The organism is Micromonospora sp. NPDC047548, from assembly GCF_040642975.1.
Lineage (GTDB): Bacteria > Actinomycetota > Actinomycetes > Mycobacteriales > Micromonosporaceae > Micromonospora.
Map to the genome: position 1 here is coordinate 223,488 of NZ_JBEYTI010000004.1, position 57,140 is coordinate 280,627.

The 57,140-nt window shown below is 73.7% G+C and carries 50 protein-coding genes, 1 tRNA gene and 1 pseudogene (2 of these 52 cut by a window edge); 24 read left to right on the plus strand and 28 right to left on the minus strand.

The genetic code is table 11. From position 1 onward, the window contains the following. Window positions 1–729, minus strand: partial view of a homoserine kinase gene (gene thrB / locus ABZ807_RS06305; protein WP_357153546.1) — the 5' portion only. Its footprint begins 216 nt before the window's first position; 729 of the gene's 945 nt are visible here — the first part of the coding sequence; the start codon lies at window positions 727–729; the stop codon falls past the left edge of the window. Between the two features lie 107 nt (window positions 730–836). Between thrB and ABZ807_RS06310 the strand changes: the two genes are divergently transcribed. Beyond that, entirely contained in the window at window positions 837–1,328 is a 492-nt protein-coding gene (locus tag ABZ807_RS06310) for a hypothetical protein (protein WP_357153548.1), read from the plus strand. Window positions 1,329–1,350: 22 nt separating this feature from the next. Here the strand turns inward: ABZ807_RS06310 and ABZ807_RS06315 are convergent, their stop codons facing one another. The 7 genes from ABZ807_RS06315 to argS all read right to left on the minus strand — a co-directional run bounded on the left by ABZ807_RS06315 (window position 1,351) and on the right by argS (window position 12,637). Next, window positions 1,351–2,595 carry an MFS transporter gene (locus ABZ807_RS06315; RefSeq protein ID WP_357153550.1) on the minus strand — a complete coding sequence of 415 codons (1,245 nt, stop codon included), beginning with the start codon at window positions 2,593–2,595 and terminating at the stop codon, window positions 1,351–1,353. Window positions 2,596–2,618: 23 nt separating this feature from the next. Then, window positions 2,619–3,431 carry a polysaccharide deacetylase family protein gene (locus ABZ807_RS06320; RefSeq protein ID WP_357153552.1) on the minus strand — a complete coding sequence of 271 codons (813 nt, stop codon included), beginning with the start codon at window positions 3,429–3,431 and terminating at the stop codon, window positions 2,619–2,621. A gap of 168 nt (window positions 3,432–3,599) precedes the next feature. Continuing rightward, window positions 3,600–6,851, minus strand: coding sequence for an efflux RND transporter permease subunit (locus ABZ807_RS06325; protein ID WP_357153554.1), 3,252 nt, complete (start codon window positions 6,849–6,851; stop codon window positions 3,600–3,602). A 188-nt stretch (window positions 6,852–7,039) separates the two neighbouring features. Next, window positions 7,040–8,089, minus strand: coding sequence for a threonine synthase (thrC, locus tag ABZ807_RS06330; RefSeq protein WP_357153556.1), 1,050 nt, complete (start codon window positions 8,087–8,089; stop codon window positions 7,040–7,042). A 114-nt stretch (window positions 8,090–8,203) separates the two neighbouring features. Next, the gene (locus ABZ807_RS06335) at window positions 8,204–9,517 is read right to left on the minus strand and encodes a homoserine dehydrogenase (RefSeq protein WP_357153727.1); all 1,314 of its coding nucleotides are present in this window, start codon (window positions 9,515–9,517) and stop codon (window positions 8,204–8,206) included. A gap of 8 nt (window positions 9,518–9,525) precedes the next feature. Further along, a complete protein-coding gene (gene lysA, locus ABZ807_RS06340) occupies window positions 9,526–10,911 on the minus strand; it encodes a diaminopimelate decarboxylase (protein WP_357153557.1) in 1,386 nt (461 codons plus the stop codon). Window positions 10,912–10,972: 61 nt separating this feature from the next. Continuing rightward, entirely contained in the window at window positions 10,973–12,637 is a 1,665-nt protein-coding gene (argS, locus tag ABZ807_RS06345; protein ID WP_357153558.1) for an arginine--tRNA ligase, read from the minus strand. 97 nt (window positions 12,638–12,734) lie between these two features. Between argS and ABZ807_RS06350 the strand changes: the two genes are divergently transcribed. From ABZ807_RS06350 to ABZ807_RS06385, 8 genes are all read left to right on the plus strand, one after another. Further along, window positions 12,735–13,538, plus strand: coding sequence for a DUF3105 domain-containing protein (locus ABZ807_RS06350; protein WP_357153560.1), 804 nt, complete (start codon window positions 12,735–12,737; stop codon window positions 13,536–13,538). A 12-nt stretch (window positions 13,539–13,550) separates the two neighbouring features. Next, window positions 13,551–14,219 (plus strand): DUF305 domain-containing protein, encoded by a 669-nt coding sequence (locus ABZ807_RS06355; protein WP_357153562.1) that lies wholly within the window; start codon window positions 13,551–13,553, stop codon window positions 14,217–14,219. Between the two features lie 190 nt (window positions 14,220–14,409). After that, window positions 14,410–15,105 carry a winged helix-turn-helix domain-containing protein gene (locus ABZ807_RS06360; RefSeq protein WP_357153729.1) on the plus strand — a complete coding sequence of 232 codons (696 nt, stop codon included), beginning with the start codon at window positions 14,410–14,412 and terminating at the stop codon, window positions 15,103–15,105. A gap of 75 nt (window positions 15,106–15,180) precedes the next feature. Beyond that, window positions 15,181–15,252: transfer RNA gene (locus ABZ807_RS06365), tRNA-Arg, on the plus strand. A gap of 427 nt (window positions 15,253–15,679) precedes the next feature. Continuing rightward, entirely contained in the window at window positions 15,680–17,227 is a 1,548-nt protein-coding gene (gene mmsA / locus ABZ807_RS06370) for a multiple monosaccharide ABC transporter ATP-binding protein (protein ID WP_357153564.1), read from the plus strand. Beyond that, window positions 17,224–18,522 carry a multiple monosaccharide ABC transporter permease gene (mmsB, locus tag ABZ807_RS06375; protein ID WP_357153565.1) on the plus strand — a complete coding sequence of 433 codons (1,299 nt, stop codon included), beginning with the start codon at window positions 17,224–17,226 and terminating at the stop codon, window positions 18,520–18,522. The genes mmsA and mmsB overlap by 4 nt, the downstream gene beginning before the upstream one ends. 51 nt (window positions 18,523–18,573) lie before the next feature. Next, window positions 18,574–19,674, plus strand: a complete 1,101-nt coding sequence (locus ABZ807_RS06380; protein ID WP_357153567.1) for a sugar-binding protein — start codon at window positions 18,574–18,576, stop codon at window positions 19,672–19,674. A gap of 111 nt (window positions 19,675–19,785) precedes the next feature. Next, the gene (locus ABZ807_RS06385; protein WP_357153569.1) at window positions 19,786–21,024 is read left to right on the plus strand and encodes an ROK family protein; all 1,239 of its coding nucleotides are present in this window, start codon (window positions 19,786–19,788) and stop codon (window positions 21,022–21,024) included. A gap of 95 nt (window positions 21,025–21,119) precedes the next feature. Here the strand turns inward: ABZ807_RS06385 and ABZ807_RS06390 are convergent, their stop codons facing one another. The 3 genes from ABZ807_RS06390 to ABZ807_RS06400 form a co-directional block, all read right to left on the minus strand. Then, the gene (locus ABZ807_RS06390; RefSeq protein ID WP_357153571.1) at window positions 21,120–21,827 is read right to left on the minus strand and encodes a class I SAM-dependent methyltransferase; all 708 of its coding nucleotides are present in this window, start codon (window positions 21,825–21,827) and stop codon (window positions 21,120–21,122) included. Between the two features lie 25 nt (window positions 21,828–21,852). Continuing rightward, complete coding sequence (gene ligD, locus ABZ807_RS06395; protein ID WP_357153573.1) at window positions 21,853–22,812, minus strand: non-homologous end-joining DNA ligase; 960 nt, start codon at window positions 22,810–22,812, stop codon at window positions 21,853–21,855. A gap of 147 nt (window positions 22,813–22,959) precedes the next feature. Then, a complete protein-coding gene (locus ABZ807_RS06400) occupies window positions 22,960–24,159 on the minus strand; it encodes an NAD(P)/FAD-dependent oxidoreductase (RefSeq protein ID WP_357153575.1) in 1,200 nt (399 codons plus the stop codon). A gap of 57 nt (window positions 24,160–24,216) precedes the next feature. Between ABZ807_RS06400 and ABZ807_RS06405 the strand changes: the two genes are divergently transcribed. From ABZ807_RS06405 to ABZ807_RS06415, 3 genes are all read left to right on the plus strand, one after another. Next, window positions 24,217–24,828, plus strand: coding sequence for a helix-turn-helix transcriptional regulator (locus tag ABZ807_RS06405; RefSeq protein WP_357153577.1), 612 nt, complete (start codon window positions 24,217–24,219; stop codon window positions 24,826–24,828). A gap of 77 nt (window positions 24,829–24,905) precedes the next feature. Further along, window positions 24,906–25,466 carry a helix-turn-helix domain-containing protein gene (locus ABZ807_RS06410; protein ID WP_357153579.1) on the plus strand — a complete coding sequence of 187 codons (561 nt, stop codon included), beginning with the start codon at window positions 24,906–24,908 and terminating at the stop codon, window positions 25,464–25,466. Between the two features lie 13 nt (window positions 25,467–25,479). Then, a complete protein-coding gene (locus tag ABZ807_RS06415; protein ID WP_357153581.1) occupies window positions 25,480–27,663 on the plus strand; it encodes an MMPL family transporter in 2,184 nt (727 codons plus the stop codon). A gap of 25 nt (window positions 27,664–27,688) precedes the next feature. Here the strand turns inward: ABZ807_RS06415 and ABZ807_RS06420 are convergent, their stop codons facing one another. After that, window positions 27,689–28,945: an erythromycin esterase family protein gene (locus tag ABZ807_RS06420; RefSeq protein WP_357153583.1), complete on the minus strand. Its 1,257-nt coding sequence runs from the start codon at window positions 28,943–28,945 to the stop codon at window positions 27,689–27,691. Between the two features lie 82 nt (window positions 28,946–29,027). Between ABZ807_RS06420 and ABZ807_RS06425 the strand changes: the two genes are divergently transcribed. Further along, entirely contained in the window at window positions 29,028–29,219 is a 192-nt protein-coding gene (locus ABZ807_RS06425; RefSeq protein ID WP_357153585.1) for a DUF2795 domain-containing protein, read from the plus strand. A 19-nt stretch (window positions 29,220–29,238) separates the two neighbouring features. Here ABZ807_RS06425 and erm read toward each other — a convergent pair whose 3' ends face one another. The 3 genes from erm to ABZ807_RS06440 form a co-directional block, all read right to left on the minus strand. After that, on the minus strand, window positions 29,239–30,069 hold the full coding sequence (gene erm / locus ABZ807_RS06430) for an ErmE/ErmH/ErmO/ErmR family 23S rRNA (adenine(2058)-N(6))-methyltransferase (protein ID WP_357153587.1): 831 nt from the start codon (window positions 30,067–30,069) through the stop codon (window positions 29,239–29,241). A 225-nt stretch (window positions 30,070–30,294) separates the two neighbouring features. Further along, the gene (locus ABZ807_RS06435) at window positions 30,295–30,417 is read right to left on the minus strand and encodes a hypothetical protein (RefSeq protein WP_357153589.1); all 123 of its coding nucleotides are present in this window, start codon (window positions 30,415–30,417) and stop codon (window positions 30,295–30,297) included. A 96-nt stretch (window positions 30,418–30,513) separates the two neighbouring features. Next, the gene (locus tag ABZ807_RS06440) at window positions 30,514–31,413 is read right to left on the minus strand and encodes a Gfo/Idh/MocA family oxidoreductase (RefSeq protein ID WP_357153591.1); all 900 of its coding nucleotides are present in this window, start codon (window positions 31,411–31,413) and stop codon (window positions 30,514–30,516) included. 170 nt (window positions 31,414–31,583) lie between these two features. On the opposite strand from ABZ807_RS06440, the gene ABZ807_RS06445 reads away from it, so the two are divergent. Together ABZ807_RS06445 and ABZ807_RS06450 are read left to right on the plus strand one after the other, a co-directional pair. Further along, on the plus strand, window positions 31,584–31,979 hold the full coding sequence (locus ABZ807_RS06445) for a hypothetical protein (protein WP_357153593.1): 396 nt from the start codon (window positions 31,584–31,586) through the stop codon (window positions 31,977–31,979). Then, complete coding sequence (locus ABZ807_RS06450) at window positions 31,972–32,388, plus strand: hypothetical protein (RefSeq protein WP_357153595.1); 417 nt, start codon at window positions 31,972–31,974, stop codon at window positions 32,386–32,388. Before ABZ807_RS06445 ends, ABZ807_RS06450 begins: the two co-directional genes overlap by 8 nt. A gap of 40 nt (window positions 32,389–32,428) precedes the next feature. Here the strand turns inward: ABZ807_RS06450 and fabG are convergent, their stop codons facing one another. Together fabG and ABZ807_RS06460 are read right to left on the minus strand one after the other, a co-directional pair. After that, window positions 32,429–33,187, minus strand: a complete 759-nt coding sequence (fabG, locus tag ABZ807_RS06455; RefSeq protein ID WP_357153597.1) for a 3-oxoacyl-ACP reductase FabG — start codon at window positions 33,185–33,187, stop codon at window positions 32,429–32,431. Between the two features lie 193 nt (window positions 33,188–33,380). Continuing rightward, window positions 33,381–33,764, minus strand: a pseudogene (locus ABZ807_RS06460) (trehalose synthase); the annotation flags it as partial. Window positions 33,765–34,161: 397 nt separating this feature from the next. Here ABZ807_RS06460 and ABZ807_RS06465 point away from each other — a divergent pair. Further along, window positions 34,162–34,770 (plus strand): DUF1349 domain-containing protein, encoded by a 609-nt coding sequence (locus tag ABZ807_RS06465; protein ID WP_357153598.1) that lies wholly within the window; start codon window positions 34,162–34,164, stop codon window positions 34,768–34,770. A gap of 167 nt (window positions 34,771–34,937) precedes the next feature. Then, window positions 34,938–35,609, plus strand: coding sequence for a DedA family protein (locus ABZ807_RS06470; protein ID WP_357153599.1), 672 nt, complete (start codon window positions 34,938–34,940; stop codon window positions 35,607–35,609). A 15-nt stretch (window positions 35,610–35,624) separates the two neighbouring features. Here ABZ807_RS06470 and ABZ807_RS06475 read toward each other — a convergent pair whose 3' ends face one another. From ABZ807_RS06475 to lysX, 6 genes are all read right to left on the minus strand, one after another. After that, complete coding sequence (locus tag ABZ807_RS06475; RefSeq protein ID WP_357153600.1) at window positions 35,625–37,220, minus strand: cellulose binding domain-containing protein; 1,596 nt, start codon at window positions 37,218–37,220, stop codon at window positions 35,625–35,627. Window positions 37,221–37,354: 134 nt separating this feature from the next. Further along, entirely contained in the window at window positions 37,355–38,773 is a 1,419-nt protein-coding gene (locus ABZ807_RS06480) for a carbohydrate-binding protein (RefSeq protein ID WP_357153602.1), read from the minus strand. Window positions 38,774–38,849: 76 nt separating this feature from the next. After that, window positions 38,850–39,593, minus strand: coding sequence for a membrane protein insertase YidC (gene yidC, locus ABZ807_RS06485; protein ID WP_357153604.1), 744 nt, complete (start codon window positions 39,591–39,593; stop codon window positions 38,850–38,852). Between the two features lie 92 nt (window positions 39,594–39,685). Continuing rightward, window positions 39,686–40,000 carry a DUF6412 domain-containing protein gene (locus ABZ807_RS06490; RefSeq protein ID WP_357153606.1) on the minus strand — a complete coding sequence of 105 codons (315 nt, stop codon included), beginning with the start codon at window positions 39,998–40,000 and terminating at the stop codon, window positions 39,686–39,688. A gap of 22 nt (window positions 40,001–40,022) precedes the next feature. Then, on the minus strand, window positions 40,023–40,712 hold the full coding sequence (locus ABZ807_RS06495) for a DUF998 domain-containing protein (RefSeq protein WP_357153608.1): 690 nt from the start codon (window positions 40,710–40,712) through the stop codon (window positions 40,023–40,025). After that, the gene (lysX, locus tag ABZ807_RS06500; protein WP_357153610.1) at window positions 40,709–44,071 is read right to left on the minus strand and encodes a bifunctional lysylphosphatidylglycerol synthetase/lysine--tRNA ligase LysX; all 3,363 of its coding nucleotides are present in this window, start codon (window positions 44,069–44,071) and stop codon (window positions 40,709–40,711) included. Before lysX ends, ABZ807_RS06495 begins: the two co-directional genes overlap by 4 nt. 214 nt (window positions 44,072–44,285) lie before the next feature. Between lysX and ABZ807_RS06505 the strand changes: the two genes are divergently transcribed. From ABZ807_RS06505 to ABZ807_RS06520, 4 genes are all read left to right on the plus strand, one after another. Then, window positions 44,286–44,435, plus strand: a complete 150-nt coding sequence (locus ABZ807_RS06505) for a hypothetical protein (RefSeq protein WP_357153612.1) — start codon at window positions 44,286–44,288, stop codon at window positions 44,433–44,435. 24 nt (window positions 44,436–44,459) lie between these two features. After that, on the plus strand, window positions 44,460–45,830 hold the full coding sequence (locus tag ABZ807_RS06510; RefSeq protein WP_357153614.1) for an FAD-dependent oxidoreductase: 1,371 nt from the start codon (window positions 44,460–44,462) through the stop codon (window positions 45,828–45,830). 74 nt (window positions 45,831–45,904) lie between these two features. Then, window positions 45,905–46,858: a hypothetical protein gene (locus tag ABZ807_RS06515; RefSeq protein ID WP_357153616.1), complete on the plus strand. Its 954-nt coding sequence runs from the start codon at window positions 45,905–45,907 to the stop codon at window positions 46,856–46,858. Window positions 46,859–46,913: 55 nt separating this feature from the next. Then, window positions 46,914–47,780, plus strand: coding sequence for an aminoglycoside phosphotransferase family protein (locus ABZ807_RS06520; protein WP_357153618.1), 867 nt, complete (start codon window positions 46,914–46,916; stop codon window positions 47,778–47,780). Window positions 47,781–47,786: 6 nt separating this feature from the next. Here the strand turns inward: ABZ807_RS06520 and ABZ807_RS06525 are convergent, their stop codons facing one another. Continuing rightward, the gene (locus ABZ807_RS06525; RefSeq protein WP_357153620.1) at window positions 47,787–48,596 is read right to left on the minus strand and encodes a DNA-formamidopyrimidine glycosylase family protein; all 810 of its coding nucleotides are present in this window, start codon (window positions 48,594–48,596) and stop codon (window positions 47,787–47,789) included. A 115-nt stretch (window positions 48,597–48,711) separates the two neighbouring features. On the opposite strand from ABZ807_RS06525, the gene ABZ807_RS06530 reads away from it, so the two are divergent. The 3 genes from ABZ807_RS06530 (at window position 48,712) to rocD (ending at window position 51,774) form a co-directional block, all read left to right on the plus strand. Then, window positions 48,712–49,407, plus strand: coding sequence for a UbiA family prenyltransferase (locus ABZ807_RS06530; RefSeq protein WP_357153622.1), 696 nt, complete (start codon window positions 48,712–48,714; stop codon window positions 49,405–49,407). A gap of 340 nt (window positions 49,408–49,747) precedes the next feature. Beyond that, window positions 49,748–50,563, plus strand: a complete 816-nt coding sequence (gene ddaH, locus ABZ807_RS06535; protein WP_357153731.1) for a dimethylargininase — start codon at window positions 49,748–49,750, stop codon at window positions 50,561–50,563. Beyond that, window positions 50,560–51,774: an ornithine--oxo-acid transaminase gene (rocD, locus tag ABZ807_RS06540; RefSeq protein ID WP_357153624.1), complete on the plus strand. Its 1,215-nt coding sequence runs from the start codon at window positions 50,560–50,562 to the stop codon at window positions 51,772–51,774. The genes ddaH and rocD overlap by 4 nt, the downstream gene beginning before the upstream one ends. A gap of 62 nt (window positions 51,775–51,836) precedes the next feature. Here rocD and ABZ807_RS06545 read toward each other — a convergent pair whose 3' ends face one another. From ABZ807_RS06545 to ABZ807_RS06560, 4 genes are all read right to left on the minus strand, one after another. Next, window positions 51,837–52,988, minus strand: a complete 1,152-nt coding sequence (locus tag ABZ807_RS06545) for an FHA domain-containing protein (protein ID WP_357153626.1) — start codon at window positions 52,986–52,988, stop codon at window positions 51,837–51,839. Beyond that, complete coding sequence (locus tag ABZ807_RS06550) at window positions 52,985–53,278, minus strand: 4a-hydroxytetrahydrobiopterin dehydratase (protein ID WP_357153628.1); 294 nt, start codon at window positions 53,276–53,278, stop codon at window positions 52,985–52,987. The genes ABZ807_RS06545 and ABZ807_RS06550 overlap by 4 nt, the downstream gene beginning before the upstream one ends. Window positions 53,279–53,419: 141 nt before the next feature. Then, window positions 53,420–54,466, minus strand: coding sequence for an acyl-CoA desaturase (locus tag ABZ807_RS06555; RefSeq protein WP_357153630.1), 1,047 nt, complete (start codon window positions 54,464–54,466; stop codon window positions 53,420–53,422). 123 nt (window positions 54,467–54,589) lie between these two features. Continuing rightward, a protein-coding gene (locus tag ABZ807_RS06560) for a hypothetical protein (RefSeq protein WP_357153632.1) crosses the window boundary here: on the minus strand, window positions 54,590–57,140 show its 3' portion. The gene runs 1,043 nt beyond the window's last position; only the last 2,551 of its 3,594 coding nucleotides appear in the window; the start codon falls outside the window, past its right edge; the stop codon is at window positions 54,590–54,592.

A 57,140-nucleotide genomic window follows, 5' to 3' on the forward strand; every position in this document is an offset into this window, starting at 1 on the left:
CGCCGTCCCCGGCATCCCGGGTGCGCGGTAGTTCTGGTGCAGCCGGTCGACGGTCGCCGGCAGCAACAGCGCCGGCTCAGTGGTCAGGGCGTGCACCAGCAGCGCCGCCCGGCCGGCGTTCTGCGCGGCGTCGGCGTGCGGGACGGTCGTCGGCAGCGCCGCCCGCGCGGTCGCGGTCAGACCGCGCTCGGCCGGGACGAAGACGGTGGGCCGGACGCCCTCGGCGACGGGCAGCGACACCGCCCGGGCGCCGGCGGGCTCCGTCCAGGCCACGGTGAAGCCGCCCAGCAGGCAGGGGGCCACATTGTCCGGATGGCCCTCGATCTCGGCGGTCAGCCGGAGCACCGCGTCGTCGTCGAGCCGCTCCGGCCCGTCACTGACCAGCGCGCGGGCCAGCAGCACCCCCGCCACGATCGCCGCCGAGGAGGAGCCCAGGCCGCGGGCCTGCGGGATCCGGTTGACGCACTCCAGTTCCAGCCCCGGCGGCTGGCCGCCGAGGACGTCGAAGGTGGCGCGCATGGCCCGGGCCACCAGGTGCCGGTCGTCCTCCGGCAGCTCGCCGCCGCCCTCCCCGCTCACCGCCACCCGTACGCCGCCCGAGGTCACCTCGGCGGCCACGTCGTCGTGCAGCCCGAGGGCGAGGCCCAGCGCGTCGAAGCCCGGACCCAGGTTGGCGCTGGTGGCGGGGACCCGGACCCGCACCGGCCCGGAGGCGAAAGTCAACGGCACCGGCTCATGCTAGGGCCCGGGACCGACGTGGCGAGGTTCCGCCCGGCCCGTGGGAACTGATCATTTCCGCTAGCCTGACGCCCGACCAACGGCCAGGCGGAGGCGACATGGAGCTCTACGGTTTCTCGATCCTGCAGCTCGCCGGGGAGCTGCCCACCCTGGCCGTGCTCGTGACCGGCCTGGTGCTGGCCGTGGCGCGCCGCGACCGGCTGCCCCGCCGGGCCCGGCTGCTGATGTCCTCCGGCCTCGCCGTGCTGCTGGTGGTCGGGCTGATGACCCTGGCCTGGAACGTCGCCGTGCCGCACCTGATCGACTTCCGCTGGGCCGGCGACGGTTACCGCCGGTTCCAGTTTCTCGGCATGGCGGTGGGCGTGGTGTCGTCGATCGGATACCCGGTCGGCACCGGCCTGATCGTCGCCGCGGTGCTCGCCGGCCGGCCGGTCGGGACGCCGGCCGTCGAATGGGGCGCCTGGACACCACCGACCGGGGGCGCCCCGGGCGATGCCGACCCCGCCCCGCCGTCGCCGGCCCCCGCCGCCACCCAGTGGGGCGGCACCGACCTTCCGCCGCTGCCGCCGGCCGCAGCCGACCGGAGCTGATGCGCGCGGCACCCGCCGGCCGTCAGGCGGCGGGCGTCGGCGCCGGCTCGGTGGCCGGGTCCGACAGCGACAGGCGGCGGGTGGCGACCCGCCAACCCACCGCGTAGACCAGGGTCACCAGGCCGCAGCCGGCGAGCACCACCCGCTCGTCCACCACGTCCACCACCGAGGCCACCACCAGCTGGCTGACCGAGATGGCCAGCGTCGCCAGCATCATGTCGGTGGCGAAGACCCGGCCGCGCAGCCGGTCCGGCACCTCGCCCTGGAGGGCGAAGTTCGACAGCACCCAGTTGCTGCCGCCGCCGAAGTGGGCGACGAAGACCAGGACCAGCACCAGCGGGAACCAGCCGACCACCGAGGCGCCCAGGTAGGCCAGGCCGTACAGGGACATCGACAGGGCCAGGCCGGGCAGCAGCCAGGCCCGGTTGGTGAGCACCCGGCGCATCAGGATCGGCCCGACCAGCGCCCCCGCCCCCCGGAACGCGAAGAGCAGGCCGGCGCCGACCGGCCCGACGCCGTACACCCCGGCGAGCAGCGGGAACACGGTCAGCACGCCGTTGCCCAGCCCGACCGCCGACTTCACCGTGACCAGCGCCAGCACCCGCGGCCGGTGCCCGATGTAGCCCAGCGCCTCGCGGATCGCCGCCCAGGTGCGCGGCGTCGGCGCGTCGGCGTCCCGGGGGGCCTGCAGGGGCCGGCGGATCAGCGCGGCCAGGCCCGCGGCCAGCGCCAGGCCGACCGCCGCCACCCAGAAGCAGACGTACGGCCCGGCGGCCGCGCTCAGCACGCCGCCGAGCGAGGCGCCGACCACGGTCATCGTGCCCCAGGCGGAGCCGGCGACCGCGTTGCCGGCGGCCAGCTCGTCCGGGTCGAGCACGTTGGGCAGGGCGGCCTGTGCGGCCGGCGAGTAGAACGCCTTGGCCACCGCCACCGCGGCGATCGCCACCATGGCCAGCCAGGCGGTGCCGGCGCTGCGGACGCCGAGCAGGAGCAGCACCCCGAGCAGGGCGGCGACGTTCGCCACCATCATGATCTTCTTGCGGTCGAACCGGTCGGCGATGGTCCCCGTGTACGGCAGCAGCAGCGCGACCACCCCGGTGTCCAGGGCGAGCACCAGCGCGCCCCAGACGCCGCTGCCGGTCAGCTTCGGCAGCAGCACCAGCAGCGGCACCATGACGAACCAGTCGGCGCCGAAGACCACCAGCTCGGCCAGGAAGAGGTTGCGGAAGTTCCGGTTGCGGGTGAGGACCGAGAAGGTGGGCGACACGGGCCCGAACCTTACCGGGCCACTCACACCTCGGCCGCGCGCCGCAACAGCTCGGAAACGGTGACGAAGGTGTAGCCGCGCTCCCGCAGCCCGTCGATCATCGCGGGCAGGCCGCGCAGCGCCACCTGGCGGCGCTCGGCCCCCACGTCGTGGGCGAGCAGGATGGTGCCCGGCACGACGTCGGCCACGATGCGCCGGGCGTGCCCCGCCGGGTCGTCCGGGAACTCGCCCTCCACCATCTGGAGCGACCAGAGCACCAGGCGGTAGTCGAGGCGTACGGCGGCGTGCAGGACCGCGCCGCCGAGGTGACCGTACGGGGGGCGGGCCAACCGGGGCGGGCGGCCGGTGGCCTCGGCGATGGCATCGTGGGAGCGGCGCAGGTCGTCGTGGACCTCGGCGGCGTCCATCCGGGCCAGGTCCCGGTGCCGCCAGCTGTGGTTGCCCACCTCGTGCCGGCCGAGCCGGTCCCGGATCAGGCCGGCGTGCCGGCGGGCCCGCTGACCGACCAGGAAGAACGTGGCCGGCACGTCGTACCGGTCGAGGGTGTCCAGCACCATCGGCGTCCACTGGGGAAGCGGGCCGTCGTCGAAGGTCAGCGCCAGCATCCGGCCACTGGTCCGGACGTGCCAGACCACCTCCAGCGCGCCGCCGCCGACCTGCTGCTGCCGGCTGCCCACCGTGGCGCTGGCCGGCCCGCCAGCGAGCGGGAGCCGCCGGTCGGCGATGTACGTGGTCTCGGACATCCCGACCGCGCCGATCGCGGCGCCACCGGCGAGCAGCGCGCCCCGGCGCAGCACCGTTCGCCGCTTCCACCACACGCCGTCCTCGCCCGCCATTCCCCGCCCCCGCCCGTGTCGTCACCAGAGGTGGATGACCGACAGCCGACGGTAGGTGATTCTCGCAACGCCGGTGCAGGGCCGAAGGTCATCCGGGATTGTCGGGGGTCGGACAGCGCAACGCCCCCGGCCGGTCGTACCGGGCCAGGGGCGTTGCGTGCGGTCGGGCTACTCCTCGGTCGGGGGCAGCGGCGAGCGTCGGCTCTTCGGCAGCCGCAGCACCTCGAACTGGTCGGTGCCGTCCAGCAGCGCCGCCGAAGGGGCCGGCCGGGTCGCCGGCCCGGCGGTCCGCGTACCCCCGGCGGCGACCGTGGCCGGGACCGGCGCACCGGTCTCGGCCCCGGCGGCGGCCGGCGCCCGGCCACCGGAGCGTCGGGGCCGGCGGGCCCGCAGCGACTCCTTGGTGCGCTCCACCATCGTGTAGAGCGTCGGCACCAGCACCAGGGTCAGCAGCGTCGAGCTGAGCAGGCCGCCGATCACCACCACCGCCAGCGGCTGGGAGATGAAGCCGCCCTCGCCGGTGAGCCCGAGGGCCATCGGCAGCAGCGCGAAGATGGTGGCGACCGCGGTCATCAGGATCGGGCGCAGCCGCCGCCGGCCACCCTCGACGACCGCCTCGGCCACGCCCATCCCCTGCGCCCGGTACTGGTTGACCAGGTCCAGCAGCACGATCGCGTTGGTCACCACGATGCCGACCAGCATGAGCACGCCGATCAGCGCCGGCACGCCCAGCGGGGTGCCGGTGACCAGCAGCAGGCCGATCGCGCCGGTCGCGGCGAACGGGATCGAGATCAGCAGGATCAGCGCCTGGGTGATGCTGCGGAAGGTCGCCACCATGATCAGGAAGACGATGGCGATCGCGGCCAGCACCGCCAGCCCCAGGTCGCCGAAGGCGTCCTCCTGCTGGGCGCTGGCGCCACCGACGGTCACCGTCGCGCCGGGCACGTCGATGTCGGCGAGCCGCTTGCGCAGCTCCTGCGTGGTCGCGCCCAGGTTGGAGCCGGTGGCCGTGCCGGTCACCGACACGCTGCGCTCGCCGTCGATCCGGGTGACCTGCTGCGGCCCCTCGCCCTGGGTGACGTTCGCGATGTCGTCCAGCTTCACCGGGCCGATCGGCAGGGCCCGCAGCTGCTCCACGGTCGTCGGCGCAGTGGCCGAGGTCCGCAGCACCACGTCCTGCTGACCGCCGTCCAGGGTCACCCGCCCCAGCGGGGCGCCCCGGTACGCCTGGGACACCAGCTGCCCGACCGCCGCCTCGCTCAGCCCGGCCCGGGCCGCGGCGAGCCGGTCGACGGTGACGTCGACCCGGGGCACCCGCGTCGCCAGGCTGGTCGAGACGTCCTCGACGTCCGGCGTGCCGGCCATCGCCGCGCGGGCGGCCTCGGCGGCCCGGGCCAGCGTCTCCTGGTCGGCGGCCTGGACGACCACCGCGAGCTGGTCGCCCTGACCCTGACCGAAGGTGAGCTCGCCGACCTCGGGGCCGAGGGCTTCGAACTTCTCCCGCAGGACCTGCTTCATCTCCCTGGCGTCGGTGTCGCCGCTGAGCGCCACCGACCAGCGGGCGACGTTGTTGCCCCCGCCGCCCAGCCACGGCTGGTCGCTGCCGCCCGCGGTGACCTGGTACGTCTGGACGCCGTCGGTGCGGCCGAGCACCTCCTCGACCCGGCGGGCCGCCTGGTCGGTGGCGGCCAGCCCGGCGCCCGCCGGCAGCTCCTGGGTGATGTTCACGGTGTCCTGGCCGGAGTCGTCCAGGAAGTTGGTCTCCAGCTGCCGGGAGAGGCCGAACGTGCCGAGCAGCACCAGCAGCCCCACCGCCACGGTGATCCAGCGGGTCCGGCGGGAGCGGGTGGCGAACCCGATCGTCGGCAGGTACGCCCGCTGCAACGGGCTGCGCAGCTCCTTCTCCTCGGCGGCCCGGCGCACCTCGGCGTCGTCCGCGCCGGTGCGGCGCGGCTTCAGGAACCAGTACGCCAACACCGGGATCACGGTCAGCGAGACCAGCAGCGAGGCGAGCAGGGCCACCGTCACGGTGATCGCGAACGGCGCGAAGAGCTGCCCGACAAGGCCGCCGACCAGCGCGATCGGGGCGAACACCGCAACCGTGGTGAGGGTGGACGCGGTCACCGCGCCGGCCACCTCGCGTACCGCGGCGACGATCGCGTCCCGCTTGGGTTCGCCGTACTCCAGGTGGCGTTTGATGTTCTCCAGCACCACGATCGAGTCGTCGACCACCCGGCCCACCGCGATGGTGAGCGCGCCGAGGGTGAGCAGGTTGAGCGAGTGGTCGCCGGCCCAGAGCGCGATCAGCGCCACCACGACGGACAGCGGAATGGAGACCGCGGTAACCAGGGTGGAGCGCACCGACAGCAGGAAGACCAGGATCACCACCACGGCCATCAGCAGGCCGAGCAGGCCCTCGGTGGTCAGGCTCTCGATGGACTTCTCGACGAACGGCGCCTGGTCGAAGACGACGGTCAGCTCGGCCCCGGAGGCGGACCGCAGGTCGTCGAGCCGGTCCCGGATCTCGTGCGAGATGCGCACGGCGTTGCCGTCCGGCGCGGCGGTGACCTGGACGCCGAGGCTCTCGGTGCCGTTGGTGCGGGTGATCCCGGTGGCCGGGGCGAGCTGTTGCTGCACGGCGGCCACGTCACCGAGGCGGACCGGGGGTGCCTTGGGCGCGGTCGGGGTGAGCACGATGCCGCGCAGGTCGTCCAGGGTGGCGATCGGCGTGCCGACCTGCACCGGGAGCGCCCGGGTGCCGTCGGTGACCGCGCCGGCCGGCACGGAGATCCCGTTGGTCTTCAGCGCCGTCCCGATCGCGGTCGGGGCCAGCTTCGCGGCGGCGAACTTCGCCGGGTCCGGGGTGATCGTCACGACCTGGTCGCGGGTGCCGGTCACCGCGACCGTGCGGACGCCGTCGATTCCCTCCAACTCGGGTACGACGGTGCTGCGCAGCTTCTCGGCCAGCGCCCGCTCGTCACCGCCGCCGCTGGCCGCGAGCACCACCACCGGCAGGTCGTCCGTGCTCCCGGTGATCACCTGCGGGTCCACGCCGTCCGGCAGCTGCGCCTCGATCCGGCCCAGCGCGGTCTGCATCTTGCCGGCCGCGTCGTCGACGTCGGTGCCGAACGTGAACTGCACCGAGACGGTCGCCGAACCCTCCCGCGAGGTGGAGGTGACCGTCTCCAGCCCGGGCAGGCCCTGGAGGCTGTTCTCGATCGGCTCGGTGACCTGGGACTCGACGAGCTCCGGCCCGGCGCCCGGCCAGACGGCGACGACGAACGCCCCGGGGAACTCCAGCGAGGGCAGGAGCTGCTGCTTCAGCGAGGGCACCGCGAACGCCCCGAACGCTGCGGTCACCACCGCGATCAGGGCGACGAGGCCCCGGTTGGCGAGACTGGATCTGGCGAGCAGCGACATCAGCGTGACTCACTCCTGGAGGGGGTCTACGGGGTACGCAAAGTGTGCCCCACCCCCGCTCCCCCACCCCCGCCGGGTCACCACCACCCCGCGCCCCGCCCACCCTGTCGATCATGAGATTGCCCGGCTCGGGGAGCGCTTTCCACCGTCGCCAACCTCATGATCAACCCGCCGGACCCCGGGGGGGGTCAGGCCAGGTCCAGGGAGCGGGCGGCGGCCAGGGGGTCGTTGGCGATGGTGAGCGGGGCGGGGGCGGTGGAGATGGCCCACTCCGGGTCCTTGAGGCCGTGCCCGGTAACCGTGCAGACCACCGTGGAGCCGGCCGGGACCATGCCCGCGGCGGCCTGCTGGAGCAGGCCGGCCACGCTGGCCGCACTGCCCAGCTCGACGAAGACCCCCACCTCCCGGGCGAGCAGCCGGTACGCCGACAGGATCTCCCGGTCGGTGACCGCCGCGATCAGCCCCTGCGAGGCGTCCCGGGCGTCGACCGCCCTGGTCCAGCTCGCCGGGTTGCCGATCCGAATGGCGGTGGCGATCGTGGACGGCTCGTGCACCACCCGGCCGGTGACGATCGGCGCGGCGCCGGCGGCCTGGAAGCCGTACATCTTCGGGGCGCGGGTGGCGTTGCCGGCCGCCACGTCCTCGCCGTAGCCCATCCAGTAGGCGGAGATGTTGCCGGCGTTGCCGACCGGCAGGCAGTGGATGTCGGGGGCATCGCCGAGCGCCTCGACGATCTCGAACGCGGCGGTCTTCTGGCCGTGCAGCCGGTCCGGGTTGACCGAGTTGACCAGCGCCACCGGGAAGTCCTGGGCGAGCTTCGCGGCCAGCGACAGGCAGTCGTCGAAGTTGCCCTGGACCTGGAGCAGCTTCGCCCCGTGCACCAGCGCCTGGGCCAGCTTGCCCAACGCGATCTTGCCCTGCGGCACCAGCACCGCACAGGTGATCCCGGCGCGGGCCGCGTACGCCGCGGCGGAGGCGCTGGTGTTGCCGGTCGAGGCGCAGATGATCGCCTTGTCGCCGGCCTCGACCGCCTTGGAGACCGCGACGGTCATGCCGCGGTCCTTGAACGAGCCGGTCGGGTTGGCCCCCTCGACCTTGAGGTGCACGTCGCAACCGAGCCGGGCGGAGAGCACCGGCGCGGGCAGCAGCGGGGTGTTCCCCTCGTGCAGGGTGACGACGGGGGTGGCGTCGGTGACCGGCAGCCGGTCCCGGTACGTCTCGATCAGACCCCGCCACATGTCGCTCTCCTCGCCTCGACCACCCCGGTCGCGTCGGGGCCCCTACCAGCGTGGACCAGCCTCCCGGGCCGGCCGCCGGCACACCTCCGGTTAACCATCAGGCGGGACGGGAGGCTACGCCCCGCCCTCGACCCGCAGCACGCTCGTCACCGAGCGGACGATCTCCGGCCCGCGCAGCTCCCGGACGGTGGCCGCGAGCGCCGCGTCCGGCGCGACGTGGGTGACGATGACCAGTTCGGCATCCTCACCCCGACCGGCCGGCCCGCCGCCCGCCGGGCCCTGCCGCACGGTGGCGATGGAGACCTCGTGCCGGGCGAACACCCCGGCCACCGCCTCCAGCACACCCGGACGGTCGGCCACGTCGAGGCTGATGTGGTAGCGGGTCAGCGCCTCCCCCATCGGCCGCACCGACAGGTCGGCGTACGCGGACTCGCTGGCCGCCCGCGCCCCGGCGAGCCGGTTGCGGGCCACCGCCACCACGTCGCCGAGGACAGCGCTGGCGGTCGGCGCGCCACCCGCGCCCCGGCCGTAGAACATCAGCTGCCCGGCCGCCTCCGCCTCGACGAAGACCGCGTTGAACGCGTCACCGACGCTGGCCAGCGGGTGGGTCAGCGGGATCATCGCCGGGTGTACCCGGACGCTGACCGTCTCCCGGCCCTGGGCGTCGGCGCCCCGGGCGGCGATGCAGAGCAGCTTGATCGTGCAGCCCATCGCCTTGGCGCTGGCCACGTCCGCGGCGGTCACCTCGGTGATCCCCTCGCGGTGCACGTCGGCTGCGGTGACCCGGGTGTGGAACGCCAGCGAGGCGAGGATGGCGGCCTTGGCGGCGGCGTCGAAGCCCTCCACGTCGGCGGTCGGGTCCGCCTCGGCGTACCCGAGCTCGGTGGCCTCTTCGAGGGCCTCGGCGAAGCCGGCGCCGGTGGCGTCCATCGCGGAGAGGATGAAGTTGGTGGTGCCGTTGACGATGCCGGTGACCCGGTTGATCCGGTCGCCGTGCAACGACTCGCGCAGCGGGCGCAGCAGCGGGATCGCCCCCGCCACCGAGGCCTCGTAGTAGAGGTCGGCGCCGCCCTCGGCGGCCGCGTCGTGCAGGCTCGCGCCGTCCTCGGCGAGCAGGGCCTTGTTGGCGGTGACCACGCTCTTGCCGGCCCGCAGCGCCTCGACCAGCCAGCTCCGGGCCGGCTCGATGCCGCCGACCACCTCGACCACCACGTCCACGTCGTCGCGCTTGATCAGCCCGAGCGGGTCGGTGGTGAACAGCGCCGGGTCGACCGGCAGGTCGCCGCGGTCCCGCCCGACCCGGCGTACGGCGATGCCGGCGATCTCCAGCGGAGCGCCGATCCGGGCGGCGAGGTCGGCCGACTGCTCGTGCAGCAACCGGACCACCTCGCTGCCGACGGTCCCGCAGCCGAGCAGCGCCAAACGCACAGGTGACGTCATCCCACATCCAAAGCGAGCAGGTCCTCTTCGGTCTCCCGCCGGACGATCAGCCGGGCCCGGCCGTCCCGCACCGCGACCACCGGGGGCCGGGGCACGTGGTTGTAGTTGCTGGCCATGCTGCGGCAGTACGCGCCGGTGCCGGGCACCGCGACAAGATCTCCGGGCTGCACGTCGGCGGGCAGGAATTCATCCTTCACCACGATGTCCCCGGACTCACAGTGCTTTCCCACCACGCGGGCGAGCAGCGGCTCGGCCGCCGACGCCCGGTTCGCCACCGTCGCCGAGTACGAGGCGTCGTAGAGCGCCGTACGGATGTTGTCGCTCATCCCGCCGTCGACGCTGACGTACGTCCGGATGCCGTCGACGTCCTTGACCGTGCCGACCTCGTACAAGGTGAAGACGGCCGGGCCGACGATCGCCCGGCCGGGCTCGATCGACAGGTGCGGCACGGCCAGCCGCTCCGCCGCGCACTCGCCGTCCACGATCTTGCGCAGCCGCTTGGCCAGCTCCTGCGGCGAGGCCGGGTCGTCCTGGGTGGTGTACGCGATGCCGAAGCCGCCGCCGAGGTCCAGCTCGGGCAGCTCCACCCCGCGTGCGTCGCGGATCTGCGCCTGGAGGGCGAGCACCCGGCGGGCGGAGACCTCGAAGCCGCTGGCGTCGAAGATCTGCGACCCGATGTGCGAGTGCAGGCCGCGCAGATCGAGGACGCCCTCGTCGAGAACCTTGAAGGCGGCCGCCGCGGCTGCCCCGCCGGCGAGGGAGAAGCCGAACTTCTGGTCCTCGTGCGCGGTGGCGATGAACTCGTGGGTGTGCGCCTCGACGCCGACGGTGACCCGGATCAGCACGCCGGGGCGTACCCCGCGCTCGCGGGCCAGCGCGGTGAGCCGGTCGATCTCGGTGAACGAGTCGAGGATGATCCGGCCCACCCCGGCATCCAGCGCCCGGGTCAGCTCGGCCACGGACTTGTTGTTGCCGTGGAAGCCGATCCGCTCCGGCGGCATCCCCGCCGACAGCGCGGTGGCCAGCTCGCCGCCGGTGCAGACGTCGAGGTGCAGGCCCTCCTCGGCGATCATGCGGACCACCGCGCGGCAGAGGAACGCCTTGCCCGCGTAGTAGACGTCGACGTCGGGAAAGGCGGCGCGGAAGTCCCGGCAGCGCGAGCGGAGATCGCCCTCGTCGAGGACGTACACCGGGGTGCCGTACTCGGCCGCGATGTCGCGGACGTCCAGGCCCGCGACGGCGAGCGCGCCGTCGGCCGCGCGCGTCACGTTGCGCGGCCAGAGCTGCGGCACCAGCGCGTTGACGTCGACCGGGGTACGCAGCCACGCCGGCCCCCGGCTGCCGATGTCGCCGTGCAGGGCACCGGCCTCATGAGCGCGCACGGTCAGTTCCGCCCTTCGTTCCCGACTGCGGGGCTCGCAAGCTCAGTCCTCGCGCTCACGGTCACATCCTCTCCGGGGCGGAGACGCCGAGCAGGCGCAGCCCGTTGGCGATCACCACCCGGGTCGCGTCGTTGAGCCAGAGCCGGGCCCGGTGCAGGTCGGTGACCTCCTCGTCACCGCGCGGCAGGATCCGGCAGTTGTCGTAGAACCGGTGGTACGCCCCGGCCAGCTCCTCCAGGTAGCGCGCCACCCGGTGCGGCCCCCGCAGCTCGGCCGCCGTGGCCACCACCGCGGGGAACTCGGCGAGCGCCTTGAGCAGCTCGTTCTCCTTCTCGTGCCCGAGCAGCTCGGCCCGAAAGGCATCGGCGTCGCCCCGGGTCAGCGCGACCTCGGCCGCGTTGCGGCCCACGCTCGCCGTCCGGGCGGCCACGTACTGCACGTAGTAGACCGGGTTGTCGCGGGTGGCCCGGGTCCACAGCTCGACGTCGATGTCGATCGGGGAGTCGCTGGAGTAGCGGGCCAGCGCGTACCGGGAGGCGTCGACGCCGATCGCGTCGACCAGGTCCTCCAGGGTGACCACGGTGCCGGCCCGCTTGCTCATCCGCACCGGGGCGCCGTCGCGGACCAGGCTGACCAGCTGGCCAATCAGGATCTCCAGGTTGCGGTCCGGGTCGTCGCCGAAGCAGGCGGCCATCGCCCGCATCCGGCCGAGGTAGCCGTGGTGGTCGGCGCCCAGCATGATCACGACCCGCTCGAAGCCGCGCTCGCGCTTGTCGAGGTAGTAGGCGCAGTCGGCGGCGAAGTAGGTCCACTCGCCGTTGGACTTGCGCAGCACCCGGTCCTTGTCGTCGCCGAACTCCGTGGTGCGCAGCCAGGTCGCGCCCTCGGAGGTGAAGATGTGCCCCTGCTCGCGCAGCCGGTTGAGGGCGAGGTCCAGCTCACCCCGGTCGTGCAGGTCCTTCTCGTTGAAGTAGGTGTCGAACTCCACCCCGAAGCCGCGCAGCGAGGACTTGATCTCGGCGAACATCAGCGTGACGCCCTCGACCCGGAAGACCTCCTGGGCGGCGGCGTCGTCCAGCTCCAGCACGTCCGGGCGGATGCCCCGGACCGCCTCGGCGATCTCGGCGATGTACGCCCCGCCGTACCCGTCCTCCGGGGCCGGCTCGCCCTTGGCGGCGGCGAGCAGCGACCGGGCGAACCGGTCGATCTGGGAGCCGGTGTCGTTGAAGTAGTACTCCGTGCCGACCTGGGCACCGGTGGCCCGCAGCAGCCGGCTCAGCGCGTCCCCGACGGCCGCCCAGCGGACCCCGCCGATGTGCACCGGGCCGGTCGGGTTGGCCGAGACGAACTCGAGGTTGATCTTCTGGCCGGCGAGCGCGTCGCTGCGGCCGTACTCCGGGCCGGCCTCGACGATCACCCGGGCGAGCTGGCCGGCGGCGGCCGCGTCGAGCCGGATGTTGAGGAAGCCGGGGCCGGCGATCTCCACCGACTTGACCCCCGGGGCGCGGCCGAGCTGGTCGGCCAGCGCGGCGGCCAGCTCCCGCGGCGGGACTCCCACCTTCTTGCTGAGCTGCAACGCCAGCGTCGAGGCGTAGTCGCCGTGCTCGGGATTGCGCGGTCGCTCCACCGCCGTCCGCGCCGGGAGCGCGGCGGGGTCCAGGCCCCGCTCGGTGAAGACGGCGTGGGCTGCGGAGAGGACGACCTCGGCGAGTTCTGCGGGAGTCACCAATCCATGTTATCGGGGGTAGACTCGGTCACTCGGCGGCGACCCTGCGCGTCACCCTGCCCGCCAATCCCCTGACCGACCGACCTGACGAGGCACGATGAGCATCAGCACCCCGGGCGGCCCGGAGCGCCGTCCGACCGTGGTCAGCACCGGCAAGAAGCCGGCGGCCGGCCGGCCCGCGTCCGGCGCCAAGCCCGGGGCCGACAAGTCGGCGGGCGCCCCCCGCCAGACCTCGGGCGGCAAGGGCCCCCGCAAGCCGATCACCCCGGTCAAGGTGAGCCAGGGCCGGGCCTGGGGCCCCATCGCGCTCTTCGTGGCCGTCGGCGTGCTCGCCGCGGCGATCATCGGTTACGGCGGGTACGCGGCCTTCCAGGGCTCCAAGTCGTGGGAGAAGCGGGCCGCCGACATCGCCGGCGTCGTCGACTTCCGCGAGAAGGACGCCAAGCTCGTCCAGGGCGGCCAGCATGAGCAGGGCGCGATCAAGTACGACATCAACCCGCCGGTCGCCGGCCCGCACAACGCGGCCTGGCAGAACTGCATGGGTGACGTCTACGACGCCCCGATCTCCAACGAGCACGCGGTGCACAGCCTGGAGCACGGCGCGATCTGGATCACGTACCGCCCCGACCTGCCGGCCGACCAGGTGGCGACGCTCAAGAGCAAGGTCCAGGGCAAGGAGAAGCTCATGCTCAGCCCGTTCGAGGGGCTGGACAAGCCGATCTCGCTGCAGGCCTGGGGGTACCAGCTCAAGGTCGACAAGGCCGACGACAGCCGGATCGACGACTTCATCAAGACGCTGCGCGTCAACGCCTCGGTCGAGGGCCCGAACGCCAACTGCGGCCAGGGCATCACGGCCACCGGCACCACGCCGCGTGACGGCAATCAGATGCAGACCCAGTAAGAGGGGCTTCCGATGACCGCACCCGCGATGACGCAGAGCGCACCCGACGAGACCCCGGTCACCGGCGACGGTGACCGGCGGCCCGCGCGCCGCTACGGCATCCTGGCGGTGGCCGCCGCCGTCGTGGTCGGCCTCCTCCTCGGGTACGCGGGCGGCCTGCTGACGCCGAGCCTCACCCGTCCGGGTGACACCTCGGCCGAGGCGGGCTTCGCCCGGGACATGACCACCCACCACGCGCAGGCGGTGGAGATGGGGCTGATCGCCTTCCAGGAGGGCACCGACCTGGAGGTACGCCAGATCGGCGGCGACATCGCCACCGGCCAGCAGGGCGAGATCGGCACCATGCAGACCTGGCTGCGGTCGTGGGGGCTGGACCCGACCGGTTCCCAGCCGGCGATGGCCTGGATGCCGGACGGCAGGGACAGCGTCCAGAACGGACTGATGCCGGGCATGGCGACGCCGCAGGAGATGGCGCAGCTGCGCGCCGCCCAGGGGCACGACCTGGACGTGCTCTTCCTGCGCATGATGATCAAGCATCACCTGGGTGGGATCCACATGATCCAGGGCATCCTCGACCACGGCGGGGACGACGACGTCCGCATGGTCGCCCAGACCATGAAGAACACCCAGCAGACGGATCTGGTCAACCTCCAGAACGCCCTCAAGCGCCTGGGCGGCTGATCCGGCACCCGGCGCCACAGAGGCCCGCGTACCGCTCCGGCGGACGCGGGCCTCCGTTCGTCCCGGCCCCGATGATCCGGGCGCGTGTGCCCGTTTGGAACTCTTTGAGTGCTCTGACCCATTGCGGTTGTTGGAGACTTTTCTACCTACATATCGTGACCAGTTGCGATTCGGGCTCGTTGCGCAGGGCGTGGGGGTTGCACTGAGAGACGCGCGGCGTTCGGTCACCAGTTGGTGCCGGCGCCACACCATCGGCGGTGACGGAGCGGTGGCAGCCGTCCGTCGCGGACACCGGCAGGGCGAGCCCGGAACGCTCAGCCGCGAACAGGAACTGGAACTGATCGACGTCCTGCGGGGCGTCCACCCCGACGAGTTCGGGCTGGACGAGGAGCTGTGGACCCGACAGAGCCTGACCACGCTGATCCAGCGCCAGTTCGACCTGGCGATGGACGCCGGCACGGTCGGGGCGTACCTGCGGGCCTGGGGGTTGGGTCCGCGGGAGCCACGGGAGCGGGCCTGCGGGCTCTGCGTCGGCGCGGTCGAGCACTGGGTGCGCAGCGAGTATCCGGCGATAACCAGGGCCGCCCAGGAACACTCCGCCGAGGTCTACTGGATCGGCCGGGTACGCCTGCGCGGCACCATGCCGGCCGCGGACGTGATCTCCGCGGTGTCGTCCCGGGGCCGGGTCCGGTTCATGGTGACCACGCCCGGCGTGGACGCGCCGCTCCCCCGCGACTTCGTGCTGCGGCTCAGCGGCGCCGAGGAGCGCACCGTGCACCTGATCGTGGACGGCTCGTGGCCGAAGAACGAGTGGCCGCGCCGCCTGCCCCGGCGCATCGTCCTGCACCCGCTGCCCAGCTGCGGCCGCGCCCTCGTCGCCGCCTGATCCCATCCGGAGTTGATCGGCGGGTGCCGATTCGGTGTTCCCGGACAGGGTTTGATACTCTTCTCGGGTCGCTGAGCCCCCGTAGCTCAGGGGATAGAGCACCGCCCTCCGGAGGCGGGGGCGCAGGTTCGAATCCTGCCGGGGGCACACCACACATCGCAGGAGCAGGCTCCGCGACAAGATGACGAACGAAAATTCCCCGGCGTACGCGCCGGGGAATTTTTGTATTCGCCCCCCGCTCACCGGTGTCGAGGGTGGACCGGAGATGCCCCCGGGCGCCGGGATCATCCGCCCCCAAGGGGCGAACCCGTCCGCGCAGGTCGTCGGCCCACTGTGGCGACAGGCGCGGCCCGCCGCGGGCGTGCGACCGGCGACACAGGCACCGGCCAGAAGAGGGGACAGCTGGCGCACTGCCGACCTGGGTGAACTCCAGATTGCCGGATTGTGACTAATCCGGTGACCTGGAACCTTGCGGATCGTCGCCGTCCGTGAATAAGTTGTGGTAGGCAACAAAACCATGTGACAGCCGGACCCAGCGGGAGGCATCCATGACGTTGGCGAGGTGGAGCGAGCTATGAGCGACGCCCCCATCCTCCTGGAGATGCGCTCCATCACCAAGGAGTTCCCCGGAGTCAAGGCTCTTTCCGACGTCAATCTCGTGGTCCGCGCCGGCGAGATCCATGCCATCTGCGGCGAGAACGGTGCGGGCAAGTCCACGCTGATGAAGGTGCTCAGCGGCGTCTACCCGTACGGCACGTACGACGGCGACATCAGCTACCAGGGCGCCCAGACCCGCTTCTCGGACATCCGGGCGAGCGAGCACGCGGGCATCGTCATCATCCACCAGGAGCTCGCGCTCATCCCGGACATGTCGATCACCGAGAACATCTTCCTCGGCAACGAGCCCCGCAAGCGGGGCGTGATCGACTGGAAGTCCGCGAACCGGATGGCGCTGGACCTGATGGCCCGGGTCGGCCTGCAGGAGGACCCGGACACCCTGATCAAGGACATCGGGGTCGGCAAGCAGCAGCTGGTGGAGATCGCCAAGGCGTTCGCCAAGGACGTCAGGCTGCTCATCCTGGACGAGCCCACCGCCGCGCTGAACGAGGCGGACTCGCGGCACCTGCTGGACCTGCTGCGCGGCTTCCGCTCGCGCGGCATCACCTCGATCATGATCTCGCACAAGCTCAACGAGATCGAGGCGATCGCCGACCAGATCACCATCCTGCGCGACGGCCGGACGGTGGAGACCCTGGACGTCCAGGCGGACGGGGTCGACGAGGACCGGATCGTGCGGGGCATGGTCGGCCGCGAGCTGAGCAGCCGCTTCCCGGACCACACCCCGAAGATCGGCGAGGTCTTCTTCGAGGTCCGCGACTGGAACGTCCGGCATCCGATCTCGGCCGACCGCCAGGTCTGCAAGAACGAGAGCTTCGTCGTGCGCCGCGGCGAGATCGTCGGCTTCGCCGGCCTGATGGGCGCGGGCCGCACCGAGCTGGCGATGAGCGTCTTCGGCCGCTCCTACGGCGTCTACGAGTCGGGCACGATCATCAAAGACGGCAAGGAGATCGTGCTGAAGTCGGTGGCGGACGCGATCGCCCACGGGCTCGCGTACGTCAGCGAGGACCGCAAGGCGATCGGCCTCAACCTGCTCGACGACATCAAGGCGTCCACAGTGGCCGCCAAACTGTCCAAGATCACGCGGCACGGCGTCCTCGACGAGGTCGCGGAGTACAAGGCGGCCGAGTCGTACCGCAGGGAGCTGCGGACCAAGGCCCCGACGGTCGACGAGAGCGTCTCCAAGCTCTCCGGCGGCAACCAGCAGAAGGTCGTCCTGGCGAAGTGGATGTTCACGGACCCCGACCTGCTGATCCTCGACGAGCCGACCCGCGGCATCGACGTGGGTGCCAAGTACGAGATCTACGGCATCATCCAGCGGCTCGCCGACCAGGGGAAGGGCGTCATCGTCATCTCCTCGGAGCTGCCTGAGCTGATCGGGCTCTGCGACCGCATCTACACCGTGTTCGAAGGCACCATCACCGGCGAGATCGACCGGCAGGACGCGGACCCGGAGACCCTCATGAAGCAGATGACCTCGACGAAGAAGATGCAGACACGATGAGCCGAATCAAGGACCTGCAGAAGAACCTCTTCGGAGGCACCACCTCCAACGCCCGCCAGTTCGGGATGATCTTCACCCTGGTGGCGATCGTCGTCCTGTTCCAGATCCTGACGGACGGCCTGACCCTGCGGTCGGACAACCTGATCGCGCTGTTCCAGCAGAACTCGTACATCCTCATCCTGGCCATCGGCATGCTGATGGTGATCGTGGCCGGGCACATCGACCTGTCGGTCGGCTCGGTGGCCGCCTTCGCCGGCATCCTGGTCGCCAAGGCGATGGCGGACTGGTCGCTGCCCTGGCCCCTGGCCATCCTCTTCGGCCTCGCCATCGGCGCGGCGATCGGCGCCTGGCAGGGCTTCTGGGTCGCCTACATCGGGGTGCCGGCGTTCATCGTCACCCTGGCGGGCATGCTGCTCTTCCGCGGCGGCAACCAGTTCATCGGCAACGCGAACACCATCCCGGTGCCCGAGGGCTTCCGGGTGATCGGCTCCGGGTTCCTGCCCGAGGTCGGCCCGAACACCGGCTACAACAACCTGACCCTGCTGCTCGGCCTGGCCGCGTGCGTGGCCGTGGTGTGGCGGGAGTTCCAGTCCCGCAGGACGCGCCGGGAGATGGACGCCGACCCGGTGCCGATGTGGATCTCGGTGCTGCGGATGGCCGTGATGGTCGGCGTGATCGTCTTCGCCGCGCTGCGCTTCGCCAGCGGTCGCGTGGGCACCAGCTTCCCGGTCTCCGGCATCATCCTGGTGGCGCTGGTCCTGGCGTACTCCTTCTACACCCGCAACACCGCTGGCGGCCGGCACATCTACGCGGTCGGCGGCAACTCCCGGGCCGCGGAACTCTCCGGCGTGAAGCTCAAGCGGGTCAACTTCTTCGTCATGATGAACATGTCGGTCCTGGCGGCGCTGGCCGGCATGATCTTCGTGGCCCGTTCGGCGGCCTCCGGTCCGCAGGACGGCAACGGCTGGGAACTGGACGCGATCGCCGCGGTCTTCATCGGCGGCGCGGCCGTCTCCGGCGGTATCGGGACCATCAGCGGCTCGATCGTCGGTGGTCTGGTCATGGCCGTGCTCAACAACGGCCTGCAACTCCTGGGCGTCGGCACCGACCGCGTCCAGATCATCAAGGGTCTGGTCCTGCTGCTGGCCGTCGCGCTCGACGTCTACAACAAGAGCCAGGGGCGCTTCTCCCTCATCGGCAGCATCACCCGCTCGTTCCGCCGAGACGCACCCGCCACACCCACGTCCTCGTCCGACGCGGAGCGCGAGCCCGCCACGACGACGGTGTCCGGCTGACGGCCACCGGCCTCCCCCCGTATCACCTCTGCAGAAGGGCACTTCCTCCTCATGCGCAATCTTCTTGCCAAGACGGTGGCGATCGGCGCCATCGCGACGCTGGCCCTGACCGGTTGCGGCTCCGGCCGTGACGGGGAGTCCGGCGGCTCGGACGCCCCGGCCAAGGGCTTCGCGGCCGACTCCCTGATCGGTGTCGCCCTGCCGGCCAAGACCTCGGAGAACTGGGTCCTCGCCGGTGACCTGTTCACCAACGGCCTGAAGGAGGCCGGCTTCAAGAGCGACGTGCAGTACGCGGGCGCGTCGACCACCGTCGCCGACCAGCAGGCCCAGATCACCGCCATGGTCACCAAGGGCGCCAAGGTCATCGTCATCGGCGCGACCGACGCCGCGCAGCTGTCGACCCAGGTCGCCGCGGCGCACCAGGCCGGCGCGAAGGTCATCGCGTACGACCGGCTGATCACCAACAGCCCGGACCTCGACTACTACGTCGCGTTCGACAACTTCAAGGTCGGCCAGCTCCAGGGCCAGGCCCTGCTGGACGGCATGAAGGCCAAGAAGCCGAACGGCCCGTACAACATCGAGCTCTTCTCCGGCTCGCCGGACGACAACAACGCCGGTGTCTTCTTCAACGGCGCGATGGACGTCCTCAAGCCGGAGATCGACAAGGGCAACGTCGTCGTCGCCTCGAAGCAGACCGACGTCAAGCAGACCGCCATCCAGGGCTGGAAGGCCGAAGGTGCGCAGGCCCGCATGGACCAGCTGCTGACCTCGACCTACGGCAACAAGGAGCTGGACGGCGTCCTCTCCCCGAACGACACCCTGGGCCGCGCGATCATCACCTCGATCAAGGGTGCCGGCAAGCCGATTCCGGTCGTCACCGGCCAGGACTCCGAGGTCGAGTCGGTCAAGTCGATCATGGCTGGCGAGCAGTACATGACGATCAACAAGGACACCCGGAACCTGGTCAAGCAGACCATCGCGATGGTGAAGGCCCTGCAGGCCGGTAACACCCCCGAGGTGAACGACACCAAGTCCTACAACAACGGCAGCAAGGTCGTGGACACGTACCTGCTCCCGCCGGTGGCCGTCACCAAGGCCAACGCGGCCGAGGCGTACGCGAACGACCCGAAGCTCGCGCCGTTCACCAAGTAAGCACCAGAGGGTAGTCACGACGTCGGGTCCCGGAAGTCCGTCTTCCGGGACCCTTCCTCGTTGTACCTCCCGGCAGACGACGCATCATCGATCCCGGGAGGCGGCCTGACCGTGGCGACACCCATGCGGCCCGGCCCACCCCGGCAGAGCCGCAACCCGGAGCTCCCGCTGCCCTCGGCGCCCGGCGCCAGCCAGGAGGAGATCCGCCGGCAGAACCTCGGCGCCGTGCTGCGCCACGTCCACGTGCACGGTCCGACCTCCCGCGCCGAACTGACCAGCCGGCTCGGCCTCAACCGCAGCACCATCGGCGCGCTCGCCGCCGACCTCGCCGCCGCCGGCCTGGTGACCGAGGAGGTGCCGACCACCGCCCGCCGCGCCGGCCGCCCCTCGCTCGTGGTCAGCCCGCGCTCCGGCCGCGTCTACGCGCACGCGCTGAGCATCGAGGCGGACCGGCTGCGCGCCGCCCGCGTCGGCCTCGGCGGCCGCATCCTCGATCTGCGCGAGGTCGACCGGCCCGACGGGATGGCGGCCCCGGACGCCGTCGGCCCGCTGGCCGACCTCCTCCGCGACATGGCACGATCCGTCCCCGGTGACGCGCTGCTGGCCGGCGGCGCGGTCGCCGTGGTCGACACGACCCGCGACGGCGCCGGCAGGATCCGGATCGGCGGCGCCGACGAGACGCTGCACGCCGCGCTCGGCGCGGAGTTCCCGGCCGGCCCCGGCTTCGTCACCGGCGACCTGGCCGACATCGCCGGCCTCGCCGAACACGTCCGGGGCGTGGCGGCGGGCGTCAACGACCTCGTCTACCTGCACGGCGACCGGGGCGTCAGTGCCGGCATCATCAGCGGCGGCCGGCTGGTGCTCGGCCACCGCGGGCGAAGCGGCAAGGTCGGCCACATGGTGGTCGACCCGGACGGCCTGCCCTGCGGGTGCGGCTCGCGCGGCTGCTGGGAGACCGAGATCGGCGAGGCGGCGCTGCTGCGGCACGCCGGCAGGGAACCGGGCGGGCCCGAGGCGGTCCACGAGGTCCTCCGCGCGGCAGCCGCCGGTGAGCAGACGGCTCGGGCGGCCGTGGACCGGGTCGCCGACTGGCTCGGCTTCGGCGTGGCGAACCTGGTCAACGTGATCAACCCGAACACGGTGGTGTTCGGCGGCTCGCTGCGCGAGCTCTACCTCGCCGGCGCGGGCACGGTCCGCCACCGCCTGGAAGCGATGGTGCTGCCGCCCTGCCGGGAGCACGTGCACCTGCGCGCGGCGGCGCTCGGCCCCGACGCCGCCCTGATCGGCGCCGCCGAACTGGCCTTCGACACGCTGCTGGCGGACCCGCTGCACGCCGGCGCCGCCGGGTAGGGCCGTCACCTCGAAGGTTCACCGGGCCGGGGTCTGACTGGTCGGCCCCAGCGTCGTTGTCGTTCGCCGCGGACGCGGGCCAGCCGGTCCGGCCGTCACCGTTTGCGGCTAGGTGTCGGGGCGCGGACCGTCCGGAGCAGGAAGCCGGGCAGCGCGAGTTGCTGGCCGCCGGTCTCCGCGGCCACGTCGATCTCATCGATCTCCGTGTCGACCCACTGCGGCTCGGCGAAGCCCGCCCGCAGCAACTCCTCGGTCACGCCCCAGCCCTGGCCCGCCGCGAGAGAAACCGCCAGTACGAAGACGGTCGCGCCCGGCGCGGCGAGGCCCGGCAGCAGCGCGAGGTACTTGTCCACCGCGCCGCCGCCGCGCCGGTGGAGACTGTGCAGCAGACCGGAGTCGAACACCGAGTCGAACGGCGCCGAAGGCAACGACAGCTGCGTGGCGTCCTGCACCTCGAAGTGCACCGTCAGGCCTTCGCCGGCGGCCTTGGCGCGGGCCATGTCGATCGCCACGCGCGAGATGTCGATCGCCGTCACCTGGTCGCCGCGGCGGGCGAGCGCGATCGCGAGATCACCGGCGCCGCAGCCGATGTCGAGCACCTTCGGGCCCTTCACCCCGCCGTCGAGCACCGCCGCGAGGGCCGGCTGCGGGCGGCCGATGTCCCAGGGCGGTCCGCCCGAATCGGCGGTGTCGCGGTAGAGCGCGTCGTAATCCTGGGGTCCGTAGCCGTGGACCTCGGCGTCGTATGCGGTCACCGCAAACCCCCTGGACAACTCGTTCGCCGGCCGGAGCTCGACCAGCACCGTCATATCGTCGGCATGACCCGGGTCAGCCGGCCCCCCGCCGGGCCCGGGCCCGGCGTTTCCCCTCGTGCATGGCCTGCACCCGGGCCACCGGGATGGTCCGCCCCTCGGCGACCAGGTCGGCCGGGAGCCGCTGCGGCGCAGGCAGCGCCTCGGCCCACGGGTCCCGGTCGGCCACCAGCGCCGGCACGGTCCGCACCGTGAAGTCGGCCGGGCTGACCCCGTCGAGGTCGTCCCAGGCCACCGGGAAGGAGACCGGCAGGCCGGGCCGCACCCGTGGGCTGTACGCGGCCACCACGGTCGCCCCGCCGGCCCGGGTCGGGTCGACGAAGACCCGGCCGCCCCGGTCCTCCCTGATGAAGGCGGTGGTGGCCAGGGCCGGGCCGAGCCGCTCGGTGTGCACGGCGAGGGCCCGGGTGGCGGCGGCCGCCTCCTCGGCGGTGGTCGCCCCGTCGAGCGGCACGAAGACGTGCACCCCCTTCGCCCCGCTGGTCTTCACCGCCCCAGCCAGGCCGACGTCGGCGAGCGCCTGCCGGACCAGGGCGGCGGCCCGGACGACCAGCCCGAACGGCTCCCCTTCCGGCGGGTCGAGGTCGAGCACCAGACAGGTGGGGTGCTCGGGGCGCGCCACGGTGCCCAGCGTCGGGTGGTACTCGATCGCCCGCTGGTTGGCGAACCAGAGCAGGGTGCGCCGGTCGTCGCAGAGCGCGTACGACACCTGCCGGTGGGACGCCTCCGCCCAGACGGAGGTGCGGCGCACCCAGTCCGGGGTGTACTTCGGCAGATTCTTCTGTATGAACGGGTCCTGCCCGCGCAGCAGCCGGATCACCGACAGCGGCCGGTCCCGCAGGCCGGGCAGGATCCGCTCGCGCACGGCGTCCAGGTAGTCGACCAGATCCCGCTTGGTGACGTCACCGCCGGCGAGCAGCGGTTGGTCCAGGTTGGTCAGCCCGACCCCGTCCCGGGTCTCCTCCGCCCCGCTCATCAGCTCACCTTCCCGGCTGCACCGGCCCGCCGCAAGCCGACGCGGCGGTCAGCCGGCGAACGCCGGTTCCGGCGTCGACCCGGCTGCCGTCCGGTCCGGCGACCAGGGTGACCAGCAGCGCGGCGGTGACCAGGGCGGGGGGGTGACTCAGGCGTCGGCCGTCGCGTCCCACTCGACGTGGTGGTCGTACAGCCAGGCGAGCGAGGCCCCGTCGTTCTTCGCCATCCGGTTGGCGAAGATGGGCAGGGCGATGTCGCGCAGCACCCGGGCGACCGGGCCGGCGACCTTGGTGCCACTGGTCCGCTTCCCCTGCGCCACCACCCGCTCCACCCGCCCCCGGCGCAGCCGCTCGTACGCGCCGAACGCGGCCGGGACGTCGGGCAGGTCGCGCAGGCATCGGGCCAGCACCACCGCGTCCTCGAACGCCATCGCCGCGCCCTGCCCGGAGGAGGGGGCGGCGGTGTGCGCGGCGTCGCCGATGACGACCATCCGGTCGCGGTGCCAGGTGGGGACCGACGGCAGGTCGTAGGTGGGCCAGCCGTATTCGATCCGGTCGGTGGCGTCGATGATCCGCCGGGCCGGGCCGGCGTCGTCCGCGACCAGGGCGCGCAGCCGGGCCCGCCACGCGTCCGGTCCGATCGCGGCGAGCTGGGCCGGGGTCAGCTCCTCGGGCTGGGGCGGGTTCGCGAACCACCAGACCTCGTCGTCGCCCACGGCCATCCAGCAGAAGAAGCACCGCCTGCCGAAGATCATGTTCATCACTCCGCGCTCGCCGGACAGCCCCAGGCCACGGGTGAAGCCGCCGGCGTTGAGCAGCGGCACGTACCGGGGTGCGGGCGCCGCCGGGTCGATGATCTGCCGGGTCCGCGAGCGCAACCCGTCCGCGCCGACGAGCAGATCGCCCTCGGCGCTCCGGCCGTCGGCGAAGCGGGCCCGCACGCCCGCCCCGGTCGACTCGGCCGCCACCAGGCGGGCGCCGTGCACGATCGGCACGCCCCGCTGGACGGCCTCGTCGCGCAGCGCCCGGTAGAGGTCGGACCGCTTCACCGTGGTGCTGCCCCGCCCACGGGTGCGGGTGCCGCTGGTGCCGAACTCGCCCAGCCGGCGGCCCTTGTGGTTGAACATCGCCATCCGGGGAGTGGGGTGGCCGAGGCCTGCGACCAGCTCGTCCAGGCCGACCGCCCGCAGCGCGTCCAACCCGTTGACCGAGAGGGTGAGGAACGCGCCCACGCCGACGGCGTCCCGCTCGTACGCCTCGTAGACCACCGATTCGATGCCGGCGCGGCGCAGGGCGAGGGCGGCGACGGGGCCGGCGATGCCGCCGCCGATGATCAGTGCCATAGTCATGTAATGACTATACATAGAATGACTATTGCGGGGAAGATGGTGACCTAGGGTGAGGAGATGGCCGCCCGCGCACACCGCCACTCACCGCTGGCGATGATGGTGCTCGCCCTCCTGGTCGAGGAGCCGATGCACGCGTACCGGATGCAGCAGGTCATCCAGCAGCGCGAGAAGCAGGACGTGGTCAACGTCGCGCAGCGCAACAGCATCTACCAGGCCATCGAGCGGCTACGGCGGGACGAGCTGGTCCGGGTCAGCCACACCGCCCGGGACGAGCGGCGGCCGGAGCGCACGGTCTACGAGCTGACCGACGCCGGCCGGCGGACGCTCGACGGCTGGCTCGTCGAGGCGCTCGCCACCCCGGCGCGCGAGTTCCCCGAGTTCCCCGCCGCGCTGTCGTTCCTGCCGCTACTGCCGCCGGCCGAGGCCGCCCGGCAGCTCGAACGACGCGCCGAGGCGCTGACCGCGCGGCTGCGCGAACGCGAGGCCGTACTCGCCGCCGTCGACCTGCCACGGCTGTTCCTGGTCGAGGACGAGTACCGGCTGGCGCTGCTGCGTACCGAACTGGACTGGGTCCGCGGGCTCGCCGCCGACCTGCGGGCCGGCACGCTGACCTGGTCCGGCGAGTGGCTGGCCGGCTGGACCGGCGCGGCGGGCACCGCCGACGGGTGACGGGTGTGGCGAACGCCACCCGACGCGTCTGACCGATCGGTCAGGGCCTGACCGATCGGTCAGGCATGCTGGAACGCATGGCACGGACCACCCCGCAGACGCACGGCGAGATCCTGGCCGCGGCGGCCCGGCGGTTCGCGGTGACCGGCTACAAGGGCACCTCGTTGCAGGACATCGCCCGCGAGGTGGGCTGTTCCAAGGCGGCCGTGCTCTACCACTTCGCCAGCAAGGAAGCGCTGCTCGCCGAGCTGATGGCCAAGCCGATCGAGGTGCTGCGCCAGCTCGACGAGCGGATCGCCGCCCGCCACGGCGCCGACGCCCAGCGCGTCGCCGCCGAGGGCTTCGTCGACCTCGCGGTCCGCTTCCGCCGGGAGATCGCGCTGCTGCGCGGCGAGTTTCCCGAACTGCTGGCGCAGCCGGCCTTCGCCCACGTCCAGCGCATCTCCGAACGGCTACTCGACGCGCTCGCCGGGCACGGCGACGGCCCGGGCGGCCGGATCGCGGCGATGGTCGTGCTGGCCGGGGTGCCGGAGGCGTGCGCCGAGTTCGTCGACGTGCCCGACGACGAGCTACGCCCCGCCCTGCTGGCGATCGCCGCACGGGCGCTGGCGCCGCTCGACCCATCCACCCCCGAATGAGGACAAGGATCTGATGGCGACCCTGCTGTACCGGCTCGGCCGGGCCTCGTTGCGCCGCCGGCGACTCGTCGTCGCCGTCTGGCTCGTCGTACTCGTCGGCCTCGGCCTCGCCGCGGCGACCCTGCGCGGCCCGACGGCGAGCAACTTCACCATGCCCGGAACCGAGTCGCAGCAGGCGCTGGACCTGCTGGCCGAGCGGTTCCCCGCGGCCAGCGGCGCCACCGGGACCATCGCGGTGAAGGCGCCCGCGGACGGCCAGCTCGGCACGCCCGAGGGGCAGGCCCTGGTCAAGGGGGTCGTGCAGGAGGCGGCGATCCTGCCCGGCGTCGTCGGCGCCGTCGACCCGTTCCAGGTCCAGGCGATCTCCCCCGACGGCCGGTACGCCCTGGTCCAGGTGCAGTTCGCCACGGGCGCCGACGAGGTCACCGACGACCAGCGCGACGCGTACGAGAAGGTCGGCGCGCAGGCCGAGGCGCAGGGCTGGCAGGTCGCGCCCGGCGGTGAGGTGCTCAACGCCGAGCCGGAGGTCGGCTCGACCGAGGCGCTGGGCGTGGTGGTCGCGGCGATCGTCCTGATCGTCACGTTCGGCTCGCTGGTCGCCGCCGGCATGACCATGCTCAACGCGCTGATCGGCGTCGCCGTCGGCATGGCCGGCCTGTACGCGCTCAGCGGCGCGGTCGACCTCACCAGCACCGCGCCCATCCTGGCCCTCATGCTCGGCCTGGCGGTCGGCATCGACTACTCGCTGTTCATCACCTCCCGGCACCGGCAGAACCTGCTCGACGGGCTGGAACCCGAGGAGGCGGTCGGCCGGGCGGTGGGCACCGCCGGCTCCGCCGTGGTCTTCGCCGGCGCCACCGTGGTCATCGCGCTGGCCGGCCTCGCCGTGGTCAACATCCCCTTCCTCACCGTGATGGGCCTGGCTGCCGCCGGCACGGTCACCGTGGCGGTGCTGGTCGCGATCACCCTCCAGCCGGCCCTGCTCGGCTTCGCCGGCCGCCGGGTGCTCCCCCGCAGGTCGCGCCGAGCCGGGGCCGCGCCCGCCGAGGGCGACACCCCGCCCGCCGAGGACCGCTCCGGCTTCGGGTTCCGCTGGGCGCACTGGGTCACCCGGTTGCGACTGCCGGTCATCCTGGTCGGCCTGCTCGGCCTCGGGCTGCTCGCGCTGCCCGCCCAGGACATGCGGCTGGCCCTGCCGGACGCAGCCGCCGCTCCCGAGGGCAGCGCGGCGCGGGTCAGTAACGACCTGATCCGGGAGGGCTTCGGGCCCGGCTTCACCGGCCGGCTCGCCGTGGTGGTCACCGCGGACTCGCCGCAGGACACCGCAGCGGCCGTACCGCAGGTCACCGCGCTGATCCAGCGCACCGAGGGCGTGCTGGCCGTGGCCCCACCGCAGGTCGACCCGTCCGGCCGGACGGCGCTGCTCGGCGTCATCCCGAAGACCGGGCCGACCGACGCGGCCACCGAGACGCTGGTCCACGACATCCGCGCCGGCGTCGGCTCGATCGGCAACGCCGAGGTGCTGCTCACCGGCGTCACCGCGATCGGCATCGACGTCTCCGAGAAGCTCTCCGACGCGCTGCCGGTCTACCTGCTGCTCGTGGTCGGGCTGTCGATCCTGCTGCTGATGCTGGTGTTCCGCTCGATCCTGGTGCCGGTCAAGGCGGCACTGGGCTTCCTGCTCACCGTGGCCGCCACCTTCGGCATCACCGTCGCGGTGTTTCAGCAGGGGCACCTGGCCGACCTGGTCGGGCTGGACACTCCGGGCCCGCTGATCAGTTTCCTGCCGATCCTGCTGATCGGCATCCTGTTCGGACTGGCCATGGACTACGAGGTCTTCCTGGTCTCCCGGATGCGGGAGGACTTCGTGCACGGCGACACCGCCCGCCAGGCCACCATCAACGGGATGGGGCACGGCGCCCGGGTGGTCACCGCCGCCGCGCTGATCATGATCTCGGTGTTCGGCGGCTTCGTCTTCCTCGACGACCCGGTGATCAAGTCGATGGGCTTCGCGCTCGCGGTCGGCGTCGCCATCGACGCCTTCGTGGTGCGGATGACCATCGTGCCGGCGGTGATGTCGCTGCTCGACCGGACGGCCTGGTGGCTGCCCCGCTGGCTGGTCCGGGCCCTGCCCAACGTGGACATCGAGGGTGAGGGGCTGCGGGCCCATCTCGACCGGGAACCGGTCGACGCCTGACGGTCGCCGGACCTGCCCGGCCGGTCTACACGCCGGCCGGGTAGGTCTCCATCTCGCCCATGGCGCTCAGCGCGGGCAGCGGGTGCAGGGCGGTGGTCTCGTCGCACCAGATGAACGCGTCGTACCGGTCGGCCAGCCGGGTCGGCACGTAGTTGCCCCAGGACTCGAAGGTCGGGTCGTAGACCACCCCGATCGCCCGGTGGTCGGTGGTGTCGGTGATCCAGTCCGGCTGGTCCGCACCGCCGAAGACGAGCACCGCCCGCTCCGGCATCAGCTCGTGCAGCCGCCGCTCCACCGAACCCTCCCGGGCCGGCGGCACCACCATCGCCTCGGCCGGGGAACCCCAGCGCGGCGCGGCGACGACCGTCCCCCGGTAGCCGCCGAAGCCCACCAGCGCGACCGCGTCCCGGCCCAGCCTCTCCCGGCCCAACTGGCCGATGTTGACCATCCCGTCGGCGGCCATGTCGGTGGCCCGGGCGTCGCCGACATGGGTGTTGTGCGCCCAGACGATCCCCCGCGAGTCCGGGCCGTAGTGCTCCAGCAGGCGGTCCAGGGTGTCCGTCATGTGGATGTCCCGCACGTTCCACGACTCCGGGCCGCCTCGCACCATCGCCCGGTAGTAGCGCTCCGCGCCGAACACCACCTCCGCGTTCTGCCAGGCCGCGAAGGCGTCCGGCCCGTCCGCCGCGGCGTGTGCCCGGGTACGCGCCAGCAGCCGCACCACCTCCTCCTCGCAGCGTGCGGAGACGAACCGGCTGGCCGCGCCGTACTCCTCGACCTGCTTGCCGTACGGCTCGAAGCACCGGTAGGCGTCCTGCGCCGCCTCCAGCGACCGCGGGTCCTCCTCGCCGAGGTAGTCGAAGATGGCCTGCATGGACTCCCACAGGCTGTAGACGTCCAACCCGTGGAAGCCGGCCCGCTCCCCCGCCGACCGTTCCATGTTCCAGGCCCGCAACCAGCGGCAGAACCGGTTCACCTCGGCGTTCGCCCACATCCAGGTGGGCCAGCGTTCGAAGCGTTCCAGGGCGGTACGCGGATCCGCCGCGCCGCCGGGAGCGCCCGTCACCGATCGGTTCACCCGGTCGCAGTCCGGCCAGTCGCCCTCCACCGCCACAAAGGAGAAGCCCTGCTCGGCGATGAGCCGACGGGTCAACTGCTCGCGCAGCCGGTAGTAGTCGTGGTTGCCGTGCGTCGCCTCCCCGATCATCACCACTCGCGCGTCCCGGACACGCGCCAGCAACGGGTCGAAGTCGCTCGGCGTGCCGAGCCGCTGAACCAGCATGCCGCCCGGCTACCCGGCGGGTCGGCGGGCAAACCGGGACCCTCGGCGGTGTCATGTCGCGCGGGGCGGGTAGCCGGGCGGCATGACCGTCACCGGGGCGCAGTTGCAGGACCACCTGGCCGGGCTCGACTACCCGGTCTCCCGCGAGGACCTGGTCCGCTGGGGTCAGGAGAACGGCGGCAGCACCGAGCTGCTGCAGATCTTGCGGGCGCTGCCCGCCGAGCAGTTCAACGACCCCGCCGAGCTCCACGAGGCGCTCGCCACGCTCGCCTGAGCCCGGGCGGAGCCGTGTCTCAGGCGACCGTGGACGGGTACCGACCGCGCGGGTCGCGGGCGTGCAGCAGGCGGAAGAGGACCAGCCACTGCTCCGGCCAGACCAGCCCGACCGGCGTGGCCGGGTCCAGCCGGGCCGCCCGCAGCGCGCCGTCCACCCGGGGGCGCGGGTGCGCCGCGCGCAGCGAGGCGGCGAGGGAGCCGCCGGCTCCGCCGAAGCCGAGCTCCACCATCCTCCGGTACGCCGGCAGCGCCGCCGGGGGCAGCAGCGGCTCGGGCCGGCGCTCGACGCGCAGGATCCCGCCGTCGACGCCGGGCACCGGCCGGAACGCGGTACGGGGCACCCGGCCGGCCAGCCGCCAGTGGTGTTCGGGCCAGGTGAGCACGGTCAACCTGCTCCACCGCCCGTGGTCGCCGCTGCGCTTGCGGGCGTACTCCAGCTGGGTGAGCAGCGTCGCGGCCCGCAGCCCGGGCGCGGCCAGGCACCAGCGGACCACCGCGGCCGTCAGCGACCAGGGGATGTTGCCGACCACGGAGAACGGCTCGTCCGGTGGCGGCGCCGCGAGGAAGTCCTCCTGCCGGTAGCTGACCTGGGGCAGCTGTGCGGCAAGTGCCGCCAGGTCACGGGCGGCGGCCGGGTCCACCTCGTACGCGACCAGCCGCGCGCACCGCGCGGCGAGCGGACGGGTCAGCTGGCCCCGCCCGGCGCCGACCTCCAGCAGCAGGTCGTCTGGGCCGGGTCGGGCGGCCTTGACCAGCCGCGCGACGGCGGCCGGGTCGGTCAGAAAGTTCTGGGACAGTACGCGACGGGACCGGTCGCGTGCGGTGGTGCGGGATCGGCGGGGCGCCACGGGATCGTCCTGTCTGTCGCCGGTCGGCGACGGGTACGGACAGGCAGCGCACGGCGGGCCTGTCCGATCGGATCGGGACTCGGACGACCCTGGAGATTCGGCGTGGGACGCGGGCGCGGACATGCGCCGCCCGCTGACCGCGAGATGCAGCGGGTCAGGGGCGCGGCGGCACCGGGTGGGACGCGACGCACCGCCGGGCCGGTGGGCGGCGGTGCGGAGGTTAGATCAGGCGCGGCAATGGGCGTCCCGGCCGGCCAGGGCCGGGCGCCGGACTCGCGGGCGGGCAACCAGAAGGAGGCCCCGCGCGGCCGGCGCGGCGGCCACGTCGATCAGGGCGTGCGTGAACATGTCGGCCAGGCTACCTACCGGCCGGCGACCCCGCGAGGGAGTTCCGCGACCGCGCGACACGCGGGCCGGCACACCGCGAGGTGTGGTCTGCCGGCTTCAGAGGTCGATCGTGCGGCCCTCGGCGCGGGCGGTCTCGGCGGCGGCGAGGATCTCCACCACCTCCCGGCCGAAGCGCACGTCGCACCGGTGGTCCCGGGTGCCGGCGTCGATCTCCTCCAGGAGCTGGTCGATCGCCGTGCCGAAGGCGGCGATCGCGTTGCCGTCGCCTGGCGGGACGGTCTCGGTGCCGTTCTCGCCGAAGAAGACGATGTCCCGGGCCATCGCCTCGCGGGGCGCGTCCAGGGTGAGCGAGATCGCGCTGGTGGCGCCGCCGTCGTGGGTGAGCAGCAGGTGGACCAGACCACTCGGGCCGTTCATCGCGGCCACCCGGGTGACCCGGCCGAGCACCGGCAGGATGATCGACAGCGCGTGCGGGCCGACGTCCCAGAGCGCGCCGTGCTGGAGCCGCCACTGCGAGCCGCCGTACGGGCTGCCGGGCTGGTAGATCGAGGCGAACATGGTCGCCCGCGCGTGCTGCCAGCCGCCGGCCGCGGCGGTCGAGGCGAGAAAGCCGGTGACGTTCGGGTGGAACCGCTGGGTGAAGAAGACGACCGAGGCCACCCCGGACTGCTGGGCGGCGGCGACCACCCGGTCGGCGTCGGCGAGGCTGAGCGCCAGTGGCTTGTCCAGCAGCAGGTGTCGGCCGGCGGTGGCGGCGCGTACGGCGATGTCCGCCTGGATGTCGGGCGGGAGCGCGACGGCGACCGCGTCGGCGGCGTCCAGCAGCGCGTCGACGTCGTCGAACGCCGGTACGCCGTGCCGGCGAGCCAGCTCGGCGGCCCGCTCCGGGTTACGCCCCCAGACTCCGACCAGCTCGGCGCGCGGGTGCGCGCCGATCGCGGCGGCGTGCGTCTCCGCCGCCCAGTGACCGGTGCCGAACAAGCCGAACCGCAGCACGAGAACCCCCGGTGTCGTCGTCCGCCACGGCAGTGCCGTGGCCGTGATCCAAACCTAGTCGCCCCCGGCCGGGCAGGTGCGGCCGACGTGGCGAGCGACCGGGGCGAGGGTGATTACTACGCCGGTTAGTAGGCTGTCCCGGTGACCGAGACTGGGACGGTGTGCCCGCGATGACCAGCGCAGCCTCAGCCGGCTCGCCGGTGGACGGGATCCTCGCGACGGCCACGATCGTGCTGTCGCTCGTACTCGCGCTCTGGAGCCTGGTGGCGGCGGTGCGCCACCGCGCGCCGGACCGCCTCCAGTTCGTCGGCCTGGCGGTCCTGGAGGTGGCGCTGCTCGCGTTGGCCGTGGTGGCGCTGGTCGCGCTCGGTGGCGGCGAGCGGCCGGGCGAGCCTGGCGCCTTCTTCGGCTACCTGGTGACGCTGGTCTGCCTGCCGCCGCTGGCCTGGGTGCTGGCCCGGATGGAGCCGACCCGCTGGGGCTCGGCCATCGTCTGCGCGATCTGCCTGGTCACCCCGGTGGTCGTGGTCCGGCTCCAGCAGACCTGGGAGGTCGTCGGTGGTTGAGACCCGGGCGCCCGAGCGCGCCACCAACGCCGGGCCGGGGCGGCTGCTGATCGCGGTCTACCTGCTCTTCGCGATCGCCGCGACCTCGCGGGCCGGGCTCCAGATCGCCACGAAGTTCGACGAGGCGCCGGTGGCGTACCTGCTCTCCGCGCTGGCCGCGGTGATCTACATCGTCGCCGCCGTCGGGCTGGCCCGGGCCGGTCACGCCGGCCGGCGGGTCGCGCTCGCCTGCTGCTCGGTGGAGCTGGTCGGGGTCGTCGGGGTGGGCGTGCTGAGCCTGGTGGACAGGGAGCTCTTCCCGGACGAGACGGTCTGGTCGGGCTTCGGCAGCGGCTACGGCTACATCCCGCTGGTCCTGCCGGTCCTCGGCCTCCTCTGGCTCTACCGCACCCGCCAGCCCGCCGGCTGAGGCGCCCCGCCCGGGACCAGCCGGGCGGGAGGCTGCCGGGTCAGTCCTTGGGGCCGCCGGCGACGTAGATGACCTGGCCGGAGACGAAGGACGCGCCCTCGCTGGCCAGGAACGAGATGGTGTGCGCGACGTCCTCCGGCCGGCCGGGCCGGCGGACCGGGATCTCGGCGGCCGCGTGCTGCTGCAACGCGGAGAAGTCGACCTTCATCCGGGCGGCGGTGGCGGCGGTCATGTCGGTGACGATGAAGCCGGGCGCGACCGCGTTGACCGTGACGCCGAACGGGCCGAGCTCGATGGCGAGGGTCTTGGTGAAGCCCTGCAGGCCGGCCTTGGCCGCGGAGTAGTTCGCCTGGCCCCGGTTGCCCAGCGCCGAGGTGCTGGAGAGGTTGACGATCCGGCCCCACTTCCGCTCGACCATGTGCTTCTGGGCGGCCTGGCTGAACAGGAACGCACCCCGCAGGTGCACGCCCAGCACCGTGTCCCAGTCGGCGTCGGTCATCTTGAACAGCAGGTTGTCGCGGAGCACACCAGCGTTGTTGACCAGCACCGTCGGCGCACCCAACTCGGCGGCGACCCGCTGCACGGCGGCCTCGACCTGGGACCGGTCGGCCACGTCGGCACCGACGCCGAGGGCCTGGCCGCCGGCGGCGGCGATCGCGTCCACGGTCTCCTTGGTCGCCGACTCCTCGATGTCGACCACGGCGACGGCCATGCCGTCGGCGGCCAGCCGGCGGGCGGTGGCCGCGCCGATGCCGCGTGCGGCTCCGGTCACGATGGCGACGCGGGGCTCCTCCGACATGATTACCTCCCGGTAACTTGTGGCTCGATCGAAGGAGCTTAACCCAGGGGTACGCCCACCGGGACCGGCGCGGACCAGCGGTGCGCACCCCTCGACACCGCCCCGGCGATGTCCCGGCACATCGGACACCGCCCCGGCGATGTCCCGGCACATCGGACACCGCCGCGCCCGGGTCCGGGCCGGACGGCGCGGTTCAGACCGCCGCGCCCCGGCAGAGCCGGATCCAGCAGTAGCCGTAGCCGGCCAGCTTGAGGCTGTCGAGCTTGCCGACCTCGCCGTACCCGCAGTCGGTGAGGACGTCCGCCGGCAAGTCCACCTCGGGGGCGAGCACGCTCAGGTCGACCTCGACGTCCTCGGTGCCGAGGTGGTGCAGGAAGACCATCGTTTCGGTGGGCCCGTCGGCGCGGTGCGCCAGCACTCCGGCCGGCATTGGCACGTCGATGTGCGTCGTCGCGGCGGAGCCGATCTCCGGAGCCTCGCGCAGCATACGGATCATCCGCTCGAACCAGGACAGCAGCGACTTCTGGTCGCCGCGCTGGGCGGTCACGTTGACCTTCTCGTAGCTGAACTCGCCCTTGTGTGCCGGTCCGCCGGCTCGATGCCGGACCAGACGTACTACCCCACCTGTCACCCATGCCGACCTTAGCGGGCATCTCATCCAGGTCTGGTCTGATACACGCTGGTTGTTGCCCTGCTGTTCGCCCGCGGCGCCGTCCGTGCCGCAATCGCTTCCCATCCAGCCCGTGATCGTTGGCGGCTCAGCTGTAGTCGCCCCGGCGTGTCGACTAGCTCAGCTGCCAACGTTCCAGTCGTAAACGGGCGCCATCCTGACGCGACCATCAACCCGAAACGGACACACCATCACGTACCTGAACGGGATGCCCTCTTGTTTCTCCGATCGGCCGTCCCGGCAAACGCGAGGCGACCGCGCTCGGGCCGGCGGGGCCGCCCGGTCACGGCGGTACGGTGCCGGCATGGGTGAGGACGAGACACTGCGGGACGTCGACTGGAACGACGGCCGATGGCTGCGCGAGCCGGTGCGGACCGAACGGACCGACGAGGGTGACCTGCTGGTCGAGCCGGGCGCGGAGAGCGACTTCTGGCGGCACACCAGCTACGGGTTCGTGCACGACGACGGCGTGGCGTTGCTCGCCCCGCTGCTCGGCGGCAGCGCCGTCGAGGTGAGCTTCCGGCTGGACTACGGCGAGCAGTTCGACCAGGCCGGGGTGCTGGTCCGGGTGGACGAGCGGAACTGGGTGAAGGCCGGGGTGGAGGTCAGTGACGGCGAGCCGCAGCTCGGCGCGGTGGTCACCCGGGAGGTCTCCGACTGGTCGGTGGCGCCGGTGCCGGAGTGGGCCGGGCGGGAGGTCACCGTCCGGGCCAGCCGGGACCGTGACGCGCTGACCGTCCGGGCCCGGGTGGCGGACGGGCCGTGGCGGCTGGTCCGGCTCGCCCCGCTGGCCCCGGAGGCGGCGGCGTCGGCCGGGCCGTTCTGCTGCGCGCCGACCCGGGGTGGGCTGACCGTCCGGTTCACCGGCTGGCGGCGGGGACCGGCCGACCGGGAGCTACACCCGCAGGGCTGAGCGGGCGGTCAGTGGGGTGGGGCACCGGAAGGTATGAGGGGCGGCGGCGCGGGTACCACTGTCGGATCCCGGCCGCCTGTCGGATCCCGGCCGCCTGTTCGGGTCCGGCCGCCTGTTCGGGTCCCGGCCGCCTGTTCGGGTCCCCGCTGCTTTTCGGAAGGACGCCCATGGCTCTCGCCCAGAACATCGACCCGGACCAGTTCACCGGACTGACCGGCTGGGTGGCGAGTGTCATCGACTCGATGGGCGCCGTCGGGGTGGCGCTGCTGGTGGCCCTGGAGAGCATCATCCCGCCGATCCCCAGCGAGGTCGTGCTGGCGATGGCCGGCTACCTGGCCAGCGCGGGCCGGTTCCACCTGGTGGTGATCGTGCTCGCCGCGACGGCGGGCTCGCTGCTGGGCGCGCTGGTTCTCTACTGGCTCGGCGCGGCCCTCGGCGAGGAGCGGTTGAAGCGCTGGCTGGACCACATCCCGCTGGTCGATCGGGACGACCTGGAGAAGGCCGACCGCTGGTTCGAGCGGTACGGCCGGTGGGCGGTGCTGATCGGCCGGGTGGTGCCGGTGGTGCGCAGCCTGGTGTCGGTCCCGGCCGGGGCGGACCGGATGCCGTTGGGGGAGTTCGTCCTGCTGACCACGCTGGGCAGCGGGGTGTGGAACGCCCTGATCGTGGGGCTGGGTTTCGCGCTCGGGTCGCGCTGGGAGGACGTGGACCGGTACAGCAGCTGGTTCAACTACGTCATCTTCGCCATCTTCGCCGTCATGATCGTCAGCTGGGTGGCGAAGAAGGTCCGCAAGCGACGGGCGCGGCGCGACCGGCAGTCGGTGACCGCCGGTCGCTGACCGCGTCGCCCTCGCTCAGTACTGCGCGGTGATCGAGGTGAACTCCCAGGTGTTCTGGGCGATTCCGGAGCAGTTGGAGACCACTCCCCCGCCCGGGCAGGGGCGGTCCCGGTTGACCGACCAGAAGGTGAACCGGGACAGGCTGCGGGCCTTGGCCCAGTCCCGGATCTGCGTCCAGGTGGCCGGCGAGGTCAGCTCCTGCTGGTCGGAGAGGCCGTTCATGCCGGAGATGCCCATGTGCGCGTACGCGGTGGCGTCCGACCAGCCGAAGGCGGTCTTCAGCGCGTTCTTCAGCCCCTCGGCCGCGTTGACCGTGTTCTGGTACATGTTGGCGCCGCCGCCGAAGTCGAACGGCATGATGGTGAAGGTGTCGATGTTCGCGCCGAGCGCGGCGGCCTGGTTGATCAGCCGGGTGCCGTAGTACGACGGTCCGGTGGTCGAGGTGCCGAACGTGACGATGGTCTTGATCCCCGGGTTGTTCTGCTTGACGATCTTCAGCGCGCCGAGGATCCGGTCCTGCACCGCCTCGTTCTCGAACTCGTCGCTGTTCTCGATGTCGATGTCGATCGCCTTCAGCCCGTACGCGTTGATGACCTGCTGGTACGCCCCGGCGAGGGCGGCGGCGGAGGAGCAGTTCGGGCCGAGCTTGTTGCCGCTCCACCCACCGAAGGACGGGATCACGTCACCGCCGGCGGCCCGGATCGCGGCGATGGTGCTGGCATGCGCGCCGCCGGTGAGCGGGCCGGTGCCGTCCCAGGCCGGGGTGCAGCCGCCGCCGGAGAGCATGAACGCGATGGTGAACCATTTGATCCCGGTCGCCCCCGTCACCGTCGACGGCGCGGGCGGGTCGCCCCAGCCCGGGTAGAGGTAGGGCGCGGCGGCCATCGGGGCGTTGCCGCCGCCGGTGCAGCCGGTGGTGGTGGCGGAGACCGGCGCGGACTTCGCCGACTCGCCCGAGGAGTTGTACGCCGCCACCGTGTAGCTGTGCGCGGAGCAGGTGGCCAGCCCGCCGACCGTGGTCGAGGTGCCGGTGAGGGTGGCCCGGACGGTCGAGCCCTCGTACACCCGGTAGCCGGTGACCGTGCCGCCGACGGCGTTCCACGCCAGCGCGACCGAGGAGGCGGTGGTGCCGGTGACCCGCAGGCCGCCAGGGGTGGCCGGAGCGGACGGGTTGCCGCCGCCGCCGGTGCAGGCGCCGCCGTTGACCGTGCAGTTGGTCGGGTCTCCGGTGCCGCTGGCCACGAAGCCGAACGTGGTGCTGGCACCCGGGGCGAGGGTGCCGTTCCAGGACTGGTTGACCGCGGTGACGTGTTGGCCGGAGGTGGTCAGCCGGGCGTCCCAGAAGGTGCCGAGCGAGGTGCCCGCGGGCAGGTCGAACTGCACGTTCCAGGAGCTGATGCTGGCCGAGGTGTCGTTGGTGACGGTGAACTTCGCCTCGTACCCGCTCTCCCAGCTGGCGGTGCGGACGAAGGCGGCGGTGGCGGCGGACGCAGCCGGTGGGGCCACGACGGTGGCCGCGACCAGGGCGGCGGCGAGCGCGACGGCGAACGTCGCCGCGCGCGCGGCCGGCGCGGCGATCAGGGAGAGGAGAAGGGATCTGGAACGCGTCATGCGACCCTCCGGACTGCCATAGATCCATGGATGTCGACGTGCGCGCTTATTATTAAGACTGTTAACTGTTCTTGTCCAGGTCTCTTTTCGCACCGATCGGGGGCCCGCGTCAACCGACGCGGGCCCCCGGCGGATCAGCGCCGGAAGGTGAACCAGTTGACGTTGACGAAGTCGGCGCTCTGACCGCTGCTGAAGGTCAGGTAGACGGTGTGCCGCCCGGTCACCGCGGAGACGTTGCCGGGCACCGAACGCCAGCTCTGCCAGCCGCCGGTGTTGGCGATGGCGAAGCTGCCGATCGGCACGCTGGTCGGGCTGTCCAGGCGCACCTCGACCAGGCCGCTCACCCCACCCGCCGCGCCGGAGGCCACCCGGGCGAGGAAGTCGCGCGGCGGGGCCGCGCCGAACTCCACGTTGTCGTACCGGACCCAGTCACCGTCGCGCAGGGCGCCGATGTTCTGCCCGCCCTCGGCGCACGCCTCGACGATCACCCCGTTCTGCCCGGTGAACGCCTCGGCCTGGATCGTTCCGTACGCGTCGACGCCGCCGGACGGCGGCGGGGTCGTCGGGGGTGGCGTGGTGGACGTACCCCGGCGGTAGACCGCGACGTAGTCCACCAGCATCGACCGGCCGGAGACGGTCGAGGCGGTCGGCGTGGCGGAACCGGCCACCCCGTTCGGGAACGAGCCCCCCATCGCGACGTTGAGCAGCAGGAAGTAGCCGGCGTGGCCGGTCATCTGGGTCCAGTACGGCTCGCCGACCTGGTTCTGGCCCACGGTGTGGAAGAGTTGCCCGTCGACGTACCAGCGCAGCTGCTGCGGGCTGACCGAGGCGTCCCACTCGAAGCGGTACGTGTGGAAGGCGGACTGGCAGGTGCTGCCGGGGCAGGCCCGGGTGTTGCCCAGCCCGTTGAACTCGTTGCACGGGCCGCCCGGGGCGTACCCGCAGTGCAGCACGCCCCAGACCTGGTTCAGGCCGTTGACGTTCTCCATCACGTCGAACTCGCCGATGCCCGGCCAGTTCTGGTAGTTGCCCCGGTACGGCGAGCCGAGCGCCCAGAACGCCGGCCAGTATCCGGCCGCCTGCGCCCCGGTGACGTTGGGCATCTGGATCCGCCCCTCGATGGCGAGCACTCCCCCAGCCGGCGGCTTGAAGTCCGTGCGGACGGTCTCGATCCGGGCCGAGGTCCACCGGCCGGCGGCGTCCCGGACCGGGGTGATCCGCAGGTTGCCGGCGCCGTCGTGGGCGAGGTTGGTGGTGCTGGCGGTGTACGTCTGGATCTCGCCGGTGCCCCAGTTGGCCGGGCCGCCCGGGTAGCTGGTGCCGGTGTCGACGATCCAGTTGGCGGCGGAGGGCAGGGTCCCGGCGGTGCCGGTGAAGTCGTCGCTCCACATCAGGCTCCAGCCGGACGGGGGCGGCGGGACGGCGGCGTGGGCGGTCACGGTCACGCCGGCCAGCGCGGTGGTGGCCGCGGCGAGCGCGACGGCCAGCGACAGCCGCCGACGTGACCGGCCCGGGGGATGGGGGGCGGCGGGGGCCGCCGGGACAGGATTCATCGGGGATGCCTCTCTGCGGGGACGGGTCGAGAGAGCGCTCTCTGACTGCGAGTTGTACGCCCCACCCAGACCCATGTCAACGCTTGTCGATGAATTCCGGTTGCGGCCGGCGCAGCACCACCTGCTCCAGCGCGGTCCACCCCGTGGTGGTGACCAGGTAGAGCACCGCCGCCAGCGGCACCACCAGCGCCACCAGCACGGTCGCATACGGCAGCAGCGGGACCAGCCGGCCCAGCGCGGCCGCCCCCGGCCCGTCGGTCGGCGTACCGGCCACCGTGCCGGTGCCCGCCGCGGCGCGCTCCGCCCGCCGGGACGAGAACCAGGCCAGGCCGGTCAGCGCCGCCAGCAGCAGGCCGAAGACCAGCACGACCGGGACGGCGAGCCCGTCGCCCAGGTGCCAGCCCAACGGCACCCCGGCCAGCCGCTCGTCGAGCAGCCCGCCGCCGCCCTCGCCGGTGGCGAAGAGCCGGTACATGACCACGAAGAACGGCGCCTGGAGCAGGGCCGGCAGGCAGCCGGCGACCGGGCTGGCGCCGGCCCGCCGGTAGAGCGCGAACAGCTCCGACTGCAACCGGGCCGGGTCGTCGGCGTACCGCTGCTGAAGCTGGCGGACCTCGGGGGCGAGCGCCGCGCGGCGCCGCTCCCCGCGGACCTGCGCCAGGGTGAGCGGCGAGATCAGCAGCCGGACGGCGATGGTGAACAGGACGATCGCGGCGGCGGTGGCGGCCCCGCCGGTCAGCGGCGCGAACGCGTCGGCGAGCCAGGTGACGGCGGCGCCGGCGGCGCCCACCGCGTCGTGCACGGGTGAGAAGGCGAGCATGGAATGACCCCTCGGTCCGATTCCGGACGTCCCGGGGCGGGGCCCAGCGGGACGGATGACGACGGAATCGGCCGGGCGGCGACGCGCGGGGGTCAGCCCGCGACCGGGCGCCACCCGACCGAGGGACGCCGCCCCGGGGCCCGGGGACGCGGCCGGCCGGCCGCGTCCGGGTCGACCTGGCGGGGCACCCGCCGGCGCCGGGCCCGCTCCCGCAGGCCCACTGCCCGGCGGCCACCCCGGGCCGGCCCGCCCACCGGGCGGGGGCGCGCCGCCAGCAGTGCCGCGAGCAGCAGCGCGGCCACCACCGCAGCGCCGGCCAGGAGCTCGGCCGGACGGTCCGCGAGCAGCGTCAGGCCGGTGAGCGCGTACGCCCACAGCTGAGCTACCGCCAGCAGCGATCCCGGCACGGGACCAGCCTAGGACCCGGTGTCACGCCCTGCCGCCGGGATCGCGGGCGGCCGGCCCGGCCGGGATCGCGGTGGCCGGCTTGGCCGCGACCGCGGCGGCGAGCAGCAGCCAGCCGGAGAGCCCGACCAGTTGCACCCGCTGCCAGGCCCCGGGCGCGGCATCCGGACGCGCCGCCTCGACCATCGTGCCCACGGTGCCGACCAGCAGGACCACCGCCACCGCGATCCCCCACCGCCGCCACGCCGGGGCGCGGAGCACGGCCAGGATCGCGACCAACGAGACGACCCCGCCGGCCACCGCCAGCGACGAAGTGAGCGAGTGGGCCTGGTGCCGCCAGGAGAGGGCGCCCAGCGCCGCCAGCCGGGCGCAGCGCGCGTCGGTCGACGGGGAACAGTCCATCGAGGCCACCCCGCCGTCCAGCGCGGTGGCCACCCCGAACAGCGCCAGCCCCAGCCAGGCCAGCCGGGACGCGTCCCGGACACCCGTGGCCAGCCGCACGCCGACGACCGTGGCGAGCAGCCCGGTCAGCACGTCCCCCGCCCCGAAGACCAGGTGGTACGGCTGATCCCGGGCGGCCAACTCGCTGGTGTACCCGTGGGTCAGGTCGAGCGCCGGGTTGAGCAGCGGGCCGAGCAGCCAGGAGGCGTACAGCACCGCGGCCAGCGCGAGCGCCACCGCCGGCAGCGCCCGGACCGGCCGCGTCAGGCTCACGAGGACTCGCGGACCAGCGGGAACGGCAGCGTCTCCCGGATCGACCGCCCGGTCAGCAGCATCACCAGCCGATCCACGCCCAGGCCCAGGCCGCCGGTCGGCGGCATCGCGTACTCCAGCGCGGTGAGGAAGTCCTCGTCCAGCTCCATTGCCTCCGGGTCGCCGCCGGCCGCCTTCAGCGACTGCTCGGTGAGCCGCCGCCGCTGCTCGGTCGGGTCGACCAGCTCCGAGTACGCGGTGCCCAGCTCCATCCCGAACGCCACCAGGTCCCAGCGCTCGGCCAGCCGGGGCTCGGCCCGGTGCCGGCGGGTCAGCGGGGACACGTCGGTCGGGAAGTCCAGGTAGAACGTGGGCACCTCGGTCCGCGCCTCGACCAGCCGCTCGTACAGCTCCAGCAGCACCTCGCCGCGCCCCCAGCGCGGGTCGTACGACACCCCGGCCCGGTCGCAGAGCCTGCGCAGCGTCGGCAGCCCGGTTTCGACGGTGACCTCCTCGCCCAGCGCGGCGGAGACCGCCTCGTTGACCGTGCGCACCGGCCACTCGCCGCCGACGTCCACCGGCTCACCGGCGCCGGGGCGGCGGACCAGTGGGGTGCCGTGCACGGCCACCGCCGCCGCGACGATCAGCTCCCGGGCCAGCTCGCGCATGTCGTGGTAGTCGGCGTACGCCTGGTACGCCTCCAGCACCGTGAACTCCGGGTTGTGGCTGAAGTCGACGCCCTCGTTGCGGAACGCCCGGCCCAGCTCGTACACCCGCTCCACCCCGCCCACCGCTAGCCGCTTGAGGTACAGCTCGGGGGCGATGCGCAGGGTCAGCCGCAGGTCGTACGCGTTGCTGTGGGTGACGAACGGGCGGGCGTTGGCCCCGCCGTGGACCCGTTGCAGGATCGGCGTCTCCACCTCCAGGAAGTCCCGGACGACCAGGGACTGCCGCAGGCTGTGCAGGGTGGCGCTCCGGGCCCGCAGCAGGTCGCGCGCCGCCGTGCTGGTGGCCAGGTCCAGGTAGCGCTGGCGGACCCGGGCCTCCGGGTCGGCCAGCCCCTGGTGCTTGTCCGGCAGTGGCCGCAGGCACTTGGCGGTCAGCCGCCAGTCGGTCACCCGCACCGACACCTCGCCGTGCTTCGTGGCGTACACCTCACCGGTCGCGCCGACGTGGTCGCCGATGTCGACGGCTGCCCGCCAGCGGTCCAGGTCGTGCTCCAGCATCAGCTGGAGGTCGCCGCTGCCGTCCCGGATGGTGGCGAAGCAGACCCGGCCGAAGTCCCGGACCAGCAGCACCCGGCCGGCCACCGACACGGTCTCCCCGGTCCCGGTGTCCGGCGCCAGGCCGGCGTGCCGCTCGCGGACCGCCGCGCAGCTGTCGGTCCGCGGGAAACCCACCGGGTACGGGTCGATCCCCTCGGCCTTCAGCCGGTCCAGCTTGGCCAGCCGGACCCGGGCCTGCTCCGGCCGGTGCTCGGGCGCCGGCTCGGGGGCGACCGCGCGCACGGTGCCGGCGTCCGGCGGCACGAACCCCACCCCGCCGTGGGCCGGCGGCGCCCCGTACAGCGGCGACGGGCGACCGCCAGGCAGCGCGAGGAAGCCCTCGGCGACCGCCGCCGCGATGCCCACCCGGGCGAGTTCCCGGCGCTCCCCGAAGCAGAGGTAGCGGGGCGTCCAGTGCGGCTGGTACTTGGCGTTGGACAGGTACAGCGACTCCAGCTGCCACCAGCGGGAGAAGAAGAGCAGGGCGTGCCGCCAGAGCCGGATCACCGGGCCGGCGCCGATCCGGGCGCCCTGCTCGAAGACCGAGCGGAACACCGCGAAGTTCAGCGAGACCCGCCCCACGCCGAGCCGGGAGGCGGCGGCGAGCAGCGCCGCCACCATGAACTCCATGACGCCGTTCTCGGCGGTCCGGTCGCGGCGCATCAGGTCCAGCGAGAGCCCGTCGGTGCCCCACGGACTCAACGACAGCAGCGCGCGTACCCGGCCCGCCCCGTCCCGCGCCTCCACCAGCACGCAGTCGGAGTCGGCCGGATCGCCGAGCCGGCCCAGGGCCATCGAGAAGCCCCGCTCGTACTCGGTGTCCCGCCACGCCGTGGCCAGGGCGGCCAGGGCGGCGAGCTCCTCCGGCGGGATCTCCGCGTGCCGGCGTACCCGGGCGGTGTAGCCGGCCCGCTCGACCCGGTGCACGGCCTGGCGTACCGGGCGCATGTCCCGCCCGTCCAGGTCGAACTCCCGGGTCAGCAGGATCGCCTCGTCCCCCAGTTGCAGCACCTTCAGCCCATGCCGGTGGTACGCCCGCGCGCCGGCCTCGCTGGTGCCCATCACCGCCGGAGTCCAGGCGTACTCCCGGGCCTGGCCGAGCCACGCGTCGATGGCCGGCCCCCAGGCCTCCGGATCGCCGACCGGGTCGCCGCTGGCCAGGCTGACCCCGTTCACCACCCGGTAGGTGACGGCCGCCTTGCCGCTGGCCGAGAAGATGGCCGCCTTGTCCCGGCGGGTGGCGAAGTAGCCGAGCGAGTCGCGCCCCCCGTACCGGGCGAGCAGTTCCCGGATCCGCTGCTCCTCCTCCGGGTGCAGCACGGCGGCGGCCCGCTGCGAGCGCAGCAGGGTGAACAGCCCGGCCAGGAAGGCGACCGCCCCGAAGCCGCCGAGCAGCAGGTTGACCCAGCCGGGCGCCTGCCCCTGCCGGGTGACGTCCAGGGTGACCGCGCCGCCGAACACCTTCTCGACGGCGTACCCGAGCCGGTCCGTCCAGCTGCGCAGGCTGCCCGGGACTGCGGTCAGCAGCAGGTAGCCGACGCCGGCGGCGGCCGCCGCCAGCCCGAAGAAGACCGCCAGTGCCCGCCGGGTGGCGCCGCTGCGCACCCGGGCGTAGAACTCCCCTCGGGCGACCAGCAGCAGGACCAGCGCGGCGGCGGCGAAGCCGATGCCGACCCAGACGCCGACCGTCTCGATCAGGTTGAAGATTCGCTGCCCGGCGTCGTCGGTGAGCCGTTCCGCGCCGACGACCACCAGGAGCAGGGCGGCCAGTACGCCGACCACCAGGCTGAGCGTGAAGTAGACGACCAGCACCCGGTACGCCAGCCGCTTGCGGCGCAGCACCGCGGCGGCGAGGGTGCCGATGAAGACCGCGTACGCCAGGTTGGCCGGCGCGGGCAGCAGCAGGGTGTCGATCGCGGTGCGGATCGGCTGGATGTCGGCGCGGAGCGCGCTGCTCAGCGCGGCCAGCGCGCAGACGGCGGCGATGAACCACAGCAGCGTCGCGAACACCCGCGGGACCTGCCGCCGCCAGTCACGGCCGGGCGGCCGTCCGTCGCCGCGGCCACCGGCTGCCACCGGTGCGGTCATGGAGTGCGACACGGTCGTCGGGGTCACCTGACCTCCCTCGCGTCCTGCACCGGCGGCCCGGCCCCGCGTCCGTGCCGGTCACCACGGGGTGTCCCGGTGCTACCGGGGCGGGTGCCTCGGTAGCACCGGGGCCTGGAACGGGCCCATCGTAAGCATCCGTCGGCGCGGCGCGGCGCGGCGCGTTTCCGTCGCCCGACACGCTGGGTATTGAACGCATCGACACCGCGGCGGTCCCGCCGCGGTGTCGACACAGACGGACGGTGGTGGCCATGGCCAGCGGGGTGGCGGCACGGGGCGGAGCCGCGGCGCCGCCCGGCAGCGGGCCGTCTTCGCCCGTACCGGCCGGCTGGAGGACGTGGTGGCCGACGTGGCGCGACAGACCCGCGGCTGATTCCCGCGTGGAAGACTGGGCAGCGTGGCGCAACGGCTGATCGTCATCGGCGCGGACGCCGCCGGCATGGCGGCGGCGTCCCAGGCCCGCCGCCGTCGCGGTCGCGACGATCTGGAGATCGTCGCGTTCGAGCGGGGGCACTTCACGTCGTACTCGGCGTGCGGCATCCCGTACTGGATCAGCGGGACGGTGGCGGAACGGGACGACCTGATCGTCCGATCCCCAACGGCCTTCCGCGAGGAGCACCAGATCGACGTGCGGGTCCGCACCGAGGTCACCGGCATCGACCTGGAGCGCCGCGAGGTCGTCGCCCGGGACCTGGAGCGCGGCGGCGAGCGGCGCGAGCGGTTCGACACCCTGGTGTACGCCACCGGCGCGGTGCCGACGCAGCCCGACTGGGCCCGGGACGGGGTGGCCGGCGTCTTCGGCGTGCAGACCCTGGACGACGGCGCGGCGGTGCGCGCCTGGCTGGACGGCGAGCCGAAGCCGCGCCGGGCGGTGGTGGTCGGCGGCGGCTACATCGGGGTGGAGATGGCCGAGGCGCTGGTCCAGCGGGGGCTCTCGGTCACCCTGGTGGAGCGGGCCGAGCAGCCGATGTCCACCGTCGACCCGGACATGGCCGCCCTGGTGACCACGGCGATGCGCGGCGTCGGCATCGAGATCCGCACCGGCGTCGAGGTGACCGGGATCGAGGAGCGCGACGGCCGGGTCGCCGCGGTGGTCACCGCCGACGGGCCGGCGCCGGCCGACCTCGTGGTCCTGGGCCTCGGGGTACGCCCCAACACCGCGCTCGCCGCAGCCGCCGGCCTGCCGCTGGGCCCCACCGGCGGGGTCCGCGTGGACCGGCGGATGCGGGTGCCGGGGATGGCGGACGTCTGGGCGGCCGGCGACTGCGTGGAGACGCTGCACCGGGTCAGCGGGATGCCCGTGCACGTCCCGCTCGGCACGCACGCCAACAAGCAGGGCCGGGTCGTCGGGATCAACATCGGCGGCGGGTACGCCACCTTCCCCGGCGTCATCGGCACCGCCGTGACCAAGGTCTGTGACCTGGAGGTGGGGCGTACCGGGCTGCGGGAGAAGGACGCCACGGCAGCTGGCTTCGAGTTCGTCTCGGTCCGGGCCGAATCGACCAGCCGGGCCGGCTACTACCCCGGGGCCCGCCCGATGACCGTCAAGCTGCTCGCCGAGCGCCCCACCGGGCGGCTGCTCGGTGCCCAGATCGTCGGCCGCTCCGAGGCGGCCAAGCGGATCGACGCGCTCGCCGTGGCGCTCTGGAACGGCATGACCGTGGACGACATGACCGCGCTGGACCTGGGCTACGCCCCGCCGTACGCGCCGGTGTGGGACCCGGTGCTGATCGCCGCCCGTAAGGCCGTCGACGTGCTGGCCCGCTGACCCGTCGGCAGGTGTGAAGAGTTGTTGTCGTCCCGGCGACAACAACTCTTCACACGATCGGGTCTGCTGGTGCGGTGCGGATTCCGGATGATGACGCGGGGGCGTTGGACTGGCTGCTCTTCGCGCAGGCGGGGGTGCTGAGCTGGGCGCAGGCCACCCGGGAGCTGACGCCAGGCAAGGTGCGCCGCCTGGTGGCCACGGGCCGCTGGGAGCGGGTCTGTCGGGGCATCCTCCGCGTCGGTGGTGGCGAGGTCATGCCCGACCAGCAGCGCTGGGTGGCGGTGCTGGCCGCCGGCAACGGCGCCGTGCTGGCCGGACTGGCTGCCGCCCGGGCCGGCGGCCTGCGCGGACGCTGGCGGTACGAGGCGGTGGACGTGCTCGTGCCGTACCAGCGGCAGGCTCCCGACCTGCTACGCCGTCTCCCGCTCGGCATGCCTGCCGTACGTGTCCGGCGGACCCGGCACCTTCCCGACGCCGACCGCCAGCGGGCACGACCGGACCGCACCACCATGGCCCGCTCCCTGCTGGACGCCGCACAGTGGATGCGTACCGACAACGAGGCCCAGGCGGCGCTCGCCGCCGGCGTCCAGCAGCGGCGCGTCACCCCGGCGGAACTCGACGCGACCCTCCGGCGCCTGCCGCGGCCACGGCGGGCGGCGTTGATCAGGCACACCATCGCGGACCTGGCCGGCGGCGCCGAGGCGCTGTCGGAGATCGACCTGGTCCGGCTCTGCCGGCGACATGGCCTGCCCGCGCCTGAACTGCAGGAACGACGTCAGGACGCGGACGGAAGGGTGCGCTATCTCGACGCGTACTGGCGACGCTGGGGGCTGCACGTCGAGGTCGACGGAGCGCACCACATGGAGGTCCGGCACTGGGCCGCGGACCTGCGGCGGCAGAACCGGATCTGGATCTCCGGCGACCGCATCCTCCGGTTCACCGCCTTCGACCTCCGCCGCCGCCCGACGGAGGTGGCCGCCCAGCTCCGCGCCGCCCTCACAGCGGCGGGCTGGGAACCGGGATCGTGAAGAGTTGCTGTCGCTGGGACGACAACAACTCTTCACAACAGGCGAAGATGGCCGGATGGAGATTCCGGAGGGGTTGGCGTGGGTGCGGCGGGTGGCGACCGGGCGGGACTGGCTGGCGGCGCTGCCCCGGTGGCGGGACGAGTGCGCCGAGCGGTGGTCGCTGCGGCTCGGGCCGCCGTTCCCGTACGCCTTCGCCTCGCTGGCGATGCCCGCCGACCTGCCCGACGGCACCCGGGCGGTACTCAAGCTCCAGTACCCCGACCCGGACAGCCGGCACGAGGCCGACGCGCTCGCCCACTGGGCCGGCGACGGGGCGGTACGCCTGCTCGCGCACGACCCGGAGCGCCGGGCGCTGCTGGTCGAACGCTGCCTGCCCGGCGCACCGCTGCACGAGCTGCCGCCCGACGAGGCGCTGGACGTGGTCGCCGGGCTGCTGCCGCGGCTGTGGCGGCCGGCCGGCGCGCCGTTCACCCCGCTCGCCGAGGAGGCGGCCGGCTGGCGGGAAAGCCTGCCGGTGAACTGGGAGCAGGCCGGCCGGCCGTACGAGCGGCGGCTGGTCGACGCCGCGCTCGGCCGGCTCGCCGAGCTGGTCGACGACCAGGGCGAGCAGGTGCTGGTCAACCAGGACCTGCACGCCGGCAACGTGCTGCGGTCGACCCGCGAGCCGTGGCTGGTGATCGACCCGAAGCCGCTGGTCGGCGAACGGGAGTTCGCAGTGGTGCCGATCGTGCGCGGCCCCGAGCTCGGTCACTCGCCAGCGGCCGTGCGGCGCCGGCTGGACCGGATCACCGGCGCACTGGGGCTGGACCGGGAACGGGTGCTGGGCTGGACGATCGGGCAGACGTTGGCATGGAGCATCGACGCGGACGCCGTCTTCACCAACCAGGTCGAGGTGGTCCGCTGGCTCGTCGACGGCAGTTGAGCGGAGTCAGCCGGACTGGCAGGTGGGGCACCAGTAGAGGTTGCGGCCGGCCAGCGCGCCCCGGCCGACCGGCGTCGCGCAGACGTGGCAGGCCTCGCCGGGGCGGCGGTAGACGTACACCTCGCCGCCGTGCCGGTCGACGCGGGCCGGGCGACCCATCGCCTCCGGCAGGTGGACGTCGCGGACGGTGTCGATCCGGCCGCGCACGAGGGCCAGGGTCATCAGCTCGACCAGGTCGGCCCAGAGCGCGTCCCAGCCGGCCGGGGTCAGTTCCCGGCCGGGCAGTGTCGGCGGCAGCCCGGCCCGGAACAGCGCCTCGGTGACGAAGATCAGCCCGGTACCGGCCACCACCGACTGGTCCAGCAGCAGCGCGGCGAGCGGGGTGGGGCTGCGCCCGATCCGCTCGTACGCCCGGCGCGGGTCGGCGTCGGCGCGCAGCGGGTCGGGGCCGAGCCGGTCGCGCAGCGCGGCCACCTCGGGCGGGGTGAGCAGCTCGCAGGCGGTGGGGCCGCGCAGGTCGAGCCAGTGCCGGTCGCTGGTGAGCCGCAACCGGACCTGCCCGACCGGGGGCGGCGGCTCCCCGGCGCCGTCGCTGAACCTGCCGTACAGGCCGAGGTGCACGTGCAGGGTCAGCTCGCCGGCGTAGTGGTGCAGCAGGTGCTTGCCGTACGCCTCGGTGCCGTCGAGGAGGGTGCCGGAGAGCCGGGCGGCGCCCTCGGCGAAGCGGCCCTGCGGGCTGGCGGCGTGCACCTTGTCGCCGGCGAACAGCTCGGCGTGCCGGGCCGCCAGGCGGTGGATGGTGTGTCCCTCTGGCACGACGGCAACGGTAGCCGGGGTGTGGCGGATCGGGCCGCTGGGTACCACAGCCGTGATACCGCGTGGCTGCCTCCCGGCGCTCCCGAGGCCACCACGCATCGATGAGGAGGTGTTCATGGTGAAGATTTCTTCGCTGTCGCGCCGGACCGAGCCGGCGCCCACCAGTGACACGAACGGCGACGGGCGCGTCGACGCCCGCGACGCCGACGCGGAGCGCCGGGCCGCCGAGCGCGGCGCGCTGGCCCGCGCCGCCACCGCGCGCCCCGAGGCGACGGGCGGACCGTCCGGCCCGGTGGCCCCGGTCGACGGCGAGCCCCGGCCTACGGCGTCGGGCCGGCTCGCCGGCGCGGACGCGGACGCCCGGTCGGCCCCGCCCGTCCCGGCCCCCGCCGCGGAGCGGACGGTCGGCCCGGGCCGGGACCGCGACGTGACGCGCACCGCGGACCGGGACGAGGTCCGCCCGGAGACCCCGGTGGTCGCCGGGCCGAAGCCGCGGGCCAGCCTGCTGGCCACGCTCGGCCTGATCGTCTCGGTGGCGGGCGCGCTCTTCCTGCTCACCGGCACGCTGGCCGGATACGGCAGCGCGGTCGGCGCGGCGGGTGCGGTGCTCTCCGTCCTCGGCCTGGTCGCCACCCGGCGGCGGCACGTCGCCGGCAAGACCGACGCGCTGATCGGCGTGCTGCTGGGCCTGGCCGCCGTGGTGCTCGGCGTGGTCGCGATGACCGGCCAGTTCGACTGGCCGACCACCGACGGCGACTGGGTGTCGCGGTTCCGCGAGTGGCTCGACTCACAGTTTGTCGATCGGCTCTGACGGGCACCTTCCCGCTCGCCGGCGGCGCGCCGGCGACGCCCGACCGGTCTGGTGGTTCACCAGCCGGGCACGCATCCTTCCGGGGCGGCGGCTCGCCACCCCGGAAGCGCGTTCCGGGGCCGTCACCTCCCGTTGCGGGGGTGGCGGCCCCGTCGTCGTACCGGTCGGGCGTGCACGCAACACATCACCGTCCGCCGGGCGCTAGACGCAACGATTCGTCGGCGTACGCAAGCCTCGGCGGTGGATGTCGTCGGCCGGCGCCGCATACCGTTGACGCACGGCGCCAGCCCGTCGGCCGAGGTGGCCGGGCGCGCCCGACCCCCAGGAGCAGGACATGACGATGGACGCCACCAGCCAGCGCTTCCTGATGTGCCGGCCGACGTACTTCGCCGTCGACTACGCCATCAACCCGTGGATGGACCCGACCGCGCCGGTCGACGCCGATCTCGCCATCCGGCAGTGGGAGCGGCTCCGCCAGACCTACCTCGACCTGGGCCACTCCGTCGAGCTGATCGACCCGGTCGCCGGCCTGCCGGACATGGTCTTCGCCGCCAACGGCGGCACGGTGATCGACGGCAGGGCCATGGCGGTGCAGTTCCGCGACCCGCAGCGCGCCGACGAGGCCCCCGCCTACCGCGCCTGGTTCGAGGCCGCCGGCTTCGAGATGTACGACCCGAAGCACGTCAACGAGGGCGAGGGCGACGTCCTGCTGGCCGGCGACCACCTGCTCGCCGGCACCGGCTTCCGCACGGCGCACGCCTCGCACGCTCAGTTGCAGGAGGTCTTCGGCTACCCCGTGATCACGATGCAGCTGGTCGACCCGCGCTTCTACCACCTGGACACCGCACTGACCGTGCTCGACGAGCGGACCGTGGCGTATCTTCCGAAGGCGTTCTCCCCCGGCAGCCAGGCGGTGCTGCGCCGGCTCTTCCCGGACGCGGTGCACGCCACCATGGCCGACGCCGAGGTGCTGGGGCTGAACGCGGTCAGCGACGGGCGGCACGTGGTGCTGCCGGCGCAAGCCACCGACCTGGCCGCGAAGCTGCGCGACCGGGGCTACGAGACCATCGGGATCGATCTGTCCGAGCTGCGCAAGGCCGGCGGCGGACCGAAGTGCTGCACGTTGCGACTCCGTCAGGGAAAGGCGAGCAAGTGATCGAGGACATGCTGCGGACTCCGGCCGCGGTACGGGACGCCGAGCGTCACACCGCGCACAACTACCACCCGCTGCCGGTGGTGATCTCTTCCGCGGAGGGCGCCTGGCTGACCGACGTGGACGGGCGCCGCTACCTGGACTGCCTCGCCGGCTACTCGGCGCTGAACTTCGGCCACCGGCACCCGGCGCTGATCCAGGCCGCGCACGAGCAGCTCGACCGGCTGACGCTGACCAGCCGCGCGTTCATCCACGACCAGTTCGCCGACTTCTGCCGGGAGCTGGCCGCGCTCTGCGGCAAGGAGCTCGTGCTGCCGATGAACACCGGCGCGGAGGCGGTGGAGACCGGGATCAAGGTGGCCCGCAAGTGGGGCTACCAGGTCAAGGGCGTCACCCCGGGCCAGGCGAACATCGTGGTCGCCGAGGGGAACTTCCACGGCCGGACGACCACCATCGTCAGCTTCTCCACCGATGAGGACGCTCGGGCCGACTTCGGGCCGTACACCCCGGGCTTCACCGTGGTGCCCTACGGTGACCTGGCAGCGCTGACCGCCGCGATCGACGAGAACACCGTCGCGGTGCTGCTGGAGCCGATCCAGGGCGAGCAGGGCGTCGTGGTGCCCCCGGCGGACTACCTGCCGGGCGTGCGGCGGGTCTGCACCGAGCGGAACGTGCTCTTCATCGCCGACGAGATCCAGTCCGGCCTGGGCCGGACCGGCCACACCTTCGCCTGCGACCACGAGGGCGTCGTACCGGACATGTACCTGCTGGGCAAGGCGCTCGGCGGCGGCATCGTGCCGGTGTCGGCGGTCGCCGCGAACGCGGACGTGCTGGGGGTGCTGAAGCCGGGCCAGCACGGTTCGACCTTCGGCGGCAACCCGCTGGCCTGCGCGGTCGCCACCGAGGTGGTCCGGCTGCTGGCCACCGGCGAGTTCCAGCGCCGCTCGGCCGAGCTGGGCGCGCGGCTGCGCGCCGGCCTGGAGGGGCTGGTCGGCAGGGGTCTGATCGCCGTCCGGGTCCGTGGCCTCTGGGCCGGGGTGGACATCGACCCGGCGCTGATGAGCGGCCGCCAGGCCTGCGAGCGGCTGATGGAGCGGGGCGTCCTGGCCAAGGACACCCACGGCTCCACCATCCGGCTGGCCCCGCCGCTGGTGATCACCGAGGAGGAGATCGATCACGCGGTGGCTCAGCTCGCCGCCGTGCTGGCCGGCTGACACCTACGCGACAGGCGGGCGCCGGGACCGTGGTCCCGGCGCCCGCCGTCGTCTGTCGGGGGTCAGGGGCGGGGCAGGCGCATGGCCATGGTGGGCGCCTCGGCCATCACCGAGGTGGGGGTGAACGGGGCGTCGGTGGGCAGCTCGCGGGCGCGGCCGACCTGGACGCCCGGATACAGCTCCACCATGTCGGCGCCGCCGAGCACCCGGGACTGGTTCGGCGCGAGCGGGATCCGTTCCGCCTCGGTCATCGAGCCGTGCGGGCGGATGCCGGAGCCGTTGGTGCTCAGGTCGGTCACGATCACCTCGCCGACCCGCAGCTCCAGCTTGAGGTGGCTGCGGCTGATCCAGCGCCGGGCCTCGTCGTTGAGCCACTGGCCGAGCACGATCCCGCCGCTGGCCTCGGGCGCCCGCCCGAGGAGCACCGGCTGCTCCTCGGTGAGCACGAACCGCCGCCGGACCAGGCCGCCGATCCGCACCGCCAGCACCTCGCTGCGGGGGCGCGGCCCGGCGTCGCCGAGCCGGGTGCCGTGCCGCGGGCAGGTCGGCACCCCATTGCGCAGCGCGGGTGGCGGCTGGCCGGCCGGCGCGCGCTCGACCCGGGCCAGGTCGGCGAAGGCACCGCCGCCCCCGCCGCCGCCGAAGAGCGCGCAGCCCGGCTCCGGGCAGCGCCACTGCCGGGCCAGCAGCTTCGCGCCGACCGGCGAGCGGTCCCCCTCGACCGGGTTCGGGCCGCCGCCGACGTGGGCGACGAAGACCGGGCCGCCGGCGCCGGGCACCGGCGCGAGCACCCGGCCCGGCTGCTCCACCAGCCACGGGAACCGGCCGCGCAGGCCGTCGAAGCGGACCCGGGTGAGCACCGGCAGCCCGAGCAGATCGGCCACCTCCAGCATCCGGTCGCCCGGATTGTCCAGCACCTCGACCAGACCGTCGTCCGCCCAGCGCCGGACCACCATCCGCTCGTTGGAGGTGAGGTCGGCGTCGGAGAGCAACGCCCGGTGCACCACGGCGTAGACCGGGACGCTGTCCTCCTCCAACTGGCGGGACAGCGCGTCGATCACCATGCCCAGCCGCAGCAGGCTGGCCGGCCGGCCCCCGTCGAGGTCCTGGTAGCGGATCACCTCGGCGAGGTCGAGGACGGCCCGGGCCAGCGACGGGTCGGTGCAGACCCGCCCCTCGATGGCGTCCAGCACCTTGCTGATCTCGAATCTCATCGGGCGCTCCGGACGATGTCGTCGATCTGGCGCGCCAGCTCCACGTCGCGGTCGGTGACCCCACCGGCCGAGTGGGTGACGCAGCGGAAGGTCACGGTCCGCCACCGGATGTCGATGTCGGGGTGGTGGTCGAGCCGCTCGGCCACCTCCGCCACCCGGTCGACCACCGCGATGGCGGCCGGGAAACTGCCCAGCTCGACGGTGCGGCTGATCCCGGTCGGGTCGCCCGACCAGTCCGCCAGCCCGCCCAGCTTCCCTCGCACCGCCTCGGCGGTGAGCAGGTCTGTCATGGCCCGACCCTACCGGGACCGGGATCGGCGGGGCCGGACGCGCCGGACCGGGCCGGCATCGGCGACCGCGCGTGCCCGATCCGGCACCGATGGTGACAGCGGCGGCACCGGTGGCGGTGCCGCCCCGTCGCGCGTACCGGGTCAGCCGCGCAGCGGCCGGCCCACCTCGTGCAGGTGTGCCAACGCCTGCCGGTACGACTCGACCAGCCCGGTCTCGGCGTAGGGCACGCCGCTCTCCGCGCAGTACGCCCGCACGATCGGCTGGGCCCGGCGCAGGTTGCCCCGGGGCATGTTCGGGAACAGGTGGTGCTCGATCTGGTAGTTGAGCCCGCCCAGCGCGACGTCGACGAACCGGCCGCCCCGCACGTTGCGCGAGGTGAGCACCTGCTTGCGCAGGTAGTCCAGGCCGTCGGAGTCCGTCGGCATCGGCATGCCCTTGTGGTTCGGGGCGAACGCGCAGCCCATGTAGAGGCCCCAGAGTCCCTGGTGGACGGCGATGAAGGCGAGCGCCTTCGCCGGCGACATCACCGTGAACAGCAGCCCCAGGTAGCCGACGGCGTGCGCGATGAGCAGCAGCGCCTCCACGCCCCGGTGCCGCATCGGCGTCCGCCAGCCGCCGCCCGAGCGACCGACCAGCGCCCGGACGCTGGCCACGTGCAGGTGCATCCCCTCCAGCAGCAGCATCGGGAAGAACAGCCAGGCCTGCCGCCGCGCCAGCCAGCGCAGGTAGGCCGGGGTCGCCGCCGCCTGCTCGTACGTCCAGACCAGCGCGCCACCGCCGACGTCCGGGTCCTCGTCGGCGTGGTTGGGGTTGGCGTGGTGCCGGTTGTGCTTGTCGACCCACCAGCCGTAGCTGAGCCCGACCGCCAGGTTGCCGGCGAGCAGGCCGGCCAACTCGCTGGGGCCGCGGCGGCGGAACATCTGCCGGTGCCCGGCGTCGTGGCCGAGGAAGGCCACCTGGGTGGTGGCGACCGCCATGCCCACCGCCACCAGCAGCTGCGCCCACGAGTCCCCGACCGCCACCACCACGGCCCAGCCGGCCAGGAAGAAAGCCGCCGTCAGGACGATCCGCGCCGCGTACCGGCCCGGGCGGCGCTCCAGCAGGCCGGCCTCGCTGATCCGTCGGGACAACACCGCGTAGTCACTGCCGCGTCGTACCGGTTGGTCCGCCACCGCTGAACGCGCCATCTCCGCTCCCCCAGTCCTTGGTCCGGGCCGCGCCCCTTGGCACGCCCGCCCCCGATTCTCGCGACGACGGTTGCGCCTGGTAATCATGGCAACACCCCGATTCGAGGTGGTGTTGCCCCTACCTCAGCCCATCCGGCCGACGGCCGCATGCAGCCGGGTCAGGTCGCGGCGACGCCGCTCGTACGTGGCGGCGAGGGCGATCAACGCGAAGCCGCCGACGGCCAGGAAGATCCACCGGGGCAGCAGGTCCCAGCTGCGGACCAGCTCGTGCAGGGCCAGCAGGGTCAGCGTGGTCCCCCCGAGCACCACCGGGGCCTGCCAGCGGCGGCTGGCCCCCGCGAGCACCACGCCGAGGGCGGCGACCCCGAGCAGCAGCCGTCGCCACGGCTGGGGTTCGGGGGCGACCAGCACCGACACCAGGCCGGGCAGCAGCCCGGCGGCGAGCCCCGGGCCGAGCGCCAGCCAGCTGGTGAACCCCGGCCGGGTACGCAGCGCGACCACGCCCGCGCCCAGCGCCAGTCCCGCCGCCGGCAGGGTGTACGCCTCCAGCAGCACCACGCCGCCGGCAGCGAGCAGCAGCCAGGCGCCGAGCAGCTCGCTGCCGCCGGCGACGCCCGCGAAGACCCACCGCCGGGCGGCGGACCCGCCCCGATCCAGCACCCGCGGTGCCAGCGCCGCGCCCCAGAGCACGCAGACCGCGGCCGCGTGGCGCGGGGCGGACGCGGTGAGCAGCAGCGCCACCAGCGCCACGGCCTGGGCGGCGCCCTCCGCCGCCCGCCCGGTCAGCGGCGTGCGCCCGGCCAGCGGCGGCGCGGCGTACAGCACCGCCACCGCCACCGCCAGCACCGCGAAGCCGGCGGTACGCAGCGGCAGCCCGGCGGCCAGCGACGCGGTCACCGCGAAGCCGGCCGCCGCGGCGGCCGCCACCAGGCAGCCGAGCAGCCGCACCTCGGCCCGCCGCCCGGCGACGCCGGCCACGGCCGCCGCCACGACCAGCAGCGCCAGGCCGGCGAGGGTGCCGGCCCGGGTGGCGAGCAGCCCGACCAGCCCGGCCAGGGTCCAGAGCAACCCGACCGGCACCGCGACCGCGCCCAGCAGCGGGCGTGGGCGCGACAACGCGGCGGCCAGCAGTGCGGCCAGGCCGGTGAGCAGCGCCACCGCCGGCACCACCGGCCAGGCCGCGCCGGCGGCCACCAGCAGTACCGGCAGCGCGGCGGCGGCGAACGGCAGCGCCGGCAGGGCCGGGGTGACGCGGGTCCGCCGGGCCACCAGCGCGGCGGCGACCGCCAGCACCAGCAGGGCCGCGCCGGCCGTCCACCCGCCCGGCAGCGGCGCCGTCGCGGGTACGCCCGACCAGGGCTCGACCGGCCCGTCGTACGGGGAGTAGAGCGCCGCCACGGCCACCGGGGCGGCGGCGAGCGCCGAGACCACCGCCAGCGGGCCGGCCACCACCCGACCGACGGCCGAGGCCGGGGTGTCCCGGTCGACCGCCGCCAGCAGCAGCACGACGAGCGCGGCGTAGAGCGCCACCGGTTCGGCGGCCGGTACGACCACCGGCGCCAGCCCGAACACGCCGAGCGCCACGGCGGACGCCGTCGAGGCGTACCCGTCGAGGTCGGGCCAGTGGCGGCGGACCGCGCCGAGCGCGACGAGCGGCAGCACGGCGGCGGCGAACCCGGCCCGCAGCTGCCACCAGGGGGCCGACCCGGCGGCGAGGAGCGCGACGACGGCCCCCGCCGGTACGGCGAGCAGCGCCACGGCCAGCCCGGCCCCGGCGACGGCGCGCTGCGCCGGGGTGCCCCGGCGGGCCCGGGTGGCCAGCGCGAGCCCGGCCGGCAGCAGCACCCCGAGCGTCACCAGCATGCCGCCCGGGGCGGCCAGTGCCACCAGCAGCCCGTGGCCGAGCAGGGCGGCGCCGGCGAGCGACCCGACCAGCACGGTCGGGGTGCGGCGACCCGGCGCCGCCACGGCCAGCAGCAGCGCCACGCCGACGGCGAGGTCGAGGGCGAGCGCCGCCGGCCACGGCGTGGCGGCCACCGCCGGCAGGGCGGACGCGGTCAGCGCCACACCGACGAGCGCGGTCACCGGGCGGGCGGCCCGGGGCAGCAGCAGGCCGGTCGCGGCGGCGGTCGCCGCGACGGCGACCGGGAGCTGCCAGCCCCAGCCGAGCGCCGGACCGGCCGCCGCCCCCCGCCACCCGGGCAGCGAGCGGGCCACCGCGCCACCGGCGACCAGCAGGGTGCCCAGGAGGCCCACCTGGGCCAGCCCACCGGCGACCACCAGGGCGCCGACCCGGGGGCCGGCGCGCAGCCCCGCCGGGACCAGCCGGGCCGCCCCGGCCAGGGCGGCGGTCACCAGGGCGGCCGCCACCAGCAGCAGCCCCGGACGCAGCTCGGCCACCGGCCGGAGCAGCGCGCCGGCCAGCAGCGGCACCAGCAGCGCCGCCGCGACCTGACGGAACACCCGGCCACCGGCGGCCCACGCCGCGCCGAGCAGGACCAGCCCCACCAGCAGCATCGGCACCCCGGCCAGCAGCGGCTGGCCGGCGGCCCGGCCCCAGGCCAGCGGCACCAGCGCACAGCCGGCGGCGAGCGCCGTCGCGGCACCGAAGCCGAGCCAGGCGAGCACCTGTCCGGCCAGCACGACGGCCGGGACGCCCGGCCCGGCGACCGGT

Bases quoted from the DNA above. Each gene is read 5' to 3' on its own strand.
- ABZ807_RS06310 (WP_357153548.1), top strand. From the start codon at position 837: ATGGAGCTCTACGGTTTCTCGATCCTGCAGCTCGCCGGGGAGCTGCCC.
- ABZ807_RS06320 (WP_357153552.1), bottom strand. From the start codon at position 3,431: ATGGCGGGCGAGGACGGCGTGTGGTGGAAGCGGCGAACGGTGCTGCGC.
- ABZ807_RS06325 (WP_357153554.1), bottom strand. From the start codon at position 6,851: ATGTCGCTGCTCGCCAGATCCAGTCTCGCCAACCGGGGCCTCGTCGCC.
- thrC (WP_357153556.1), bottom strand. From the start codon at position 8,089: ATGTGGCGGGGTCTGATCGAGACGTACCGGGACCGGCTGCCGGTCACC.
- ABZ807_RS06350 (WP_357153560.1), top strand. From the start codon at position 12,735: ATGAGCATCAGCACCCCGGGCGGCCCGGAGCGCCGTCCGACCGTGGTC.
- ABZ807_RS06355 (WP_357153562.1), top strand. From the start codon at position 13,551: ATGACCGCACCCGCGATGACGCAGAGCGCACCCGACGAGACCCCGGTC.
- mmsA (WP_357153564.1), top strand. From the start codon at position 15,680: ATGAGCGACGCCCCCATCCTCCTGGAGATGCGCTCCATCACCAAGGAG.
- mmsB (WP_357153565.1), top strand. From the start codon at position 17,224: ATGAGCCGAATCAAGGACCTGCAGAAGAACCTCTTCGGAGGCACCACC.
- ABZ807_RS06380 (WP_357153567.1), top strand. From the start codon at position 18,574: ATGCGCAATCTTCTTGCCAAGACGGTGGCGATCGGCGCCATCGCGACG.
- ligD (WP_357153573.1), bottom strand. From the start codon at position 22,812: ATGAGCGGGGCGGAGGAGACCCGGGACGGGGTCGGGCTGACCAACCTG.
- ABZ807_RS06400 (WP_357153575.1), bottom strand. From the start codon at position 24,159: ATGACTATGGCACTGATCATCGGCGGCGGCATCGCCGGCCCCGTCGCC.
- ABZ807_RS06405 (WP_357153577.1), top strand. From the start codon at position 24,217: ATGGCCGCCCGCGCACACCGCCACTCACCGCTGGCGATGATGGTGCTC.
- ABZ807_RS06410 (WP_357153579.1), top strand. From the start codon at position 24,906: ATGGCACGGACCACCCCGCAGACGCACGGCGAGATCCTGGCCGCGGCG.
- ABZ807_RS06415 (WP_357153581.1), top strand. From the start codon at position 25,480: ATGGCGACCCTGCTGTACCGGCTCGGCCGGGCCTCGTTGCGCCGCCGG.
- ABZ807_RS06420 (WP_357153583.1), bottom strand. From the start codon at position 28,945: ATGCTGGTTCAGCGGCTCGGCACGCCGAGCGACTTCGACCCGTTGCTG.
- ABZ807_RS06425 (WP_357153585.1), top strand. From the start codon at position 29,028: ATGACCGTCACCGGGGCGCAGTTGCAGGACCACCTGGCCGGGCTCGAC.
- ABZ807_RS06435 (WP_357153589.1), bottom strand. From the start codon at position 30,417: ATGTTCACGCACGCCCTGATCGACGTGGCCGCCGCGCCGGCCGCGCGG.
- ABZ807_RS06445 (WP_357153593.1), top strand. From the start codon at position 31,584: ATGACCAGCGCAGCCTCAGCCGGCTCGCCGGTGGACGGGATCCTCGCG.
- fabG (WP_357153597.1), bottom strand. From the start codon at position 33,187: ATGTCGGAGGAGCCCCGCGTCGCCATCGTGACCGGAGCCGCACGCGGC.
- ABZ807_RS06465 (WP_357153598.1), top strand. From the start codon at position 34,162: ATGGGTGAGGACGAGACACTGCGGGACGTCGACTGGAACGACGGCCGA.
- ABZ807_RS06470 (WP_357153599.1), top strand. From the start codon at position 34,938: ATGGCTCTCGCCCAGAACATCGACCCGGACCAGTTCACCGGACTGACC.
- ABZ807_RS06475 (WP_357153600.1), bottom strand. From the start codon at position 37,220: ATGACGCGTTCCAGATCCCTTCTCCTCTCCCTGATCGCCGCGCCGGCC.
- ABZ807_RS06480 (WP_357153602.1), bottom strand. From the start codon at position 38,773: ATGAATCCTGTCCCGGCGGCCCCCGCCGCCCCCCATCCCCCGGGCCGG.
- yidC (WP_357153604.1), bottom strand. From the start codon at position 39,593: ATGCTCGCCTTCTCACCCGTGCACGACGCGGTGGGCGCCGCCGGCGCC.
- ABZ807_RS06520 (WP_357153618.1), top strand. From the start codon at position 46,914: ATGGAGATTCCGGAGGGGTTGGCGTGGGTGCGGCGGGTGGCGACCGGG.
- ABZ807_RS06530 (WP_357153622.1), top strand. From the start codon at position 48,712: ATGGTGAAGATTTCTTCGCTGTCGCGCCGGACCGAGCCGGCGCCCACC.
- ddaH (WP_357153731.1), top strand. From the start codon at position 49,748: ATGGACGCCACCAGCCAGCGCTTCCTGATGTGCCGGCCGACGTACTTC.
- ABZ807_RS06545 (WP_357153626.1), bottom strand. From the start codon at position 52,988: ATGAGATTCGAGATCAGCAAGGTGCTGGACGCCATCGAGGGGCGGGTC.
- ABZ807_RS06550 (WP_357153628.1), bottom strand. From the start codon at position 53,278: ATGACAGACCTGCTCACCGCCGAGGCGGTGCGAGGGAAGCTGGGCGGG.
- ABZ807_RS06555 (WP_357153630.1), bottom strand. From the start codon at position 54,466: ATGGCGCGTTCAGCGGTGGCGGACCAACCGGTACGACGCGGCAGTGAC.